Raw genomic sequence first — 45,273 nt, forward strand, 5'->3', positions numbered from 1 at the left:
CGGACATGTCGAAGTCCCAAACCATGATCAAACTCGCAGCGATTGCCACGCTGCTGGCCCTGGGCGCTTGCAGCTCGGGCGTCAAGCTGGATGACACCGCCAAGAATGGCACGGGCGGTGCAGGCACGGGCGCCGACACCCGCACGGTCACCCCGGTGGACGTGGGCCGTGACGAGCTGACCGATCCGAACAGCCCGCTGGCCAAGCGCAGCATCTACTTTGACTTCGACAGCTACTCGGTCAAGTCGGAATACCAAGGTTTGCTGGGCCAGCACTCGCGCTACCTGCAGTCGCACAATCAGCGCAAGGTGCTGATCCAGGGCAATACCGATGAGCGCGGCACCAGCGAGTACAACCTGGCGCTGGGCCAGAAGCGTGCCGAGGCCGTGCGTCGCGCGCTGTCGTCGATGGGCGTGCCTGACAGCCAGATGGAAGCCGTGAGCCTGGGCAAGGAAAAGCCGCAGGCTACCGGCCACGACGAAGAGTCGTGGGCGCAGAACCGCCGCGCCGACATCGTTTACTGATCGGCACGGTTTGAGGTTGGACGCGCCGGCTGCGATGCTGCGGCCGGCGTTCTTACGTTGGCAATCACAGGAATACGATGATGAAACAGCGCGCGTATGACGCCATGCGTCGGGCCATCCTGATGGCGACGCTTGTTGCGGGTGGCGCCCTGACCATGGCCGGCCCGGCGGCGGCAGGGGTGTTTGACGACGATGAGGCGCGTCGCGCCATCATCGACATGCGCGAGAAGTTCAACACCTTCCAGTCGAGCGCGGCACAGCGTATCGACCAGAACAGCAAGAACCTGATCGACGCGCAGAACCAGATCGAGACCCTCAAGTCCGAAGTGGCGCGCCTGCGTGGTCAGAACGAGGTGCTGCAGAATTCCGTCGACACGCTGACCAAGCAGCAGAAGGATTACTACGCCGACCTCGATGCGCGCCTGAAGAAGTTCGAACCGCAGCAGGCCACGGTGGAAGGCCGCGAAGGCACGGTCCAGCCCGGCGAGAAGGATGAGTATGACGCCGCACTCAAGCGCTTCCAGAGCGGTGATTTCAAGGGGGCAGGCAACCAGTTCTCGGCCTTCGTGAAGAAGTATCCGCAGAGCCCGTACCTGCCGTTGGCGCAGTTCTGGCTGGGCAACGCGCTGTATGCACAGCGTGACTACAAGGGTTCGAGCTACGTGCTGGAGAGCATGGCGCGCGCCAACCCGCAGCACCCGAAGGCGGCCGATGCGCTGCTGCAGGTGGCAACCAACCAGGGTGAATCGGGCCAGAAGGCCGCCGCACGCAAGACGCTGGAATCGGTGGTTGCCCAGTATCCGGGCAGCGAGCAGGCCAAGACTGCCGAAAGCCGTCTGAAGACGATGCGCTGATCGGCAAATCATCATTGTTGTGAATCGACGCCCGCCCGTGGCTGCATCGGCGGGCGTTTTTCATGGTCGGTCGCAAATGGCCGGCATGTGCGGTCCTGGGCGCGGGGAAGGTGATGGCGCGTTAAAATGAGGGCCTTCCTCTGATGTGCTCCACAAGGCTTCGCCCATGAAAAAACGCGCCATCGTCCTGCTTTCCGGCGGGCTGGACTCCGCCACCGTGCTCGCCATGGCCAATGCCGATGGCTTTGAGACCTACGCGCTGTCGATGCGCTACGGCCAGCGCCACTCGTCCGAGTTGGAAGCGGCCAAGAAGGTGGCGGCTGCGATCGGTGCCGTGCGTCACGAGATCGTCGATCTGGACTTGCGCAAGTTCGGCGGCTCCGCGCTGACCGACGACACCCTTGATGTGCCGACCGATGGCGCGCACGCAGTTGCCGATGCAGGTATTCCCATCACCTACGTGCCGGCGCGCAACACCATCATGCTGTCGCTGGCACTTGGCTGGGCTGAGGCTGTGGGCGCGCGTGACCTGTTCTTCGGTGCCAATGCGGTCGACTACTCCGGCTATCCGGACTGCCGCCCAGAATACGTTGCTGCCTACGAGGCGCTCGCCAACCTGGCCACCAAGGCTGGTGTGGAGGGTGAGCGCATCCGCGTGAACGCGCCCATCATCGCCATGACCAAGGCGGAGATTATCCAGGCCGGTGCGCGACTGGGCGTCGACTATGGCATGACGGTGTCGTGCTACAAGGCTGACGACGAAGGTCGTGCCTGCGGCGTATGCGATTCGTGCCGTATCCGCAAGGCTGGCTTTGAGGCTGCCGGCGTGCCTGACCCGACGCGCTACGTCTGACGCCATGCCCGAACTCGATCTCAACGCGCTCTCCCACACGGTGCTGTGGGCGACCTTTGCGCTCACCTTTGCGTTTGGTGCGCTATTGCAGCGCACGCACTTCTGCACAATGGGCGCGGTGTCCGACGCCATCAACATCGGCGACTGGAGCCGCGTGCGCATGTGGGTGCTGGCCATTGGCGTGGCCATGATCGGCACGGGGTGCTTAAGCTGGCTGGGCCTGATTGATACGAGCAAGACCATCTACACGGCCAACAAGCTGCTGTGGCTGTCGTCGCTGGTGGGCGGGCTGTTGTTTGGCTTCGGCATGGTGCTGGGCTCGGGTTGCGGCAGCAAGACGCTGGTGCGCATCGGCGGCGGCAATCTCAAGTCGGTGGTGGTGTTCGTGTTTCTCGGGTTGTCGGCGTACATGACGCTTAAGGGCGTGTTTGGCGTGGTGCGCGTGGCGACCGTCGACAATGTCGTGGTCACGTTGCCGACCTCGCAGGACTTGCCGAGCGTGCTGGGCCATGCGCTGTCGGTCGATGTGCGCACGCTGCGTCTGGCACTCGCGCTGGTGATTGGCGGGGTGCTGTCGCTGTGGGCGCTGCTCGGGCGTGATTTCCGCACGGTCGACAACCTGCTCGGCGGTGTCGGCGTCGGGCTCATCATCGTGGCCATGTGGTACGTGTCGGGCCACCTCGGCTATGTGCAGGAAGATCCGAACACGTTGCAGGAGGCGTTCCTCGCCACCAACAGCGGCCGCATGGAGGCGCTGAGCTTCGTCGCCCCCGTGTCGTACACGCTGGAGTGGTTGATGTTCTTTAGCGATACGTCGCGCGTGTTGACGGTGGGCATCGTGAGCGTGCTGGGCGTGATTGCCGGCTCCGCCGTGGTGGCGCTGGCCACGCGCACGTTCCGCTGGGAAGGTTTTGCCAGTGCTGAAGACACCGGCAATCACATCATCGGCGGCATCCTGATGGGGGTGGGCGGTGTGACGGCGCTGGGCTGCACGATCGGGCAGGGACTGTCGGGCGTGTCGACGTTGGCAATCGGCTCATTCATCGCGCTGGCGGGTATTGTGATCGGCGCGGTGCTGGCGTTCCGCTATCAGATGTGGCGGATGGAACGCCTAGTCTGACAGGCGTTGACAGAACCGCTGTTATCTTCCTATAATCGCGGTCTTTGGGGTCTTTAGCTCAGTCGGTAGAGCAGTAGACTTTTAATCTATTGGTCGCGGGTTCGAATCCCGCAGGACCCACCAAATTTCAGAGGGCTCGACAGCAATGTCGGGCCCTTTGTCTTTTGTGCGGCGCTATCCTGTGCGTCGTCCCTGCGCGTGTCATTCACTGGTCTACGCCCATGTCCCTGCGCCTCTATCTCGCCGGCCCCGATGTCTTCCGCCCGCAACCGGTTGTATATGGCGAAGCGCTGAAGCAACTGTGCGCGGACTTCGGCTTCACCGGCCTGTATCCGCTCGACAACGCAATCGCCCCACAAGCCAACGGTCCGGCGACCGCCGCCGAGATCTACCGACAGAACATCGCACTGATCGATTCGGCCGATGCCGTGATGGCCAACGTGGCAGACTTCCGCGGCCACGAGCCCGACTCCGGCACGTGCTTCGAAATCGGCTATGCCATCGCGTGCGGCAAAGACGTGTGGTGCTACAACGTGCCTGCCGTGCCACTCCTCGCGCAGGTGCCCAACATCCAAGGCAGTGACGCCGACGGCTGGGCAGTGGAGGACTTCGGCCTGCCGCGCAACCTGATGATCGCGTGCAGCAGCCGCTCGGTGGTGGGCGATGCGCGCGCGTGCCTGGAGCAGATGCGTGCGCATTACGCGGGCGCGTAGTTGCGCATAGTTGCGCGGCCGATATGCGTATGCGGATTGCTTCCTTCGGGGCGGCCGAGGCTATCCGTATAGTGCCTGCACCGGATGATCCCCCGGACGAGGCACCGCATGAAGCTCGACGACCTGCATCAACTCCCTGATCTCACACACCTGTTGGCCGAACTGGCCTCCACTGCTGCGCAACGCGATCAGCAAGGCGGTCATGCGGCGCACCAGAAGGCGGCGATTGCACGTGCTGGTCTGCTGCCGTTGGTGATTCCCACCCAGTACGGCGGTGCGGGCGCCGGCTGGGCCGATGCTTTTGCTGTCGTGCGGGCCATTGCTGCGGTCGACAGCTCGCTCGGGCATCTGCTGGCCTTCCAGTACTTGCAGACTACTACGGTGTATCTGTACGGCTCCGATGCACAGCGTGAGCGCTTTCTTCGCCCGACGGCGGAGCTTGGCTGGTGGTGGGGCAACGCCGTCAACCCGCTCGATCATCGGTTGCGCGCGCAGCGCTCCGGCAGCGGCTGGGTGCTTGATGGGGAGAAGGGTTTCTGTTCGGGCACGCTGGGTTCGAACATGATGGTGGTGTCAGGCCATGACGAGGCGAGCGGCAAGTCGATCGTGGCCGTGGTGCCGACTGCGCGCTACGGCATCACCGTGCGCGATGACTGGCATCCCATCGGCCAGCGCCAGACCGATAGCGCCACGGTGCAGTTCCGCCACGTGCAGGTGGCGGAAGACGAAGTGCTGGCGGGGCCTGAAAACGTCTTTACGCCTTATCAGACCTTGCGTTCGTGCGTTGCGCAGAACGTGCTGGTCAATCTCTACACCGGCATTGCCGCAGGCGCGCTGGACGAGGCGCGCAAGGTCACGCTGCATGCGTCGCGGCCGTGGCTCACCTCCGGCGTGGAGCGTGCGGCGGACGACCCTTATCAGATCCAGCGCTTTGGCGAGATGCGTGTGCAATGGCTTGCTGCAGACGCCTTGGCCGCTCGCGCCATCCAGCGGCTGGACCGCGCGTGGCGCAAGGGTGTATCGCTCACCGCCGATGAGCGCGCCGAGGTCTCGCTCGCCACCGCCGAGGCCAAGGTGGCCGCGCATCGTGCCGCGTTGTTCATCAGCCAGGAGATGTTCGAGGCGACGGGCGCGCGCTCCACCAAGGCCGCACTCGCCCTGGACCGCTTCTGGCGCAACGCGCGCACGCACACACTGCACGATCCGCTCGACTACAAACTGCGCGCCATCGGCCGCTACGCGTTGGAAGGCATCCTGCCGGACGCCACGGTGTACGGCTAAGCGCGTATCGATCTGCGCTTTCCTTCGTTGGCGGGTGGCCGGCGCGGGCGGTGTAATGTGGAATTCGTTCGCTGCCGTGAACTCTCTACTGACATCATGTCCGACGTTGCTCTTGCCACTCCGGCTGCCCCAGAGGCGCCAGCCGTTCGCACCACCCGCTTCCACATTCGTCGTCTGCCTGAGGCACCGCTCGGCGCGGAGATTCTCGGTCTGGCCGATGCAGCCGACTTGACCGACGCCGACATCGCTGCGATTCGCCAGGCGTGGCTTGCGCACGATGGCTTGCTTGTCTTCCGCGACGTACAACTCACGCCGCAGTCGCAAGTCGAATTCAGCCGTCGCTTCGGCCCGTTGCAAGTGCATGTGCTCAATCAGTTTCATCTGGCGCGGCATCCGGAAATCCTGGTCGTCTCCAACGTGGTCGAGAACGGCAAGCCGATCGGCTTGGGAGATGCCGGGCGCGACTGGCATTCGGATCTCTCGTACAAGCCGCTGCCGAGCCTGGGCTCGCTGCTACTGACGCGTGAACTGCCGGAGGAGGGCGGCGACACGCTGTTTGCCAACATGGTCCGCGCGTTCGATACGCTGCCCGCCGAACTCAAGCGCGTGATTGAAGGCCGCCGAGCAGTGCACTCGTACGTGTACCGCTACGAGCGCTTGCGTGTGCTGTCGAGCTGGCGCCCGCCGCTGTCGCAGGCGCAGATCGATGCGGTGCCACCGGTCGATCATCCGGTCGTGCGCACGCACCCGGAAACCGGCAAGCGCGCGCTCTTCGTCAACGAAGGCTTCACCTCGCACATCCTTGGCCTGCCCGAAGATGAGAGCACCAGCGTGCTGGAACAGCTTTTCGCCCACAGTGTCCGCGCAGACAACGTCTACACGCACCAATGGCGCGCGGGCGACATGCTGTTCTGGGACAACCGCTCGACCATCCATTTCGCGCCGGGCTGCCCCGACACGTATCGCCGCACGCTGCACCGCACGACGATCGAGGGCGACGTCCCCGTCTAAAGTCCTGCCTCGCGCAGACGTGCATCAATGCTTGCGAGCGTGAGCGTCTGCGCGAAGAGCCGTGCGAGGGATTGACTGGCGTGCTGTGAGACCTCGTCTGCGTTGGCCCAGCGGTACGCATCCATCTCGGGGATCAGGCGGCCCGTGTGATAGCTGTTGAACATCGAGGTGCAGGTCAGCGTGTCGAGCCGGACCTCTGCGCGGCGCAGGCGTGTGGCGAACAGGTGCAGCTCCTTGTCGCGCCGGAACGGAACGCGGCCGAGTTCGATCAGCGCGTGGCCATCGAGCACGAGGCCGGTTTCTTCACGCGTCTCGCGCAGTGCGGTATCGCGGTCGTTCTCGCCCGGTTCGGGGGCGCCCTTGGGGATGTCCCAGTGGCGCGTTTCCGTGGCGTGGGCGAGCAGGACCTCGGCGTCTTCGTTGAGCAGCACAAGACCACAGGACAGGGCGATCGGCATGGCTACTTGCCCCCGCCGCGCTGCACGATGCGTGCGCTCAGCAACTGGTGGTCACGGTTGAACAGGCGCCGGTAGGCGAGCAGTACGGCCGCCACCGTGCCGAGCCCGGAGGAGGCCGCCAGCAAAAACATGATGACGATCTGGTAGCGCACGGCCTCCAGCGGCGACTGCCCGGCCAGCACCTGACCCGTCATCATGCCCGGCAGGCTTACCACGCCCACGACCGACATCTGATTGATGATCGGCGTCAAGCCGGCGCGCACAGCGGTTCGTGCAGCATTGCGTGCCGCCTCCCAGCGCGTGCCGCCCAGCGCGAGCACCGTTTCCACCTGGTCACGTGTAGCGATCAGCTCGCCGGTCATACGCTCCAGTGCCAGGCCCACCCCCGTGAGCGTGTTGCCCAGAATCATCCCCATGATCGGAATGGCGTACTGCGGTTCGTACCACGGCTGCGCGCGCAGCACGACGATCAACCCGATCGCGCCGATCAGCCACGTGCTGCCGAACACCGACAGCGTCCCGTCGATTCGCAGCCCTGCGTAGCCGCGCGCGCCGCGGCTACCGGTAGCGTGCCCCGCAATCAGCGTCATGGCGGCAACCACACCAAGCACCACCGCCCAATACGCATGGGCGAACACCCATTCGAGCACGAAGCCGATGGCCAGCAACTGTACGACGGTGCGCACGGCTGCCCACGAGAGGCGTCGCTCCAGCCCAAGACCCAGCCCGATCGACAGCGCGCCGTTGATGAGGATCAGCGCCGCAGCGATGCCGACCTGCCAGGCGGAGAGCGTGAGTTCCTGCCCGTTCATCGTGTCGCCCCGGTATTCAGTCGGCCGGCTTCCATGCGCCAGTGCTGCCGGCCGATGCGCGCGGCCTGCTCCGGATCGTGCGTGATCCACACCCAGGCGCGCTGGTCGGGCGCCTGGGCAAACCAATGCAGCAGCAGTGCCTCAATGGCGCGCGCAGAAGCAGGGTCCAGGGCAGCGGTCGGCTCGTCGAGCAGCAGCACGGCGGGGCCGGTTTGCAGGGTGCGGACGAGTGCGGCAATCTGCGCCTCGCCGCCGGAAAGGTCGGTGGCGGTCTTGTCGAGAAAGCTTGCATCGCGCTCGGCGCGGGCCAGCATGGTAACGGCGGCTTCGCGGTCAAACGAAGCGTGCCCCTGACGTGCATGCAGTTGATAGGGCAGGCGGAGGTTGTCTTCCACTGTGCCCGGCAGCAGCGCGGGGCGCTGACGCACGTAGGCGACCTGGCAGCGATAGGCCGGGACGGCGCGCGCGGCAATCCTCTCACCTCGCCATGTCACATGACCGTCATCGACCGGGTCAAGCAGGGCCAGCGCGCGCAGCAGCACGCTCTTGCCGGCACCCGATGGTCCGGTAAGCGCAATGCGTTCTCCCGTCCGCACGGTCAGCGAAGTGGGGTGCAGGAGCGTGGCACCGGTACGCATGTCGCGGCGGTGGAGGTCGATGGCGGTCAGCATGACGTGAGGCAGAGCGTGTTGCGTACGGTACGGCATCAATGCGGTGCTTTTATGCATTATGCATATGAGCGGGTGGGGTGCTCCTCCACTTAAATTTCTTCAGCGCTGGCACGCCTGACTTGCGGTTGCCGCGCCACTATGCGGTTCGCATGCCATGCGGGATGGCCCTTAACCTGAACGGACGATGTCGAAGGCCCCGGCGCACGGTGGATGTCGGACGAGTCCGACATCGCATTCAGTGACGGAAGGGTCGCCATTTACGCACGCCGGGCATAGCATCAAAGCATCACAAGAAGCGATGGAGGGCGCCATGGAAACCGAGAAGATTCAGGTGGCGCATCCGTGGTGGCAACCCGGGGTCTTTGCATCGGCCCCGGCGATTTTCCTGTGGATCTGTGCCCAACTGCCTGCCGACATGCTCGGTGATATTTTTCATGCGGGCACGTCGCATGACTCGCTCGCGCATGTGGGCGATACGCTGTTCGTGATCGGCTGGACAGCCAGCGGCGCGCTGATGTGGCATGGCCGGCGGCACGTCGCGCATGACACCGGAGTGACAGCGCAAGCTGCAGCAGATGCTGTTCCGGCATCGGAGCCTGTAGGGCATCTGCATGGTTTGGCTGGACTGCGCCAAAGCATGGCCCGCCGCTGGGAGCGCATGCGGCATCCGATCCCGTTGCACTGACACGGATCTGTCGCAAAGAAAAAGGCCGGAGTGATCCGGCCTTTTTGCTGGGCAGCTTCAGGAGGTGCTACCCGGAATGATCTCGTCTACCTCGTTGTCGGACGTGGCAGTGGTCGCGGCAGCGCCGGGTTGGCCACCTTGCGTTTCCTGCCACTTGCGATAGCCCCACCACGCCGCCCCGGCCACCAGTCCGACCTTGCCGAGTCGGCGCGTAATGCGGCCAATCACGGTATGGCGCAGCCCCGCATAGGCCAGCGAGAGTGCCGTACCGACCAGCGGATACTCACGTGCAATGCCCAACGTGCGCATCAGGCCGTTCGGGCGCGCCAGCGGGCGGATCAGGCTCGGCAATAGCGCACCAAGGCCACCCAAGCTGAAGGTACGGCTGGTGGCGCGGCTTACGTCGTTGCGGGCTTGTGCGTAGTCGTAGCGCTCCAGAGCGGCACGGGTAAGCAACAGTTCCTTGCGCACGGCTAGCGGCAAGCGGCCTTCGGCGCCACGGCGGGACGGCCGCACATGGTGCCGCGCGCTATGGGCGGGTTCGTGTTCGGGGCTCGGGTTGGACGATGGCGTCGGTTGGGTCGGATCGGTCATCGGCGCAGGATCTCCCGGTCTTTGTCGAGTTCGGCCAGTGTGGCTTCGAACAGCGGTGGCGCGTTGCGCAGCGACGTGCGCACCTTCCACAGGCAGCCAACAGCGCCCAGTGCATAGAGCACCGCCATGACCGCCAGGGCCTGCCAACGGTAGGTGTCCCAGAACAGGATGGCGATGAGCGCCGTGAGGGTCATGATGGACAGTGCGATCAAGCTCACTGCCAGCATCCCGAGGAAGGCTGCACCGAGCAGCCGGTCTTTTTCTTCGGCCAGTTCGACGCTCGCCAATTCGAGCCGCGTTTGCAGCATCGAGACGACCGTGCCGGCCAGTGTCTTCAGGGAGGCGAACAGCTTCGGGCTGGTGTCGTCGGTCATGAAGGTTCCGGAGGGTACGAGGCGAGGGGCGTGACTGCCAATGCAGCACGTACCATGCCCATGGCGGGACCGCCAGAATGCAACTGGCCGATGGCGCGATCCGCAAAAGAGCGCGCCATCGGCCAGGAAGAGAACTGCGGATTACTTGCGGTTGAGCAGCAGACCGATCAGCAGGCCCACGCCTGCCGCCACGCCAACGGCTTGCCACGGATGATCGTGAACGTAGTCATCGGTGGCACGTGCGGCCGCCTTGCTCTTGTGGACAACGGCGTCTTGCAGGTCCTGCGCCTTTTCCTTGGCTTGGCGCAGCATGCCCATGCCGCGCTCGCGCAACTCGGCGGCTTTTTCGCCGCTGGAGGAGGCCGCTTGTTTGAGCAGGGTTTCGGCGTCGGACAGAACGGTCTTCACGTCGGTCATCAGTTTCTCCTTATTAACGGATTCGGCCAGGTTGGGGGATGTGTTCGTCATGGTCGGGTCCTTGGTATCGGGTGGTTCAATTGCCAGTATGTCGACGCGCTTATTCGCTAGCATATGTGTGGGCGTTGCGAAACTTCAAGCGCTCACGTCGCGCACGCTGCGATGGATCAAGGCTTCATCCATTGTCCGGCAATGTGCGCGTGCCTTCCACCCTCTAGCCAGCAAATGCCACGCCTAATGACGAAAAGTGATGTTGTTGTGAATTTATAGTCGTTTTGGTTGGATGGCAATCTGGCTATAGTGGTTCCCAATCAGAGCATGGAGGACACGATGTCTTTACGTTTGGGCGATATCGCCCCCGATTTCGAGCAAGATTCGAGCGAAGGCCGCATCAAGTTTCATGAATGGCTGGGCAACAGCTGGGGCGTGCTGTTTTCGCACCCGGCGGACTACACGCCGGTCTGCACCACTGAACTAGGCCTGACCGCCAAGCTCAAGGAAGAATTTGCCAAGCGCAACGTCAAGGCGATCGCGCTGTCGGTGGATTCGGTCGAGTCGCACAAGGGCTGGATCAACGACATCAACGAGACGCAACACACTACGGTCAACTTCCCGATCATTGCCGATCCGGACCGTAAGGTTTCGCAGCTGTACGACATGATTCACCCGAATGCGAGCGAAACCTTTACCGTGCGCTCGCTGTTTGTGATCGATCCGAACAAGAAGGTTCGCCTGACGATTACGTATCCGGCTTCGACGGGGCGCAATTTCAACGAGGTGCTGCGCGTGATCGACTCGCTTCAGCTGACCGAGTATCACAGTGTGGCCACGCCGGGTAACTGGCAGGACGGGGACGACGTTGTCATCGTGCCGTCGCTCAAGGATGAAGAGGTCATCAAGCAGAAATTCCCGAAGGGCTACAAGGCACTGCGCCCGTATCTGCGCCTGACGCCGCAGCCCAACAAGTAACGGCTCCTTGGTAGTGTGATTGCCGCCCGGTCCTCGTGCCGGGCGTTTTTTGCGTTTGAACCTGTCCATGATCCTACTGCGCTGCCCGATCTTGGCCCTGTGATGCTCGCCGTACCCACGTGCGGCTGCGCTTCTCGGATCAACCTCGGGTCGCTCGCCACGGATCCCGAACAGGTTCTGAGCGCAAAACAAAACCGGCCAGCCCTTGCGGGTCTGGCCGGTTTGTCTTTTGTGAAGACGGTTCAGTGCGCGATCAGATCGCCCAGCCGCCGACGTAGAACGCGACCAGCGCCACGGCAATGCCCACGGTACCGACGTTCAGCTTGCGCCATTCGCCGGCCACCAGTCGGCCGATCACCAGCGTGGCGAAGCCGAGCATGATGCCGGTGACGATGTTGCAGGTCAGCACGATGAACACGGCGCAGACCAGACCAGCCAGTGCATCGACCATGTCGTCCATGTGCAGCTTGCTCACGCTCGAGAGCATCAGCAAACCGACGTACATCAGCGCAGGCGCCGTGGCATACGACGGCACCAGGCCAGCCAGCGGTGAGAAGAACATCACGGCCAGGAACAGCACGCCGACCACGACGGCCGTCAGGCCCGTCTTGCCGCCGGCAGCTACGCCAACCGTCGATTCAATGTAGGCCGCAGCCGGAGCGCCACCGAAGAACGCCGAGAAGATCGAGCTGATCGAATCGGCCGTCAGGGCGCGACCACCGTTGATGATCTGGCCCTTGTCATTGAGCAGGCCAGCTTGACCCGCCACCGCGCGGATTGTGCCGGTAGCATCGAAAACGGCGGTCATCACCAGTGCCAGCACGGCGGGTAGCACAGCTGCAGAAAGTGCACCGCGGATGTCCATCGAGCCGATCAGCGAGGTATGGCCCGGCGAGCTGAGCGACGGTAGGGCGAAGATGCCAGTGAACTTGACCGCGGGGTCGAAGATCAGGCCCAGCGCCGAGATGGCGATGATCACGATCAGGATGCCGCCTGGTACGCGACGACGCTCCATACCGAAGATGGCGGCCAGGCCGAGCACCGACATCATCACCGGGAAGGCCGTGACATGGCCCAGCGCCACGGGCAGGCCCGGACCGGCGTTCTTGACCACCAGACCGACGTCGTTGGACGCGATCAGCAGCAGGAACAGGCCGATACCGATACCGGTGCCGTGCGCCACGCCCGAGGGCAGGTTGCGCAGGATCCACGAGCGCACACCCGTAGCGGAGATGGCGGTAAAGACCACACCCATCAGGAAGACCGCGCCCAGCGCGACTTCCGGCGAGAGCTTCTGACCAAGCACGAGGCCGAAGGCCATGAAGGCCGTGAGCGAAATCGCGCAGCCGATGGCGATCGGCAGCTTGGCCCACAGGCCCATCAGCAGCGAGCCGAAGGCGGTGGTCAGACACACGGCGACGAACACGGCGCTGGTGTCAAAGCCTGCCTTGCCCAACATGCCGGGCACGACAAACACGGCGTAGACCATTGCCATGAAGGTGGTGATACCAGCCACCACCTCTCGCTTCTGGGTGCTGCCGCGTGCAGAAATCTGGAAATAGCGATCAACGGCACGCGCATCGGCAATGCCAGCGGCGCCAAGTTCCGTCGTCGACGGAATGGACTGTTCAGCCATGGTGGGTTGTCTCCTGGCAGAGCTCCGCGTCGACCGGTTCAGCGGAACCGACAACGTGAGGCGCCCTGTTCTGGTTTTGGTTCGGCTCGGGCGCCTGCGTACGCGCGCTGGCATTCTCCAGACCGTTGTCTCGCGATTGGTTTTGTCGCGTGGCGCTGCAATCTACGTATGGATCGCGCGCACGTTTTATCGGTGTGAGGGCAGTGCCGGTGATTCGATTCGCTGGCACTTGGTGCGAAGCATAGACGGGCGCCCACGGCCGATTCATGCGGCGAGACGTATCCCGATCATTTGCAAATTTGTATAACGCTTGGGAGACCACGGGGGAGAGAACGACAGTGCCCAGAACGGGCGAGACGATGCGGCGGGTGAGGCACGAGTGTGCATCAACCCGCCCAAAATGAAAAGCGCAATTAGAAGAAAGCCTGAATGCCGGTCTGTGCGCGGCCGAGGATCAGCGCGTGGATGTCGTGCGTGCCTTCGTACGTATTCACCACTTCCAGGTTCACCACGTGGCGGATCACACCGAATTCATCGGAGATGCCGTTGCCGCCCAGCATGTCGCGCGCCACGCGAGCGATGTCGAGCGATTTGCCGCACGAGTTGCGTTTCATGATCGAGGTGATTTCCACGGCAGCCGTGCCTTCGTCCTTCATGCGGCCCAGGCGCAGGCAGCCCTGCAGGCCGAGTGTGATTTCGGTCTGCATGTCGGCCAGCTTCTTTTGCACAAGCTGGTTGGCGGCGAGAGGGCGACCGAACTGCTTGCGATCCAGCACGTACTGGCGTGCGATGTGCCAGCAGGCTTCCGCCGCACCCAATGCGCCCCACGCGATGCCATAGCGCGCCGAGTTCAGGCACGTGAACGGGCCCTTCAGGCCGCGCACGCCGGGCATCAGGTTCTCTTCCGGCACAAACACCTCATCCAGCACGATTTCACCGGTGATGGAGGTACGCAGGCCGACCTTGCCGTGGATCGCCGGTGCCGACAGGCCCTTCCAGCCCTTTTCCAGGATGAAGCCGCGGATCTCGTCTTCGCCGTTGTCGTTCGGCAGCTTGCCCCACACGACAAACACATCAGCGATGGGCGAGTTGGTGATCCACATCTTCGCGCCTGACAGCGAGTAGCCGCCGTCGACCTTCTTGGCACGCGTGATCATCGAGGCCGGGTCGGAGCCGTGGTTCGGCTCGGTCAGGCCGAAGCAGCCAATCCACTCGCCGGTGGCCAGCTTGGGCAGGTATTTCTGCTTCTGCGCTTCGCTGCCGAACTCGTAGATCGGCACCATCACCAGCGATGACTGCACGCTCATCATCGAGCGATAGCCGGAGTCCACACGTTCAACTTCGCGCGCGATCAGACCGTAGCTGACGTAGTTCAGGCCCGGGCCGCCGTACTGCTCGGGAATCGTCGGGCCTAGCAGGCCGAGTTCACCCATCTCGCGGAAGATCGACGCATCGGTTTTCTCATGCCGGAACGACTCCAGCACGCGCGGCATCAGTTTGTCCTGGCAGTACGAGGCAGCGGCGTCGCGCACCATGCGCTCGTCGTCGGTCAGTTGTTGGTCGAGCAGCAGGGGATCGGCCCAGTTGAAGGCGTTGCGAGCGGTCACGGTGGTAGTCTCCGAGTTTTTGTTGTTCCGAGATACGGAACACAGTTTCGAAATTTAGAGCTATCATAGCGCAACCACCGACGATTTCCAGGGCTTTTTTGCCATGAGCATGACACGTCTCCCCGATCCCGAATTCGATACCGGCGGCATTGGCGATAGCAATCGCGAAGGTGATCCGAACTTCGTCACGGCACTTGCCCGCGGGCTAGAGTTGCTGCGCGCGTTCCGCCCTGGCGACACGCTGCTGGGCAACCAGGAGTTTGTGCGGCGCACGGGCTTTCCCAAGGCTACGGTCAGCCGATTGGCGGGTACGCTGGTCTCGCTGGGCTACCTGCGTTATGACGAGGCGCTTGGCAAATACGGGCTGGATGCTGGCGTGCTGGCGCTGGGGTTTGCTTACCTGGCTTCGAGCGATGTGATCCAGCTCGCGCGGCCGCACATGAGCGCGTTTGCACAGAAGTACGGCGTGTCGATTTCGCTCGGCAAGCGTGACAAGCTGGACATGGTCTATCTGGAAACGATCCGCCACGACAGCCCATCGATGAGCGGTTCGGCAGGGTTGGGCGTGGGCTCGCGGCTGTCATTGCTGTCGAGCTCGATGGGGCGGGCGTATCTGGCGTCGCTGCCGGCGGCGCGGCGCGAGCGCTTATATGAGGCGTTGCGTACGCAACAGCCCGCGCAGTGGGCGGCGGAGGGTGCAGCGGCAGACGATGCAGTGAAGGCCGGCGTGCGGGAGGGGTATGCGGTGTCGCTGCGTGACTGGCACCCGGCCATCCACGCGTGCGCGGTGGCGTTCGTCGCGCCGAGCCAGCGCGAGCCCTATGTGGTGAGCTGCAGCGCCCCGTACACCGCGGCCGATACCGAGCGCATTCGCGATGAACTGGCCCCTGCGCTACGGGAGTTTGCGGCGCGGCTCGGACAAGTCGTCGAGCCCGCCATGTAGGCGCCGCGCGTTCCACGAGAGGTTGTCCTAGCGGACAGCAGCGGCGCCATGATGTTTTGGCCGTTGATGCCCTAGATGGCGCCTTTCTTTGCTTACTTTCTTTGGCAAGACAAAGAAAGTGAGTCAGCCCCCGCAGGGACGAAACAAGAGATAGGCCACCAAGACCTATCCCGACCAGCAACAAAATCAACGCACACGCATACCCGGCACAGCACCGGCGTGCGGCTCAAGGATGTACAGGCCCGGCTGAGCCTTCTCATCAGCAGCCGAAGCCGCCAACACCATCCCTTCTGACATTCCGAACTTCATCTTGCGCGGCGCGAGGTTCGCAACCATCACGGTCAGTTTGCCCACGAGGTCTTCCGGCGCATACGCCGACTGGATGCCCGAGAACACGTTGCGTGTCTTCTCCTCACCCACATCCAGCGTGAGCTGCAGCAGCTTGTTCGAGCCCTCCACGCGTTGGCAGGCGACGATCTTGGCCACGCGCAGGTCAATCTTGGCGAAGTCATCAATGGTGATGGCCTCGGCCATCGGTTCGATCGTGGCAGCGCCGTTGGCCGCGGCAACCGGTGCATCGGTGGTTGCCTGCAGCGACTGACGATTCGCTTCGACCAGCGCATCCACCTGCTTCTTGTCCACGCGCGTCATCAGGTGTGAGTACGGCTGGATCGGCTTGGCCGACGACAGTGCCGAATCAATCGAGCGCCAGGTCAGCGGCTCAACGTTGAGGAACGCTTCGATGCGCTCGACCGTGGTCGGCAGAATCGGCTTGAGGTACACAGCCAGCAGGCGGAAGGCCTCCAGCGCCACGGAGCATGCAGCGTGCAGCTTCTCGCGGTTCGCTTCGTCCTTGGCGAGGTCCCACGGCTTTTCGGTGTCGACGAACGCGTTGACGGCGTCGGCCAGCTCCATCACCGCACGCAGGGCCTTGCTGTACTCGCGCTTCTCATACAGATCAGCAACTTGCGGGGCGGCTTCGCGCAACTGCACCATCAGCGGATGGCCGAGGGCGGCATCGCTCACGCGGCCCTCGAAGCGCTTGACCAGGAAGCCCGCCGAGCGGCTCGCGATGTTGACGAACTTGCCGACCAGGTCGCTGTTCACGCGGGCGATGAAGTCGTCCAGGTTCAGGTCGAGGTCTTCCATTGTCGCGTTCAGCTTGGCGGCGAAGTAGTAGCGCAGCCACTCCGGGTTCAGGCCCGTGTCGATGTAGCTCTGTGCGGTGATGAAGGTGCCGCGCGACTTGCTCATCTTGGCGCCGTCCACGGTCAGGAAGCCGTGGGCGAACACGTTGGTCGGCGTACGATGGCCCGAGAACTTGAGCATCGCCGGCCAGAACAGCGTGTGGAAATACAGGATGTCCTTGCCGATGAAGTGGTACTGCTCGGTGGTCGAGTGCGCGCTGATCCACGATTCGAAGTCGAGGCCGAGCTTCGCGCTCAGGTTCTTGAAGCTGGCGTAGTAGCCAACCGGTGCGTCCAGCCACACGTAGAAGTACTTGCCCGGTGCGCCCGGAATTTCGAAGCCGAAGTACGGTGCATCACGCGAGATGTCCCAGTCCGACAGCTTGGCTTCGCCATCGTCGCCGAGCCACTCGCGCATCTTGTTGGTGGCTTCGGGTTGGGCCAGGTCGGCCACCCACTCGCGCAGGAAGGTCTCGCAGCGCGGGTCAGACAGCTTGAAGAAGTAGTGCTCCGACGATTTGCGCACCGGCGTCGCGCCCGACACCACGGAGTACGGGTTCTTCAGGTCGGTCGGCTGGTAGGTCGCGCCGCACACTTCGCACGAATCGCCGTACTGGTCTTTCGCGCCGCACTTGGGGCACTCGCCCTTGATGAAGCGGTCCGGCAGGAACATCTCCTTGACCGGGTCGTAGAACTGCTCGACTTCGCGCACGTCGATCAGGCCGTTTTCCTTGAGCTGCAGGTAGATGCGCTCGGATAGTTCCTTGTTCTCGTCGGAGTCGGTGCTGTAGTAGTTGTCGAACGAGATCAGGAAGTTGTCGAAGTCGCGCTTGTGCTCGGTCCAGACACGTTCGATCAGTTGGCGCGGGGTCAGGCCTTCCTTCTCGGCGCGCAGCATGACGGGTGTGCCGTGCGTGTCGTCGGCACCCACGTAGTAGGTTTCGTGCCCGCGCATGCGCTGGAAGCGCACCCAGATGTCGGTCTGGATGTACTCGACCAGATGGCCGATGTGGATCGGGCCGTTGGCGTACGGCAGGGCGGAAGTGACGAGGATGCGACGTTCGGACATGGGGCAGGCCAAAAAGGTGCGGGCGGGCCGCAAAAAAAAAAGGCGGCGCGGAGAAACGCGTATTTTAGCGCGCCCGGCGGGCTCAGGCCGGTGCGTGACGAATGGTGGGAATCTGGGGTTTGGAAGCTGCGGCAGGACGTCGCAGGTTGTGTGATCCAAAAAAAAGCGCCGGTCAGAGCCGGCGCAGCTTTCCACAACGGAAAAGGAGGAGAAATCAGGTACCGCCCGGGAGGTCAGCCACGCATCGCGAGCCAGCAATGCGCAGCAAGCGGTACCTGTTCTCTATGACAGGGTCATCCTTGAATTGGTTTCAAATAAATTTCGACGCGACGATTTTGTGCGCGGCCGGCCTCGGTAGCGTTGTCGGCAACCGGCTGCGTCTGTCCACGGCCCTCAGCCGTCAAGCGATTGCGGGCAACGCCGCGATCGGTCAGATAGCTTGCCACGCTTTGGGCGCGCTTCTGCGACAGCGTCATGTTGTAGTTGGCGTTGCCGGTACTATCTGTGTGGCCGACCACGTTAGCGGCCAGTTCCGGGTGCGAGGTCAGCGTTTGCGCCACGCTATCCAGCGGGCCGCGGAACGATGGCTTGATCACCGCGCTGTCGGTATCGAACGAGACCTGGCTCGGGATGTTCAGCTTAAGCGAGCCGTCAGGTTGCTCCGAAATTTGCGTGCCCGTGCCAGCCGTGTCACCGGCGAGCTTGGACTTGATGGCGCCCCAGTTGTAGCCGGCGGCCGCGCCTGCCGCTGCGCCGAGCGCGCCGCCAATGGCCGCGCCCTTGCCGTTACCGACCAGTGCGCCGATGCCCGCGCCTACAGCCGCACCAACGCCAGTGCCGACGGCGGTATTGTTCTGCTGTTCGGTGGCACAGCCGGCCGCCAGCAAGGCGACGAGCGAGACGGAAATAAGCTTGGCTTTCATGGTTTCTCCTACGAATAACGGGTTCGGTTCTTGTTTGGTTTGCCGATGGCCGGCACGGCCGAGGGATATGTGGGGGGAATCGGACGAATGTCGCGCCGGCAAAATACAATAGCAAAACAGTACATAGAGTGGCCAGGACCCGACAAAGTTCATGTCGGGCAATCGTTGGCCCGTCCCCCATTCGCATTAGATTTGTGGAGTCAATGTTGAGCGTAACCATCGAACAGATCACCGAAGCCCTGCGCGGCGTGGTGGATCCCAATACCGAGCGCGACCTGGTGTCGTCGAAGTCGGTGCGCAATATCCGGGTCGATGGCGGCGAGGTATCGCTGGATGTCGAGCTCGGCTACCCGGCCAAAAGCCAGTTCGATACGATCCGCAAGCTGGTGATCGGCGCGCTGCGTCAGGTACAAGGTGTCGACAATGTGAGCGTGCAGGTGTCGATGAAGATCGTCGCGCACGCGGTGCAGCGCGGTGTGCACCTGATGCCAAATGTGAAGAACATCATTGCCGTGGCGTCGGGCAAGGGCGGGGTCGGCAAGTCCACCACCGCAGTGAACCTGGCGTTGGCGCTGGCTGCTGAAGGCGCCAATGTCGGCATTCTCGACGCCGACATCTACGGCCCGAGCCAGCCGATGATGCTGGGTATCCAGGGCCAGCCGGAGTCCGCCGATGGCAAGACCATGGAGCCGATGGAGGGCCACGGCCTGCAGGCCAATTCGATCGGTTTCCTGATCGAGCAGGACAACCCGATGGTCTGGCGCGGTCCGATGGTCACCTCCGCGCTGGAGCAACTGCTCAAGCAGACCAACTGGCGTGACCTCGATTACCTGATCGTCGATATGCCGCCGGGCACGGGCGATATCCAGCTCACGCTGTCGCAGAAGGTGCCCGTGACGGGCGCGGTGATTGTCACCACGCCGCAGGACATCGCGTTGCTCGACGCCAAGAAGGGTTTGAAGATGTTCGAGAAGGTGGGCATTCCCATCATCGGCGTGGTTGAGAACATGGCGGTGTACTGCTGCCCGAACTGTGGCCACACTGAACACATCTTTGGCGCGGGTGGTGGCGAGAAGATGTGCGCGCAGTATGGCGTGCCGTTCCTGGGCAGCCTGCCGCTAAACCTCTCCATTCGCGAACAGGCTGATTCGGGCCGTCCGACCGTGGTGGCTGACCCCGATGGTGCGATTGCCGGTGTCTACAAGCAGATCGCGCGTCGCGTCGCCATTGCCGTGGCCGAGAAGGCGAAGGACATGACGAGCAAGTTCCCGTCGATCGTCGTGCAGAACACGTAAGCCATGGACACCACTGAGCCGCTGCCCAATGATCGAAAGGTGGAGCGTCCGTCCGTGAGGATGGCGGTGGTGCTGTGCCGCCGCCCGACGGCCAACCGCTGGCAGCCGTTTCAGTGGCGGCTGGAGGCCGTCGTGCCGGATCTGGGTGAGTACGGCAGCGAACCGCGTTGTCTCGATCGCTCAGACAGTGAAGAACGTTGGCTCACGCCCGGCTTCAACGTCACGCTGTTCCGCGATGAGGCCGAGGGGTACTACCTGAACGTAACCTCCGCCGCGCCTTGCTGGTTCGTGCTGTGGCGCCTGGGCGAATCGGGTGCAGCTGATGAGGGCCGGGCGATTCCGCACACGGTGTCGGTCAGCTACAACGAGGCCGGACGCTGGCTCGATGGTGGCGAGACGGTCGAGAACGTGCCGCTGGACGCTGCCGCGTTGGAGTGGCTGCAGGCGTACGTGGCCGAGAACTACCGCCCCGAGCCGAAGAAGCGGCGCCGGCCCGAATCGTTCCTGCCGCCGGAAGACCGCGCGAAGTACTGAGCGAAGCCGCTGTGAACGACGAATCCTTCCTGTCGCGCTGGTCGCGCCGTAAGACGGCGCAACGGCGCGGAGAGCCTGAACCGGAGGAGGCCCCGCCCGCCGAGGTGGTGCCTGCGCCGGCCGTTGCACACGAACCGGTGCTGGCCGAGCCTGCGCCCGACGCGCCGCCCCTGACGCTTGAAGACGCCGCCGCGCTGACGCCGGCCGACGATTTCGCACCCTTTGTCGCACGCGGTGTGGACGAAGCCGTCAAGCGTGCCGCGCTCAAGAAGCTCTTCGCCGATCCGCACTTCAACGTGATGGATGGGCTCGACACCTACATCGACGACTATTCTCAGCCCGATCCGATTCCGCCTGAGATGTTGCGCGAGCTGCGCCACACGGCGGAGCTGCGGTTGTTCGAGCCCCTGGATGTGGATGTGAGTCCGCCGATAGGAATCGAGCCTGTATCGGATGCTGCACCCACCCTGACAGGCGAGACGCCGCCCGAACCCGTCGAGGCGCCCGTCGCTGACGACCCCGCCCAGGCAAGCCCGCATGGCAGCGCTAAGCCACCGTCCGTAGAATAAAAAAGAGGACCGTGCGGCAGAGACCGCGCGGCCATGTCCCCATAGCCCGCGCGTCAGACGCGGGCACATACGCACAATTTCATGCCAACGCTGGTCTGCAGTTGCAATCACACCATGCCGCTCGACGCCGATACGGTGAGCGATGCCCTGCGCGCGTCCGACGCCGCCATCGATGCGCCTGGCAAGACACACCACCTGTTGTGCCGCCGCGAGATCGGCGCTTTCACGCAGGCGCTGGACGGCACCGAAGACGTGATCGTCGCGTGCACACAAGAGAAGGCGCTGTTTGCTGAAGTGGCTGCGCAGCACGAAGGTGTGACCGCGCCGATCCATTTCGTGAACGTGCGCGAAACGGGCGGGTGGTCGGCAGGGGCGAAACGCGATGCGCGTGGCTTCCATGCGAAGACGGCAGCGCTGCTGGCGGTGGCTGGGTTGCCCGCGCCAGACCCGGTGCCTGTGGTCGACTACCGCTCCGAGGGCAACCTGTTGATCGTCGGCCCCGCCGAACGGGTCACGCCCTGGGCCGAGCGTTTGGCTGATCAGTTGAGCGTGACGGTGCTTGCTATCGGGCGCGATCGATCTGCCGGCGCGCTCTCGCCGCCGATGGAGCGCCGCTGGCCTGTCCACGCCGGCGAACAAGTGGAGGTCAGGGGTTGGCTTGGCGCGTTCGAGGTGCAGTGGCGCAACCGCAATCCGATCGATCTGGATCGCTGCACGCACTGCAACGCTTGCATCGACGTGTGTCCGGAAAATGCGATCGACGCGCTCTACCAGATTGATCTCGATCTGTGCCGCGACCACCGCGACTGTGTAAAGGCCTGTGGTGAGGCCATGGCGATCGACTTTGGCCGCGTGGACGCACCGCAAACACTGTCCGGCCAGTTCGACCTGATCTTCGACCTAAACGATGCGCCGGCCTTTGCCCAGCACCAGCCGCCGCAAGGCTACTTCCACGCCGGTGCCGATGCGGGGCGCCAGTTGGCCGCCTCACTCGCATTGCTGCAGAGGGTGGGCGAGTTTGAGAAACCCAGGTTCTTCCAGTACAAGGAATCGATCTGCGCGCACGGACGTAACGGCCAGGTCGGTTGCGATGCGTGCGTGCAGGTGTGCTCCGCAGCGGCCATCTCGTCGCAATGGAAGGACGGACGCGGTAGCGTGCACGTCACGCCCAACCTGTGCGTCGGCTGCGGTGCCTGCACGACGGCGTGCCCCACCGGCGCCATCACCTATGCGTACCCGAGCGCACCGTACCAGGGTCGCAAACTCAAGACGCTGCTGAACACCTACGCAGCGGCGGGTGGGCGCGATGCAGTGGTCCTGCTGCACAACGGTGAGCGGGGCCGCGCGTTGATCGAACACCTCGGCCGCGCCGCACGGACCGGCAAGGCACAGGGCGTGCCTGTGAATGTGCTCCCGGTCGAAGTGTTTCACGCCGCGTCGACGGGGCTGGAGGTGTGGCTCTCGGCGCTTGCCTATGGCGCCGCACGTATCGCCATTCTGCTGACCGAAGACGACGCGCCGCAGTACAGGGCGATGCTCGCAGAGCAGATCGCAGTGGCGCAGGCTGTGCTGCAAGGCCTGGGCGAGCGAGCCGATGCATCGAGCGTTGTGCTGATTGATGTTGCCGATCCGGCTACGCTCGATGCGCGCTTGAATGCAGCTGACGTATCCGGCCCGCTGCGTGGGTTCCGGTGTGACATGCCCGCCGCGACATTCGCCGTGGCTGCCGCCAAGCGCGAGACGCTCGATTTCGCGCTCGACCATCTTGCCCGCCACGCCAAGACCACCGAGGCCGTGATCCCGCTACCGGCCGGCGCACCGTTTGGCGCCATCACCGTGGACCGCGAGCGCTGCACGCTGTGCATGGCCTGCGTGGGAGCCTGCCCATCGCAGGCGTTACGCGATCAGGCCGAGCGCCCCGTGCTGGCGATGATCGAGCGCAACTGCGTCCAGTGCGGCCTGTGCGAGACCACGTGCCCCGAAGACGCCATTGCGCTTGTGCCGCGCCTGAACCTGTCGGCTGTGGCGCGCCAGCCCGTCACGCTGAACGAGACGCAGCCGTTCCACTGTGTCCGCTGCGGCAAGCCGTTCGGCACGGCGCAGATGGTCACCACGATGCTGGCCAAGCTCGGTGCGCATCCGGCGTTTTCTGGTGCCGCTGCCGAGCGCCTGAAGATGTGTGGCGACTGCCGTGTGATCGATATGATGGAGCGCGGCGAACGTCCGGGCACCACCCACTGAAGAACGAATTTACGTTTCCGTTTCCCATGACCGACGCCCAGCCCTTGCAATTCCAACGCGCCGCCACACCCGCCGACAGTGCCGAGGATCTCGCCCGTGCAGATCTCTACGGTTTGCTGGCGACGCTGTTCTTCCATGCGCCGGACGCCGATTTGCTGCAACGGATTGCGGCAGCGCCATTGGAGCCTGCCAGCGAGAGTGACGCCGACCCGGCTGATGCGCAAGCCGCCGCCAGCAGCGCGCTCACGCAGGCCTGGCGCCATCTTGTCGCGCGCGCCGGCCAGACCACCGCGGCGCAGGCTGATGACGAATACACCGAGCTGTTCATCGGTGTCGGCAAACCTGAGGTGTTCCTGTACGGCTCCTACTATCAGGCTGGCTTCCTCAACGAGAAACCGCTGGTGGTGCTACGCGACGACCTGCGCCGCTACGGCCTGGAGCGCGCCGAAGGCATCACCGAAACCGAAGACCACCTCGCCACGCTGTGCGAAGTCATGCGCTACCTGATTGCCGGCGACGACGAGGCCATCGCCCATGTGGAAGAGCAGCGCGCCTTCTTCCAGCGACATCTGGCGTCATGGGTCGAGACCGCTTGCGATGCTGTATTGCAGCATCCGCGTGCCCGCTTTTATGCCGACGCGGCGGGTTTGGCCAAAGCGTTTTTTGAAGTCGAGCGGCTCGCGCTCGAATTGGCGTGACTGCACGCCGGATACTTGCCTAAGAAATCAGCACGCCGCCAAGAGCAAGGCCCCGCCCATGTCATGGCGGGGTGCGTCAATTTGTGCTGATTGCGAAAAATTATCGCCAAATCGTCAGAAAACTTAGCCGGTAAGCGTGTCAGGCATGGTTTTCCCCGACAGTTGCTTCTAAAATATGTCGGATAATTCCTATTAGATTCGATCATCGGTTTCACAAAACCGGGGAGCATCGAGATGCCAGGTCCGAACACTGTCCCTCACGTCCGTCCGCAAGCAGATTCAGCGGAGTCCGCAGACAACGCGCCGACACGCCGCCGTTTTCTGATGGGCGCCGCCGTCGCGGCTGCTGCTGCCGGCACCGCCGCCACGGCAAACCATCTGGCGCAAACGCCAATCGCCTCGGCCACGCCGCAGCCCGAACCCGCTGACGATGGCGCGACGGGCTACCGCCTGAGCGAGCACATCCGCAAGTACTACAAGACAACGTGGATCTGACGCGGGCGCATTCGCACCCGCTTGCCCCACTGTTGTCATCGCACGCACCCCACATCTTCAGGTGACCCCTATGCTTCTGACCCGCAAACCGGCGGTACAGGACACCAAAACCGCCTCGGCACGTCGTCAGGGCACAGCATCGTTGGCCGGCAGTCTGGCACGCAGCTTGGCCGGCGCGCTGCCGACCATGGACCGCCGCACCTTCCTCAAGCGCTCCGGCATTGGTGTTGGCGCGGGGCTGGCGGCCACGCAACTCTCGCTGGTGAAGAAATCGGTGGTGGGCGAGGCTCAGGCCGCCGACGGCAAGGGCGACATCGTTGTGCGTCGTACAGTGTGCTCGCACTGCTCGGTCGGCTGCTCGGTGGATGCTGTGGTGCAGAACGGCGTATGGGTGCGTCAGGAGCCGGTGTTCGACTCGCCGATCAACCTGGGCGCGCACTGCGCCAAGGGCGCGGCCCTGCGCGAGCACGGCCACGGCGAATACCGCCTCAAGACGCCGATGAAGCTCGTCGATGGCCGTTACCAGCGCATCAGCTGGGAGCAGGCGTTGAACGAGATCGTCGCCAAGATGCAGACGATCCGCCAGGAAACCGGGCCGGATTCGTTCTTCTTCGTAGGGTCATCCAAACACAGCAACGAGCAGGCGTACCTGTTGCGCAAGTGGGTGTCGTTCTTCGGCACCAACAATTGCGACCACCAGGCGCGCATCTGCCACAGCACCACCGTGGCCGGCGTGGCCAACACCTGGGGCTACGGCGCGATGACCAACTCGTACAACGACATGCAGAACGCCAAGTGCGCGTTGTACATCGGCTCCAACGCGGCCGAGGCGCACCCGGTGTCGATGCTGCATCTGCTGCATGCCAAGGAAACCGGCTGCAAGGTCATCGTGGTCGACCCGCGCTACACGCGCACGGCGGCCAAGTCTGACGAGTACGTGCGCATCCGCTCGGGCACCGACATCGCGTTCCTGTTCGGCGTGCTGTATCACATCTTCAAGAACGGCTGGGAAGATAAGCAGTACATCCACGACCGCGTCTACGGCATGGACAAGGTGCGCGAAGAGGTGTTCGCCAAGTGGACGCCGGACAAGGTGGAAGAGGTATGCGGTGTGCCCGAAGCGCAGGTGTTCAAAGTCGCGCAGATGATGGCGATGAACCGTCCGAGCACGCTGGTGTGGTGCATGGGCCAGACGCAGCACACCATCGGCAATGCCATCGTGCGTGCGTCGTGCCTGGTGCAACTGGCGCTGGGGAACATCGGCAAGTCGGGCGGCGGCGCCAACATCTTCCGCGGCCATGACAACGTGCAGGGCGCCACCGACGTTGGTCCCAACCCGGATTCACTGCCGGGCTACTACGGCCTGGCCACCGGTGCGTGGAAGCACTTCGCCAAGGTGTGGGATGTCGACTACGACTGGATCAAGGGCCGCTTCGCCTCGCAGGCGATGATGGAGAAGTCCGGCACGACCGTCTCGCGCTGGGCCGATGCGGTGCTGGAGAAGAACGACCTGATCGACCAGGACAACAACGTTCGCGCCGTCTTCTACTGGGGCCATGCGCCCAACTCACAGACGCGCGGGATGGACATCAAGCGCGCGCTCGACAAGATCGATCTGTTGGTGGTGATCGATCCGTATCCGTCGGCCACAGCGGCAATGGCAAACATGCCTGCTGCGGACGGTACGGCACCGAACCCGAACCGGGCGGTGTATCTGCTGCCGGCGGCTACGCAGTTCGAAACGCGGGGTTCATGCACGGCCTCCAACCGCTCGCTGCAATGGCGCGAGCAGGTGATCGAGCCGCTGTTCGAGTCGCAGCCCGACCACGTCATCATGCAGGCCTTTGCGGATCGGCTCGGCTTCGGCAAGGAGCTGTCGAAGGGTTGCAAGATCACGGAATACAAGCGCGCCGGCATGACCTGGCGCGAGCCAGAGATCGAATCGATCCTGCGCGAGATCAACCGCGGCAACTGGACCATCGGCTACACCGGCCAGTCGCCGGAACGCTTGAAGGCCCACATGCGCAACATGCATCTGTTTGATGTGCGCACGCTGCGCTGCAAGGGCGGCAAAGACCCGGAAACCGGCTACGACCTCACCGGAGACTATTTCGGCCTGCCGTGGCCGTGCTACGGCACACCGGAACTCAAGCACCCCGGCTCGCCCAACCTGTACGACACGAGCAAGCACGTGATGGAAGGCGGCGGCAACTTCCGCGCCAACTTTGGCGTGGAACGCGACGGCGTCAACCTGCTGGCGGAGGATGGCTCGTGCTCGCTCGGCTCAGACCTGACCACCGGCTACCCCGAATTCGACCATGTCTTCCTCAAGAAGCTCGGCTGGTGGGATGACCTGACCGACGCCGAGAAGAAGGCTGCCGAAGGCAAGAATTGGAAGACCGACCTCTCCGGCGGTATCCAACGTGTGGTGATGAAGCATGGCTGCCACCCGTTCGGCAACGCCAAGGCGCGCGCCATCGTGTGGAACTTCCCGGATGCAATCCCGCAGCACCGCGAGCCGCTGTATTCCACGCGGCCCGACATGGTCGCCAAGTACCCGACGCACGACGACAAGAAAGCCTTCTGGCGCCTGCCCACGCTGTACAAGACAGTGCAGCAGCGCAATATCGAGAACAAGGTCTACGAGAAATTCCCGATCATCCTCACCTCCGGCCGCCTGGTGGAGTACGAGGGGGGCGGTGAAGAGACGCGCTCGAACCCGTGGCTGGCTGAGTTGCAGCAAGAGAACTTTGTCGAGATCAACCCGAAGGCTGCGGCCGACCGGGGCATCCGTCACAACGACTTTGTCTGGGTCAAGACGCCGACCGGCGCCCAGATCAAGGTGCGCGCGTTGGTGACGGAGCGTGTGGGCGTGGACCACGCCTTCATCCCGTTCCACTTCTCGGGCTGGTGGCAGGGCAAGGACCTGCTTGACTACTACCCCGAAGGCGCCCACCCGATCGTGCGCGGCGAGGCCGTCAACACGGCCACCACGTATGGTTACGACTCGGTGACGATGATGCAGGAAACGAAAACGACGGTCTGCCAGATCGAGCGGTTCGCATAAGGACGGGGAGATCAACATGGCACGCATGAAATTCATCTGTGACAGCGAGCGCTGCATCGAATGCAACGCCTGCGCCACGGCCTGCAAGAACGAACACGAGGTGCCTTGGGGCGTGAATCGGCGCCGCGTGGTCACCATCAATGACGGCATGATCGGAGCGGAAAAATCCATCTCCGTGGCGTGCATGCATTGCTCTGACGCACCCTGCATGGCGGTCTGCCCCGTCGATTGCTTCTACCGCACCGAAGATGGTGTGGTGCTGCACGACAAGGACGTCTGTATCGGCTGCGGTTACTGCTCGTACGCGTGTCCGTTTGGCGCGCCGCAGTTCCCCAGCCAAGGCACCTTCGGCGTGCGTGGGAAGATGGACAAGTGCACGTTCTGCTCGGGCGGCCCCGAAAAGAACGGTAGCGAAGAAGAATTTGAAAAGTACGGCCGCAATCGCCTGGCCGAGGGCAAGCTGCCGCTGTGCGCGGAAATGTGCTCGACCAAGGCGCTGCTCGGCGGCGACGGCGACGTGATTTCCGACATCTTGCGTAACCGTGTGATGAAGCGCGGCAAGGGCGCAGATTTGTTTGGGTGGGGTACGGCCTATGGTGGCGCGGGCGGCGCGCAGGGCAAGGGCGGCCAGACAGCTCCGGCTACCCCGCCTGCGCCCGCCGCACCGGGCAAGCCGGAAACGCCCGTCTCAGGAGCGTATTGATCATGAAGCCGACCTGGATTGCACTGGCACTGGTCAGCTTGGCCGCACTGCTGGCCGGCTGCGGCGAGCGCGCGCAGACCGCCTTCGCCTCGCATCGCAAGGACGACGCCCCTGCCTACACGGGCGCCCCCGGCGATCCGTTCATGGCCAAGAACTGGACGCCCGGCGACCGTACGAGCTGGGAGAACCAGATCCGCGCCCGGGGCCAATACCAGAACGAGTACAACAAGACGCCATGACGCGCGCAAGCGGAGGTCCGTCCATGGGCACTTCTTGGAAACATTGGGTGATGACGCTGCTGCTCGGCGGCGCGGCGATGCTCGCCAGCGCGCAGCAGCCGGCCAGTGCGCCAGCCGCTGCGAATGCACCAGTCAACCCGGCTGTACAGCCGGCGCAGCCGTTCTCCAACATCGTTTCGGAGAACGTGTTTGATGTGCACAAGCGTGATCTGGCCAAGGAAGCGCAGGACCAGGCTGCGCGTCGCACCACGCAGCCCGGCAACAACGCGCCGGTCTGGCGCGAAGTCAATTCCGACCAGGCGCATTACGCCAGCATCCCCGGTCTGGAAGCCGGCGTGCTGATCCAGCGCACGGGGCAAAAATGGCGCCTGTTCCGCAACGGCGTCATCACCGTGTGGGGCGGCTGGCTCGTGGTGCTTGTGCCATTGGTCATCCTCGGTTTCTTCCTGTGGAAGGGGGCGATCCGTCTGAAGGAAAAGCCGACCGGCCGGAAGATCGAGCGCTTTACGCCCACCGAGCGCTACGTGCACTGGACCATGGCGATCTCCTTCGTCACGTTGGGCGTGTCTGGCATTGTCATGCTGTGGGGCAAGCATTTCCTGCTGCCGATCCTGGGCCACCAGTTGTTCGGCTGGCTGACGTACGTGCTGAAAAACCTGCACAACCTGATCGGGCCGCTGTTCACGGTCAGCATCATCGTGGCCTTTGTGATGTGGGTGCGGGACAACCTGCCGCGCGGGATCGATCTGCAGTGGATACTGAAGGCCGGCGGTCTGTTTGGCGGCGGTCATGAGCCACCGTCGCATCGCTTCAACGCTGGCGAGAAGCTCTGGTTCTGGGGCGGTCTTGTCCTGTTTGGGCTGATCCTGTCGGCTTCGGGCTGGATGCTGGATCGCATCGTCCCGGGCGTGGACTATTACCGCAGCACGATGCAGCTGGCCGAGATCATCCATGCCATCGCGGCGGTGGGCATGATCTGCATGTCGCTGGGCCATATCTACATGGGCACGATCGGCATGGAGGGTGCGTACCGCGCCATGCGTGATGGCTATGTCGACGAAGCCTGGGCCAAGGAGCACCACGAACTCTGGTACGACGACATCAAGGCCGGCAAGATTCCCGCGCAGCGCTCGCAACCGCCTGCGCCGTCGGCACCGAGCGAGCAGCCTGCCAAACCGTGATACCGCTGACCGCCATCGACTCAAGGAATTTCACCATGCATGCTTTCACGATGACGCGCGCCATGGGGTTGACGCTGGCTGCTGCTGTGTTGGGCTTGGCTGGCACGCAGGCCGCAGCTAAGTTGCCAGCGCCAACCGAAGAACAGAAGGCCAAGGCCGAAGTGGACAAAGCCAAGGCGGCCTGGAGCGACAAGGTCGCCGCGTTTCAATTGTGCAAAGCACAAGATAAGGCTGCGATGGCTTACCAGGCCAGCGGCAAGGGCGCGCATACACAGCCGGGCACGCCGTGCGCCGACCCGGGGCCCTTTGTTCCACCGACGCCGGCTGCGGCCGCGCCAGCAGCATCGGCGCCTGTTGCCAAAGGTTGAAGCGCCGCCCATGTTGCGAGTTCATCATCCGGCAGTACAATCGTCCGCTCGCAAGTGAACCCTGACTGGAGGTGACGCATGAAGCAATTCGCGATTGGACTCGCCGTGATCGGCCTGATGGCTGGCTGCGCATCGAATACGGGCTCGACGGCCAAGGCGGCTGATTCGGCCATGGCGGCCTCGGCCGTGCTGGCGCCCAAGAGCGGCAGCACCGTGCAGGGCAGCGTGAAGCTGGTGCAGCAAGGCGACAATCGGGTTGCCATGGCTGTGGATATTTCCGGCTTGCCGGCCAACGGCATGTTCGGTTTCCACGTGCACGAGAAGGGCGACTGCTCCTCGGCTGATGGCATGAGCGCGGGCGGGCACTTCAACCCGACCGGCCAGCAACACGGCAACCCGGTCAGCGGCCCGCACCATGCTGGCGACATCCCGATGCTGCAATCCGATGCCAACGGCAAGGCCGTCGGTTCGATCACGCTGTCAGGCGTCACGCTCACGCCCGGTCCGACCAGCCTGGTCGGCCACGCGCTGATCGTTCACGCTGGCAAGGATGACTATGTAACCCAACCCACCGGCAATTCCGGCGGGCGCATCGCCTGCGGCGTGATCGTGGCCAATTGACCTAAGCCCGCACGCGGCGCCCGCTTGAGAAAGGGGGCGCCAACCGCATGCCTATGCGCACGCTTGCCGTGCGCTTTTTTTTTTCGGGCACGCTTGCCGTGCGCATGTTTGTTTGAACGAAGATCTGATGCCGCTGCGCCCCGAACTGACCAACGCTTCCGTTCCATTGCTCGACGAAGTCGAAGTGCTCGACGAGCTGGGCCGCGCACGCGCGGTATACATCCCCGGAGAACGCCCGCTGACGGTCTATCTGGACAAGCGCGAACTCGTCACGCTGATGACGCTGGGCGGCGCGCCCGAAGCACTCGTGCTCGGCTACCTGCGCAACCAGCGCCTCATCGGCAGCATCGAAGAGATTGCTTCGGTGCAGGTCGATTGGGAAACCGAATCAGCCGCCGTCACCACCCGCGCAGGTATTGCCGACCTGGACGAGAAGACCGCCCGCCGCACCGTCACCACCGGCTGCGGGCAGGGCACCGTGTTCGGCTCGCTGATGGACGAGATCGACACCATCCACCTGCCGCCCGAGGCGCGCATCACGCAAACCACGCTGTACCGCGTGGTCGACACCATCCGCCTGCAGCAGTCGATCTATAAGCAGGCGGGCTCGGTGCACGGCTGTGCGCTGTTCGATGCGAGCGGCGAACTGCTGATCTTCATTGAAGACGTCGGCCGCCACAACGCCGTGGACGCCATTGCCGGCCGCATGTGGCTGGAAGGCATGGACGGCAGCGACAAGATCTTCTACACCACTGGGCGCCTGACTTCCGAGATGGTCATCAAGGGCGCGCAGATGGGCATTCCGTTCCTGCTCACGCGCTCGGGCGTCACGCAGATGGGGCACCAGATGGCTCAACGGGTCAACCTGACCCTGTTTGCGCGGTGCACTGGCCGGCACTTCCTGCTCTATGCCGGCCGCGACCGGTTCGTGGCTGAGCCGGAAATGGCCAAGGTGGTCGGCCCGCGTGGTGAACTGCCGCAGGCTGTGGGCTCAGGCAGCTGATTGGGCCGATAAAGCCCAGGCAAGTCTGCGCCCGGTGCGGGGTTTTCCGTCACAGGTTTGGGAGTACAATCCGCGTTCCAAACGGGGATCACCCCGCCGGGCCCGGCAACCGGCGTGACCAAATGGGGACAGTTTTCGCACCGCGAAGCCTGCCCCCATTTGTTCATCCAAGGCATCCCATGAGCATCAAATCCGACAAGTGGATCCGCCGTATGGCCGAGCAGCACGGCATGATCGAGCCGTTCGAGCCTGGTCAGGTGCGCGAGTCTGAAGGCCGTCGCATCGTCTCCTACGGCACGTCGAGCTACGGCTACGACATTCGCTGCGCCGACGAATTCAAGATCTTCACCAACATCAACAGCACCATCGTCGATCCGAAGAACTTCGACGAGAAGTCGTTTGTCGATTTCAAGGGCGATGTGTGCATCATCCCGCCGAACTCGTTCGCGCTGGCCCGCACGATGGAGTACTTCCGCATCCCGCGCACGGTGCTGACCGTGTGTCTGGGCAAGAGCACGTACGCGCGCTGCGGGATCATCGTCAACGTCACGCCGTTCGAGCCCGAGTGGGAAGGCTACGTGACGCTCGAGTTCTCCAACACCACGCCGCTGCCTGCCAAGATCTACGCTGGCGAGGGCTGCGCGCAGGTGCTGTTCTTCGAGTCCGATGAGGAATGCGAAACCTCGTACAAGGATCGTGGTGGCAAGTATCAAGGCCAGCACGGTGTGACGCTGCCCAAGACCTAGTTCTTATCGTTGTCCGTTTCCGAGTTTCCGGAGCGGTGTCTTCCATTTCATCTTAAGGAACGCCGATGAAATTCCGCTTTCCCGTCATCATCATTGACGAGGACTTCCGCTCCGAGAACATCTCCGGATCGGGCATTCGCGCGCTGGCCGAGGCCATCGAGAACGAAGGCATGGAGGTCACGGGCCTCACCAGCTATGGTGACCTGACCTCGTTTGCGCAGCAGTCGAGCCGCGCGTCCACCTTCATCGTCTCGATCGACGACGACGAATTCATCAACCCGCACAACGACAAGCCGGAACCGGAAGCGGTCGAGAACCTGCGCGCATTCGTGGCCGAAGTGCGTCGCCGCAACGCGGACATCCCCATCTTCCTGTACGGTGAGACGCGCACCTCGCGCCACCTGCCGAACGACGTGCTGCGCGAGCTGCACGGCTTCATCCACATGTTCGAGGACACGCCCGAGTTCGTGGCCCGACACATCATCCGTGAAGCGCGCAACTACCTCGATTCATTGCCGCCGCCGTTCTTCAAGGCGCTGATCGACTACGCGCAGGACAGTTCGTATTCGTGGCACTGTCCGGGGCACTCGGGTGGTGTGGCGTTCCTGAAGAGCCCGGTGGGCCAGGTGTTCCACCAGTTCTTTGGCGAGAACATGCTGCGCGCCGACGTCTGCAACGCGGTGGAAGAACTCGGTCAACTGCTGGACCACACCGGTCCTGTAGCCGCATCCGAGCGCAACGCTGCACGCATCTTCGGCTCGGACCACATGTTCTTCGTGACCAACGGCACATCCACGTCGAACAAGATGGTGTGGCACGCCAACGTGGCGCCCGGCGACATCGTGGTGGTGGACCGCAACTGCCACAAGTCGATCCTGCACGCGATCATGATGACGGGCGCGATTCCCGTGTTCCTGATGCCGACGCGCAACCACTTCGGCATCATCGGCCCGATCCCGAAGAGCGAATTCGAGCCGGAGACGATCGCCAAGAAGATCGCCGATCACCCGTTTGCGAGCCAGGCCAAGAACAAGAAGCCGCGCATCCTGACCATCACGCAGGGCACGTACGACGGCGTGCTGTACAACGCCGAGATGATCAAGAACATGCTGTCGACCGAAATCGACACGCTGCACTTTGACGAAGCGTGGCTGCCGCACGCATCGTTCCATCCGTTCTACGAGAACATGCACGCCATCGGCCACGGCCGCGCGCGCAGCAAGGATGCGCTGGTGTTCGCCACGCAGAGCACGCACAAGCTGCTGGCCGGCCTGTCGCAGGCCTCGCAGATCCTTGTGCAGGATTCCGAGACGCGCAAGCTCGATACGTACCGCTTCAACGAGGCGTATCTGATGCACACGTCGACGAGCCCGCAGTACTCGATCATTGCCTCGTGCGACGTGGCAGCGGCAATGATGGAAGCCCCGGGCGGCACCGCGCTGGTGGAAGAAAGCATTGCCGAAGCCCTGGACTTCCGCCGCGCCATGCGCAAGGTGGAGCAGGAATACGTCGGCACGAACGGTGGCAGCGGACGCGGCGACGACTGGTGGTTCAAGGTCTGGGGCCCGAACGATCTGTCGGACGAAGGCATTGAAGAGCGCGAAGCGTGGATGCTCAAGGCCAACGAGCGCTGGCACGGCTTCGGCAACCTGGCCGAAGACTTCAACCTGCTCGACCCGATCAAGGCCACCATCATCACCCCGGGCCTGGACGTGGACGGCAAGTTCAGCGATTCGGGCATTCCGGCCGCTATCGTCACGCGCTATCTGGCCGAGCACGGCATCATCGTCGAGAAGACCGGTCTGTATTCGTTCTTCATCATGTTCACCATCGGCATCACCAAGGGCCGTTGGAACTCGCTGGTGACCGAGCTGCAGCAGTTCAAGGACGACTACGACAACAACCAGCCGTGCTGGCGCGTGTTGCCGGAGTTCGTGCGCCAGTTCCCGCAGTACGAGCGCATCGGCCTGCGTGAGCTGTGCGACAGCATCCACAGCGTCTACCAGGCCAACGACGTGGCCCGCGTGACGACCGAGATGTACCTGTCGAATATGGAACCGGCGATGAAGCCGTCCGACGCCTGGGCCATGATGGCGCACCGCGAAATCGAGCGGGTGGCCATCGACGATCTGGAAGGCCGCATCACCGCCATCCTGTTGACGCCGTATCCGCCGGGCATTCCGCTGCTGATTCCGGGCGAGCGCTTCAACAAGACGATCGTGCAGTACCTGCAGTTTGCGCGTGAGTTCAACAAGCTGTTCCCGGGCTTTGAGACGGATATCCACGGGCTGGTCGAGGAGGAGATCGACGGCAAGCTGGGCTACTTCGTCGACTGCGTGCGCTGAGTTTCGGTCGCACAAAAGCAAAACGCCGCGCTGATCCAGCGCGGCGTTTTTGTTTGGCGCGACCGCAGGTTATTCGGCCAGTGCAGCGCGCGCAAACGCAATCGCTTGCTTCACCTGTTCCGGTGCCGTCCCGCCAATGTGGTTGCGCGATGCGACCGAGCCTTCCAGCGTCAGCACCGCGTGCACATCGTCACCGATCAGGTTGGCCTTGTCGCCCAGGCCGCTGATGTCGCGCAGCTGCGCAACAGACAGGTCAGCCAGATCGCAACGCAAGTCGTCGCAGGCACGCACGGCGTGGGCCACGGCTTCGTGCGCATCACGGAACGGCAGACCGCGCTTGACCAGGTAGTCAGCCAAGTCGGTGGCGGTGGCGTAGCCCTGCAGCGCTGCGGCGCGCATGGCGTCGGCCTTGACGGTGATGCCAGTCGCCATGTCGGCAAAGATGCGCAGCGTATCGACCACGGTGTCGACCGTATCGAACAGCGGTTCCTTGTCTTCCTGGTTGTCCTTGTTGTAGGCCAGCGGCTGGCCCTTCATCAGCGTGAGCAGGCTGATCAGGTGGCCGTTGACGCGGCCGGTCTTGCCGCGTGCAAGTTCGGGCACGTCGGGGTTCTTCTTCTGCGGCATGATCGAGCTGCCGGTGCAGAAGCGGTCCGCAATGTCGATAAAGCCTACGCGCGGGCTCATCCACAGCACCAGTTCTTCAGAGAAGCGCGAGACATGCGTCATGATGAGCGCGGCGGCGGCGCAGAATTCGATGGCGAAGTCGCGGTCGGACACGGCATCCAGCGAGTTGCGGCACACGCCGTCAAAACCCAGTTGCTGCGCGACGAATTCGCGGTCGATTGGGTAGCTCGTGCCGGCCAGTGCGGCGGCACCCAGCGGCAGGCGGTTCACGCGCTTGCGGGCGTCGAGCATACGCTCGGTGTCGCGCGTGAACATTTCCACATAGGCCAGCAGGTGGTGGCCGAACACCACCGGTTGTGCGACCTGCAGGTGCGTGAAGCCCGGGACGATGGTGTTGGTGTGCTGCTCGGCCAGGTCCAGCAGGGCGCCGCGCAGGGCCTTGAGCAGGCCGACGATGTTATCGATCTCGCTGCGCAGCCACAGGCGGATGTCGGTCGCCACCTGGTCGTTACGCGAGCGACCGGTGTGCAGGCGCTTGCCGGCGTCACCTGCCATGGCGGTCAGGCGCGCTTCGATGTTCAGGTGCACGTCTTCCAGGTCCAGCTTCCACTCGAACGTGCCAGCTTCAATCTCCTGACGGATCTGCGCCATGCCTTTCTCAATGGCAGCGCGATCGGCTTCAGCGATGATGCCCTGCTTGGCGAGCATGGCCGCGTGCGCGAGCGAGCCCTGAATGTCGAACAGTGCGAGGCGCTTGTCGAAGAACACCGACGCGGTATAGCGCTTGACGAGATCGGATACCGGCTCGTTAAAGCGGGCGGACCACGCTTCGGCCTTCTTGGCGAGTTGGGAGGTCATGGGCGGACAGCTGGAGGAGGGCGGCCGAACGAGGTGTGTCGGCCGCAAATTCAGGAAACCGCGATTATATCGCTAGGCCCATTGTGCCTACAGGGTGCTGTCGATCAGCGCGCCCTTGAAGACCACCGGCCCGGTCGGCCCATTCGGGTTGGGAGAGCCGCCACGCGGCTCCACGCTGACGGCCAGCGCCGGTACTTGTCCGAGAGGCTGCGCCACCGTTAGTCGCACGGCGCGCTGATGGCCGATCACACCAAGTGACTGCGGGTGCCCACCCGGTGGCAGTGCCCAGAGCTGCAGCGCCTGCTCACTGGTGAGCGGTGTCGTGTCCAACCGCTTGAGCGACAGCGTGCTGCTGCGTGCGTCCCACGTGACGAGCACCGCTGCCTGGGCATGTTCGTCCTGCAGTACCGCCACGGCGTTGGTGATGGGCGCTTCGCGCAATTGTTGTGTCAGCCGCAGGTTCAGCCCGACGGCCACGGCCGCCACGACGGCCACTGCCGCTGTGGCGCCACGCCAGAAGCCCGCGCCCTGCAATAGGTGCTGCCAGCCGCGCCGGGGCGGCGGAGCGGGTTCCCGCCAACCGAGCTGCACTTCGATGCGGTGGAGGATCTCTGGCCGCGGCGTCGTGGCTGGCTGCAATGCGGGCAGGTCAGCCAGATAGCCTTGCCAGCGCTCGGCCGTCGCGCGGACGCCGTCATCACGGCGAATCAACTGCTCGAAGCGGCGGCGCGCGCCCGCGCGCAGTGTGCCGACAGCGTATTCAGCGGCCAGCTTGTCGACAAGATTGGGATGACGGCGCGGGTCCATTACGGTGCTCCCAGGCATTCGCGCAGGCGGTCCAGCCCACGCCGTATCCACGATTTGACGGTGCCCAGCGGCAGCGAGAGCGCTTGCGCCAGCTCACTGTGCGACAGGTCACGCAGATAGGCCAGCGACACCACTTCGCGCTGCTTCGGGTCCAGGCGCTTGAGGCATTCGGCCAGCGCACGCGCCTGCTGACCGGCGAGCGCGAGATCAGCGGGGCCGGGAGCGTGGTCGGCAAGCACCTCAGCATGGGTTTCGTCCAGGGACACGGATTCCTGCACGCGCTCGGCATGCTGCCGACGCAGGCAATCGAGTGCGCGGTTGCGCACGATGGTGGTCATCCACGTCATCGGTGCGGCCAGATGCGGCCGGTAATCGCCGGCGTGGCGCCAGATGTTGACGAAGCTTTCTTGCAAGACGTCCTCAGCCCAATCTTTCCTGACCAAGATACGCAGCGCGAGCCCAAACAGTTTCGGTGCGCAAGAGGTATACAGCGTGCGCAATGCATCGCGATCACCCAGGCCGATACGCTGCAGCAGGGCTGCGAGTGCTTCGGCGTCGGCGTTCGGGGTCCGGCCCGCGGCCATCGGCGAGCCGCCGTTGTCTTGCGCGGTGGAGTCTGCGGCGGTGCGTTGGAAGGTGAGCACGAGCGGTTTTGTGGAGGGGTCTGCCCACAGTGTAGGAAGAAACTGTACCCGATGTGTGCAATTTACGGGGGCGGCACTGCGGTTTGCATCTGTTTGCTGCCGGCCTTCGTATAAGGGGCAGGCGCTGGATACACGCCGGCGGCCCGCCTAGAGCAGGCCGTGCTTCCTCACCCACGAAGACAAGGAGTGCAACGATGGATACGACCAAGGGCGATGATCTGTTCGATGCTGACACCCCGCGTATCGACGCGCGGCGCCGCGTGCTGCTACGTGCGCCGGGTTTGATGGCGCTGGGCTCGCTGGCTGCGGTATCACTGGGGCAGTCGCTGCCCGCTTGGGCACAGACCCAGTCAGGCAGCGTGAAAGACGACATCAATATTTTGAATGTAGCGCTGGGGCTGGAGTACCAGGCCATCGCCGCCTATCAAGTCGGGGCCGAGAGCGGCCTGCTGCAAAAGCCGGTGCTGGATACGGCCGTGAAGTTCCAGGGGCATCACAAAGCCCATGCGCAGGTGCTGGCCGGTACCGTGTCAAAGTTGGGTGGCACGCCGGTCATGGAAAAGAAAGTGGCCGAATACAACTTCCCGGTTAGCCAGTTGAAGACGCAGGCTGATGTGCTGCGCTTTGCCGCAGGGCTGGAGAAAGGCGCGGCCTCGGCATACCTGGGCGTGATGCCCAATTTCTACACGCGGGACCTGACCAAGGCCGCCGCCAGCATCTTGGGCGATGAAACCATGCACTGGGCAGTGCTGCTCTCTGCGCTGGGTGAGGACCCGGTGCCGGTGGCCTTCATCGGCTAAGCCTCGCAAACCTCTGTGGCGTTCGCTCGGCCGCCGAGCGGGCGTGTGCTCCGCTGCGCCACCCGCTCGTTATGGCGCAGCGGCTTTTTCATGAGCGTCAAAGGCTTCCACAACACAATCCATGAGGGCTCGTACACGGGCAGTCTTGTGCAGGTCGGCGTGTGTGACCAGCCAGACGTCCTGCATGCTGCGGCGGTTGGGCAACACGCGCACCAACTGCGGATAGGTCTCTGCACGGCGGCAGACCAGTTCGGTGATCCCGATGCCCGCGGCCACCGCCTCGAAGAGCGCCATCGCTGAGTTGCTCTGCAGGACGACGCGTCCGCGCGTGATCGGTTCGCCGCACAGGTCGTCCCACATCCACGGCACCTCGTTGCGCGGGTACAAGACCAAGTCATGCCCCGCAAAGGCACTCCCTTCCTCCGGCGCACCGCGTGCAGCGATGTAGCGGCGGCTTGCGTAGATGCCGGTTTCCATTTGTCCGATGCGCCGCGCGATGAGGTCTGGTGCATCGGGCTTCAGCGTACGCACGGCGATATCGGCCTCGCGCTTGGTCAGGTTGGCGATGCTCTTGGAGGCCATACAGACGACGTCGATGCCCGGATGCCGTTGATGCAATTGCGTAATGGCCGGCAGCACGAAGGTGGCGGCCATCGTGTCAGTCGTGGCCACGCGGATGGTGCCGGCAAGCTGCTCGTCCGTGCCGGCGACGCGGCGTTCGATGGTGTGGGCGGCCTGCTCCATGGTTTCGGCGGGGCCGATCAGCGCTTCACCCGCGGGGGTGAGCACTAGCGCTGTTGATGTCCGCAGGAACAGCTTGGACGACAGCTCGCCCTCCAGCGCGGCAACGCGGCGGCCGACGGTGGCCTGATCCACACCCAGGCGCTGTGCTGCGCCGCGCAGCGTGCCCGTGCGCGCTACGGCCAGAAAGATGCGGGCGTTGTCCCAGTTCAAGTCTTGCTCTCGATGGATATTGGTGGGTGATGCATTTTTGCTGTGCTGCGATGCAAAAACGCTGCTTTTTTGCATGTCTAGACGAGCCTACACTGGGTCGCATGAAACTGCCAAACGGTTCGTCCATGTCTTCCTGCAACACCATTCCTGTCGTATCGCCCGCTACGGATCTCAGCCGCTGGCGCCGCAACGCCACGCTGGCCATCCTCACCTCGGGGGTGTTCATGGCGGTGCTGGATACCACCGTCGTCAACGTGGCGCTGATCGCCATGCGCGACAGCCTGCACAGCAGCGTCGCAGAGCTTGCCTGGATCGTTGACGCCTATACGCTGGCCTTTGCCGCCTTCATCCTCACCGGTGGTTTGCTGAGCGACCGCATCGGCGCGCACACCGTCTTCATGGCGGGGATGGCCGTATTCATCGTGGCTTCGGCCGGGTGCGGGCTGGCACCCTCGGTGACGGCGCTGATTGCCGCGCGCATCTTGCAGGGCGTGGGCGCGGCGATGTTCCTGCCGAGCTCGTTGTCGCTGATCCGCAGTACGTTTGAAGACCCGCGCGAGCGGGCCTGGGCCATTGGCTTGTGGGGTGCCATCGTGGCAACGGCCGCTGCTGTGGGCCCGGCGCTGGGTGGCGTGCTGGTTGACACATACGGCTGGCGCAGCGCTTTCCTCATCAACGTGCCGCTGGGCGTGGTGGGCATGCTGGGCACGTGGGTGATCGTGCGTCATGTGCAGCCTGCACGCGCCCGGCCGTTCGACTGGGCGGGGCAGGTGACCAGCGCGGTGATGCTCGCAGCGCTGTGTTTTGCGGCGATTGAGTGGCCGGTGCGCGGCGCACAGTCGCCGTGGGTGTGGGGTGCCGTGTTGCTGACGGCGGTGGCCGGTGTGCTGTTCGTGATGGCTGAACGCCGGGCGCGTGCACCGCTGGTGCCACTGGCATGGCTCGCGCATCGCACGCTGGGCGCCGTCAACGGCGTTGGGTTTCTGCTGAACTTTGGTTACTACGGCGCACTGTTCGTGCTGAGTCTGCATTTGCAGAACGTCGAACACCTAAGCGCGCGCCAGACCGGCCTGGTCATGCTGCCAATGGCTGTGAGCCTATCGGCCGGCAACATCTTCGCGGGCAAGCTGATGGCACGCTTCTCCACGCCCACCATGATGCTGAGCGGCCTGATGATTGGCGCCGTGGGTTTGTTGGCAACATCGGCTGCGCTGACTGCGCATGCGCCGCTGTGGCTGGTTGGTGCCGTGATGATGGCGTACGGCGGCGGTACCGCATTGGCCATCGCGCCCATGACGACCACCATCCTCTCGGCGGCGCCGGGTGAGCTGGCCGGGGCGGCGTCGGGCTTGCTCAACGCCGCCCGGCAGACCGGCAGCCTGCTGGGCGTGGCAGCGGCAGGCGCGGTCGTCACGGTGGTACCCGATCTGATGCGCGCCTCGCCAACGGTGTTCTGGCTGATGACGCTGTCCTACGCCGGCGCGATGGCGATGGCCTGGATCAGCCGTCGTCCTGCCGCCATCGCGCTGGCTGCGTAATCAACCGCTCGCTTTTAGCCGCTCGCCTTTAACCACTCGCTTTTAACCACTATTACGCAGGCCCGCTGCAATTCCGTTGATCGACAAATGGATGCCGCGCCGCACGCGCGCATCATCGCTGCCGGCCTTGCCCGAGCGGAAGCGCTTGAGCAGTTCCACCTGCAAGTGGTTCAGCGGGTCGAGGTACGGGAAGCGGTTCTTGATCGAACGTGCCAGCAGCGGGTTGTCGGCAAGACGCTCCGATTGCCCCGTGATGCTCGCCAGCACCTGCTCGGTGAGCGTGAACTCGGCCGAGATGCGCGAGAACACCGCGTTGCGCAGCTTGCGGTCGTCGCACAGCTGCGCGTAGCGCGAGGCCACATTCAGGTCGGCCTTGGACAGCACCATGTCCATGTTCGATAGCAGGTTCGCAAAGAACGGCCACTGCTTGTGCATGCGCTTGAGCGTAGCCAGGCGCGCGGCCTTGGCCTTTGCGTTGCCGGCATCATCCAGCCACTGCTGCACCGCGCTGCCGAAACCGAACCAGCCCGGCAGCAGCAGACGGCACTGCCCCCACGAGAAGCCCCACGGAATCGCGCGCAGGTCTTCGATCTTGCGGTGCTTCTTGTCCATCAGCTTGCGTGATGCGGGGCGCGAACCGAGGTTCAGATCGGCAATCTCGGTGATGGGCGTGGTGGCGAAGAAGTAGTCCTTGAACCCCGGGGTTTCGTAGACGAGGTTGCGGTAGGCGGAAAAGGCGTTGTCCGACAGCGCCTGCATTGCGGCTTCGAATTCTTCGAGACCCTTCGGGCGGTTACGCGTAGGCAGCATCGTCGCTTCCAACGTGGCTGCAACGATGGTCTCCAGGTTGCGCCGGCCGATCTCGGGGTTGGCGAACTTGCTGGAAATGATTTCGCCCTGTTCGGTCAGGCGGATCTGCCCGTTCACCGTGCCCGGCGGCTGCGACAGGATGGCTTGGTAGGTCGGGCCGCCACCACGGCCCACCGTGCCGCCGCGGCCGTGGAACAGGCGCAGATGCACGCCCTTGCGCTCGAACAATTCCACCAGTGCCAGCTCGGCCTTGTACAGCTCCCAGTTGGAGGTGAGGAAGCCACCGTCCTTGTTGGAATCCGAATAGCCGAGCATGACTTCCTGCTCGTTGCCCTGCGCGGCCAGCACGGCATCAAAGCCGGGCAGGGCGAGCAGGTCGCCCATGATTTCCGGGGCGTTGCGCAAGTCTTCGATGGTCTCGAACAGCGGGATCACCATCACGTCCAGCCCGGCGCCGCTGCCGGTTTCGCCGGTGCGGAACATGCCGGCTTCCTTCTGCAGCAGCATCACTTCCAGCAGGTCGGACAGCGTCTCGGTGTGAGAAATGATGTAGTTGCGCACGATACGGTTGCCGTAGCGGGCACGCACCTCGCGCGCGGCGCGGAAGATGTCGATCTCCGACGTGGTCTGCTCGCTGTAGGTGTGGAACGGCAGCGTCAGCAGGCGCGGCTGTTGCAGCTCGCGCAGCAGCAGCGTGCGCTTGTCGGCTTCAGACAGCGCCGCGTAGGCGCTTTCCACGCCGGCCACCTTGAGCAGCTCGGCAACCGTCGCTTCATGCACGTCCGACACCTGCCGCAGGTCGATCGACGACAAGTGAAAGCCGAACACATCGATCGCGCGGGCCAGCGATGCGAGGCGCGCATCGGTCAGCACCTCGCCGTGGTGGGCCGCCAGAGAATCGATGACGGTCTGGATATCGGCGCGCAGTTCTTCTGCACTCGTGTATGCGGGGGCGGGGCCGACGGCGTGGCGGCCGGCATCCTCGCCGGTCAGCTCGCGGCAGGTGGCGGCCAAGCGCGCGTAGACGCCAATCAATGCGCGGCGATACGGCTCGTCTGCGCGGTGCTCCGAGTGGTCGGGCGATTGCTCGGCGAGCGCCAGCAGTTCGGCACTCACATCCACCTGCGACGTCGACATCGACAGCTCGGCGCCCAGCGCGTGGATCTCGTCCAGATACCACGCGAGGATCACGCTCGCTTGCTTGCGGGCCGCATAGCGCAGGGTTTCCGCCGTGACGAACGGGTTGCCGTCACGATCGCCGCCGATCCAGGAGCCCATCTGGAAGAACGGCGGCAGCGGGGCCGGCTCGCCGCGCGCACCGCGGCGCGGGAACACGCTGGCGAGATCCTCTTCCAGCTCGCGGTACAGCGCGGGAATCTCGCGCAGGAACGTTGTCTGGTAGTACGACAGGGCGTTTTCGATCTCGTCGGCCACCATCAGCCGCGTGGTGCGCAGCATGCGCGTCTGCCACAGTTTGGTTACGTGCGCGCGCAGCAGCGTCGTGTTGCGCTCGCGCTCGCGGGTGGTGAGCGGCGTGTCGCGTTCAGCCAGCAGGCGGGCGATCTCGCGCTGCGCATCGAGAATGCTCTTGCGCTGCACCTCAGTCGGGTGGGCGGTGAGCACCGGCACGATAAGGGCCGCATCAAAGAAGCGGCGCAGCGCTTCACCCGAGACGCCCTCGTCGGCCACCGACAGCAGCGCGTGCATCAGGCTGCCCGGCTGCGGCGGGGAGCCTGCCAGTGCGTGCACGCGGCGGCGGCGGTTGTGGTGCTGGTCTTCGGCAATGTTGGCCAGGTGCGAGAAGTAGCTGAACGCGCGCACCACCGAGTTGGTCTGCTCGCGCGAAAGTGCCTTGAGCAGCCGGTCGAGTTCCTGCTCGGCCTGGCGGTCGCCGTCACGGCGAAAGCGCACGGCCGTCTGGCGGATGGTCTCGACGGTCTCGAACGCAGCACCGCCTTCCTGTTCACGCAGCACGTCGCCCAGCAGGCGGCCCAGGAAACGGATGTCTTCCTTCAGCGGCTGATCCTTGGCCGCGGCGCTGCCCGACGAGCGGCGCGAGGTTGGGCCGAGTGATGCGCCGTTGGCCCCGTCCGCGCCATTGGCTTTGGCCGCCGGTTTCGTGGCGGGTTTGGCCGGCTTGATGGCCTTGGTGGTCTTGGCGGGGGCGGCGGGGGCGGCGGATGCCTTGCGGGCGGGGGTCGCGCGCGAGGAAGCGCGGCGCGCGGCGGGCTGCGTCATGGTGTCTCCTAGGTTGGATCGGTAAGGTGCCTGAACGGCCCTCTTTTCTGCATCATCCCGACGTGATAGCCGGCCTGTGGCGAAAAAGCTGCGTGCTACCATTGCCGCATGTCTTCAACCGCCCGCCCGACTTCCGTCGAATCCCAGCTTGCAACGACTCCTGCAGCCCAGGCGCCGACCAAGCTGGTCATCGCCTCGCGCGAAAGCCGGCTTGCCCTGTGGCAAGCCGAATACGTGCGTGCTGCATTGCAAAAATACTATCCCGCGTGCGACGTGTCCATCCTTGGAATGACCACGCGCGGCGACCAGATTCTCGATCGATCCCTCGCCAAGGTGGGGGGCAAAGGTTTGTTCGTGAAGGAGCTGGAAGTCGCGCTGGCCGAGGGGCGTGCCGATCTGGCCGTCCATTCGCTCAAGGATGTGCCGATGGAACTGCCCGAAGGCTTCATGCTGCCGGCCATTCTTGAGCGCGAGGACCCGCGCGACGCGTTTGTTTCCAACGACTACGCCGATCTGGCCGCGCTGCCGGCCGGCGCCGTGGTGGGGACGTCCAGCCTGCGCCGCGAGGCCTCGCTGCGGGCGCGTTTCCCGCATCTCGTCATTCAGCCGCTGCGTGGCAATTTGGACACGCGTCTGGGCAAGCTCGACCGTGGCGACTACGCCGCGATCATCCTGGCTGCCGCCGGACTCAAGCGTCTGGGGCTGGCTGAGCGCATCCGTTCGACCATCGCGCCGGAAGAATCGCTGCCGGCGGCGGGGCAGGGGGCGCTCGGCATCGAGATCCGCGCCGATCGTGCTGATGTGCAGGCCGCGCTTGCGCCGCTGCATGACATGCGCACCGCGCTGGCCGTGACCGCCGAGCGGGCCGTGTCCCGCATTCTGGGCGGTTCGTGCCAAGTGCCGCTGGCGGCGTTTGCACAGTGGTCGGAGGCCGGCACGCTGCGTTTGCGTGCCTTTGTTGCCTCGCAGGACGGCACCCGCAAGCTCGCCGCAGATGGCGAAGCCACACCGTCCACGCTGGCCGAGGCTGACGCGCTCGGCGTGCAGGTCGCCCAGCAGATGCTGAACGGCGGTGCGCGTGAGATTCTCGCCATGCTGGGCGCCGACGCCCCGCCCGCTACCTAACATCCACGGCTCGCCATGGACGATCGCTTGCCACCCTCATCCAGCGCGCTACCTGTCGCCGATTCG

At 64.1% G+C, this 45,273-nt stretch carries 42 protein-coding genes, 1 tRNA gene and 1 pseudogene; 29 read left to right on the plus strand and 15 right to left on the minus strand.

From position 1 onward, the window contains the following. Positions 1-5: 5 nt before the first annotated feature. The 8 genes from pal (at position 6) to JHD73_RS09310 (ending at position 6,356) form a co-directional block, all read left to right on the plus strand. Positions 6-524, plus strand: coding sequence for a peptidoglycan-associated lipoprotein Pal (gene pal / locus JHD73_RS09275; protein ID WP_021195228.1), 519 nt, complete (start codon positions 6-8; stop codon positions 522-524). A 77-nt stretch (positions 525-601) separates the two neighbouring features. Beyond that, entirely contained in the window at positions 602-1,378 is a 777-nt protein-coding gene (ybgF, locus tag JHD73_RS09280; RefSeq protein WP_199030004.1) for a tol-pal system protein YbgF, read from the plus strand. 166 nt (positions 1,379-1,544) lie between these two features. Then, positions 1,545-2,231, plus strand: a complete 687-nt coding sequence (gene queC, locus JHD73_RS09285; protein WP_199030005.1) for a 7-cyano-7-deazaguanine synthase QueC — start codon at positions 1,545-1,547, stop codon at positions 2,229-2,231. 4 nt (positions 2,232-2,235) lie between these two features. Beyond that, positions 2,236-3,351: a YeeE/YedE family protein gene (locus tag JHD73_RS09290; RefSeq protein ID WP_199030006.1), complete on the plus strand. Its 1,116-nt coding sequence runs from the start codon at positions 2,236-2,238 to the stop codon at positions 3,349-3,351. Positions 3,352-3,398: 47 nt separating this feature from the next. After that, a tRNA-Lys gene (locus JHD73_RS09295) sits at positions 3,399-3,474 on the plus strand. A 98-nt stretch (positions 3,475-3,572) separates the two neighbouring features. After that, the gene (locus JHD73_RS09300) at positions 3,573-4,064 is read left to right on the plus strand and encodes a nucleoside 2-deoxyribosyltransferase (protein WP_199030007.1); all 492 of its coding nucleotides are present in this window, start codon (positions 3,573-3,575) and stop codon (positions 4,062-4,064) included. Between the two features lie 108 nt (positions 4,065-4,172). After that, complete coding sequence (locus tag JHD73_RS09305) at positions 4,173-5,345, plus strand: acyl-CoA dehydrogenase family protein (protein ID WP_199030008.1); 1,173 nt, start codon at positions 4,173-4,175, stop codon at positions 5,343-5,345. A gap of 96 nt (positions 5,346-5,441) precedes the next feature. Then, positions 5,442-6,356: a TauD/TfdA family dioxygenase gene (locus tag JHD73_RS09310; protein WP_199030009.1), complete on the plus strand. Its 915-nt coding sequence runs from the start codon at positions 5,442-5,444 to the stop codon at positions 6,354-6,356. On the opposite strand, the gene JHD73_RS09315 is transcribed toward JHD73_RS09310, so the two are convergent. The 3 genes from JHD73_RS09315 to JHD73_RS09325 are packed head-to-tail and all read right to left on the minus strand — an operon-like array spanning position 6,353 to position 8,297. Next, positions 6,353-6,814 (minus strand): NUDIX domain-containing protein, encoded by a 462-nt coding sequence (locus tag JHD73_RS09315; protein ID WP_199030010.1) that lies wholly within the window; start codon positions 6,812-6,814, stop codon positions 6,353-6,355. The genes JHD73_RS09310 and JHD73_RS09315 overlap by 4 nt on opposite strands. A gap of 2 nt (positions 6,815-6,816) precedes the next feature. Continuing rightward, complete coding sequence (fetB, locus tag JHD73_RS09320) at positions 6,817-7,626, minus strand: iron export ABC transporter permease subunit FetB (protein ID WP_199030011.1); 810 nt, start codon at positions 7,624-7,626, stop codon at positions 6,817-6,819. Then, positions 7,623-8,297: an ATP-binding cassette domain-containing protein gene (locus JHD73_RS09325; RefSeq protein WP_199030040.1), complete on the minus strand. Its 675-nt coding sequence runs from the start codon at positions 8,295-8,297 to the stop codon at positions 7,623-7,625. Before JHD73_RS09325 ends, fetB begins: the two co-directional genes overlap by 4 nt. 310 nt (positions 8,298-8,607) lie before the next feature. On the opposite strand from JHD73_RS09325, the gene JHD73_RS09330 reads away from it, so the two are divergent. Next, a complete protein-coding gene (locus JHD73_RS09330) occupies positions 8,608-8,982 on the plus strand; it encodes a hypothetical protein (protein WP_199030012.1) in 375 nt (124 codons plus the stop codon). Between the two features lie 57 nt (positions 8,983-9,039). On the opposite strand, the gene JHD73_RS09335 is transcribed toward JHD73_RS09330, so the two are convergent. The 3 genes from JHD73_RS09335 to JHD73_RS09345 form a co-directional block, all read right to left on the minus strand. Further along, positions 9,040-9,576: a DUF3318 domain-containing protein gene (locus JHD73_RS09335; protein ID WP_199030013.1), complete on the minus strand. Its 537-nt coding sequence runs from the start codon at positions 9,574-9,576 to the stop codon at positions 9,040-9,042. Beyond that, the gene (locus tag JHD73_RS09340) at positions 9,573-9,950 is read right to left on the minus strand and encodes a phage holin family protein (protein ID WP_199030014.1); all 378 of its coding nucleotides are present in this window, start codon (positions 9,948-9,950) and stop codon (positions 9,573-9,575) included. Before JHD73_RS09340 ends, JHD73_RS09335 begins: the two co-directional genes overlap by 4 nt. Before the next feature lie 141 nt (positions 9,951-10,091). Next, positions 10,092-10,418, minus strand: coding sequence for a YqjD family protein (locus tag JHD73_RS09345; RefSeq protein WP_021195215.1), 327 nt, complete (start codon positions 10,416-10,418; stop codon positions 10,092-10,094). Between the two features lie 279 nt (positions 10,419-10,697). Between JHD73_RS09345 and JHD73_RS09350 the strand changes: the two genes are divergently transcribed. Continuing rightward, complete coding sequence (locus JHD73_RS09350; protein WP_199030015.1) at positions 10,698-11,336, plus strand: peroxiredoxin; 639 nt, start codon at positions 10,698-10,700, stop codon at positions 11,334-11,336. A gap of 253 nt (positions 11,337-11,589) precedes the next feature. Here the strand turns inward: JHD73_RS09350 and JHD73_RS09355 are convergent. Both JHD73_RS09355 and JHD73_RS09360 read right to left on the minus strand, forming a co-directional pair. Continuing rightward, positions 11,590-12,909, minus strand: a pseudogene (locus JHD73_RS09355) (NCS2 family permease); the annotation flags it as partial. Positions 12,910-13,385: 476 nt separating this feature from the next. Next, complete coding sequence (locus tag JHD73_RS09360) at positions 13,386-14,579, minus strand: acyl-CoA dehydrogenase (RefSeq protein ID WP_199030016.1); 1,194 nt, start codon at positions 14,577-14,579, stop codon at positions 13,386-13,388. Between the two features lie 103 nt (positions 14,580-14,682). Here JHD73_RS09360 and JHD73_RS09365 point away from each other — a divergent pair, with 103 nt between their 5' ends. Next, positions 14,683-15,522, plus strand: coding sequence for an IclR family transcriptional regulator (locus JHD73_RS09365; RefSeq protein WP_199030017.1), 840 nt, complete (start codon positions 14,683-14,685; stop codon positions 15,520-15,522). Positions 15,523-15,708: 186 nt separating this feature from the next. Here the strand turns inward: JHD73_RS09365 and metG are convergent, their stop codons facing one another. Then, positions 15,709-17,778, minus strand: coding sequence for a methionine--tRNA ligase (gene metG, locus JHD73_RS09370; RefSeq protein WP_199030018.1), 2,070 nt, complete (start codon positions 17,776-17,778; stop codon positions 15,709-15,711). A 293-nt stretch (positions 17,779-18,071) separates the two neighbouring features. Further along, on the minus strand, positions 18,072-18,701 hold the full coding sequence (locus JHD73_RS09375) for an OmpA family protein (RefSeq protein WP_199030019.1): 630 nt from the start codon (positions 18,699-18,701) through the stop codon (positions 18,072-18,074). A 206-nt stretch (positions 18,702-18,907) separates the two neighbouring features. Here JHD73_RS09375 and apbC point away from each other — a divergent pair, with 206 nt between their 5' ends. The 15 genes from apbC (at position 18,908) to JHD73_RS09450 (ending at position 34,806) form a co-directional block, all read left to right on the plus strand. Continuing rightward, positions 18,908-19,996 (plus strand): iron-sulfur cluster carrier protein ApbC, encoded by a 1,089-nt coding sequence (apbC, locus tag JHD73_RS09380; RefSeq protein WP_199030042.1) that lies wholly within the window; start codon positions 18,908-18,910, stop codon positions 19,994-19,996. A gap of 3 nt (positions 19,997-19,999) precedes the next feature. Beyond that, positions 20,000-20,530, plus strand: coding sequence for a DUF3305 domain-containing protein (locus JHD73_RS09385; RefSeq protein WP_199030020.1), 531 nt, complete (start codon positions 20,000-20,002; stop codon positions 20,528-20,530). An 11-nt stretch (positions 20,531-20,541) separates the two neighbouring features. After that, positions 20,542-21,099 carry a DUF3306 domain-containing protein gene (locus JHD73_RS09390; RefSeq protein WP_199030021.1) on the plus strand — a complete coding sequence of 186 codons (558 nt, stop codon included), beginning with the start codon at positions 20,542-20,544 and terminating at the stop codon, positions 21,097-21,099. Between the two features lie 81 nt (positions 21,100-21,180). Then, positions 21,181-23,340, plus strand: a complete 2,160-nt coding sequence (locus JHD73_RS09395; RefSeq protein WP_199030022.1) for a 4Fe-4S binding protein — start codon at positions 21,181-21,183, stop codon at positions 23,338-23,340. A 26-nt stretch (positions 23,341-23,366) separates the two neighbouring features. Further along, entirely contained in the window at positions 23,367-24,038 is a 672-nt protein-coding gene (locus JHD73_RS09400; protein WP_199030023.1) for a molecular chaperone, read from the plus strand. Between the two features lie 234 nt (positions 24,039-24,272). Next, complete coding sequence (locus JHD73_RS09405) at positions 24,273-24,533, plus strand: ubiquinol-cytochrome c reductase iron-sulfur subunit N-terminal domain-containing protein (protein WP_199030024.1); 261 nt, start codon at positions 24,273-24,275, stop codon at positions 24,531-24,533. Positions 24,534-24,603: 70 nt separating this feature from the next. Beyond that, positions 24,604-27,600 carry a formate dehydrogenase subunit alpha gene (locus JHD73_RS09410; protein ID WP_199030025.1) on the plus strand — a complete coding sequence of 999 codons (2,997 nt, stop codon included), beginning with the start codon at positions 24,604-24,606 and terminating at the stop codon, positions 27,598-27,600. A 16-nt stretch (positions 27,601-27,616) separates the two neighbouring features. After that, positions 27,617-28,303: a formate dehydrogenase FDH3 subunit beta gene (gene fdh3B / locus JHD73_RS09415; RefSeq protein ID WP_199030026.1), complete on the plus strand. Its 687-nt coding sequence runs from the start codon at positions 27,617-27,619 to the stop codon at positions 28,301-28,303. A 2-nt stretch (positions 28,304-28,305) separates the two neighbouring features. Beyond that, on the plus strand, positions 28,306-28,542 hold the full coding sequence (locus tag JHD73_RS09420; RefSeq protein WP_199030027.1) for a hypothetical protein: 237 nt from the start codon (positions 28,306-28,308) through the stop codon (positions 28,540-28,542). Positions 28,543-28,565: 23 nt separating this feature from the next. Continuing rightward, a complete protein-coding gene (locus JHD73_RS09425; RefSeq protein WP_199030028.1) occupies positions 28,566-29,723 on the plus strand; it encodes a formate dehydrogenase subunit gamma in 1,158 nt (385 codons plus the stop codon). A gap of 35 nt (positions 29,724-29,758) precedes the next feature. Continuing rightward, complete coding sequence (locus tag JHD73_RS09430; protein WP_199030029.1) at positions 29,759-30,091, plus strand: hypothetical protein; 333 nt, start codon at positions 29,759-29,761, stop codon at positions 30,089-30,091. 78 nt (positions 30,092-30,169) lie between these two features. Then, positions 30,170-30,712, plus strand: coding sequence for a superoxide dismutase family protein (locus JHD73_RS09435; RefSeq protein WP_199030030.1), 543 nt, complete (start codon positions 30,170-30,172; stop codon positions 30,710-30,712). Positions 30,713-30,839: 127 nt separating this feature from the next. Continuing rightward, a complete protein-coding gene (locus JHD73_RS09440; RefSeq protein WP_199030043.1) occupies positions 30,840-31,715 on the plus strand; it encodes a formate dehydrogenase accessory sulfurtransferase FdhD in 876 nt (291 codons plus the stop codon). Positions 31,716-31,894: 179 nt separating this feature from the next. Then, on the plus strand, positions 31,895-32,461 hold the full coding sequence (gene dcd, locus JHD73_RS09445) for a dCTP deaminase (RefSeq protein WP_012762552.1): 567 nt from the start codon (positions 31,895-31,897) through the stop codon (positions 32,459-32,461). A gap of 65 nt (positions 32,462-32,526) precedes the next feature. Further along, positions 32,527-34,806 (plus strand): arginine/lysine/ornithine decarboxylase, encoded by a 2,280-nt coding sequence (locus JHD73_RS09450; protein ID WP_199030031.1) that lies wholly within the window; start codon positions 32,527-32,529, stop codon positions 34,804-34,806. Between the two features lie 69 nt (positions 34,807-34,875). Here JHD73_RS09450 and argH read toward each other — a convergent pair whose 3' ends face one another. From argH to JHD73_RS09465, 3 genes are all read right to left on the minus strand, one after another. After that, positions 34,876-36,291 (minus strand): argininosuccinate lyase, encoded by a 1,416-nt coding sequence (argH, locus tag JHD73_RS09455; protein WP_199030032.1) that lies wholly within the window; start codon positions 36,289-36,291, stop codon positions 34,876-34,878. Between the two features lie 87 nt (positions 36,292-36,378). Then, complete coding sequence (locus tag JHD73_RS09460; RefSeq protein ID WP_199030033.1) at positions 36,379-37,098, minus strand: anti-sigma factor; 720 nt, start codon at positions 37,096-37,098, stop codon at positions 36,379-36,381. After that, complete coding sequence (locus tag JHD73_RS09465) at positions 37,098-37,742, minus strand: RNA polymerase sigma factor (protein ID WP_199030034.1); 645 nt, start codon at positions 37,740-37,742, stop codon at positions 37,098-37,100. Before JHD73_RS09465 ends, JHD73_RS09460 begins: the two co-directional genes overlap by 1 nt. 194 nt (positions 37,743-37,936) lie before the next feature. Between JHD73_RS09465 and JHD73_RS09470 the strand changes: the two genes are divergently transcribed. Further along, positions 37,937-38,542 carry a ferritin-like domain-containing protein gene (locus JHD73_RS09470; protein ID WP_199030035.1) on the plus strand — a complete coding sequence of 202 codons (606 nt, stop codon included), beginning with the start codon at positions 37,937-37,939 and terminating at the stop codon, positions 38,540-38,542. A gap of 69 nt (positions 38,543-38,611) precedes the next feature. On the opposite strand, the gene JHD73_RS09475 is transcribed toward JHD73_RS09470, so the two are convergent. After that, positions 38,612-39,496, minus strand: coding sequence for a LysR family transcriptional regulator (locus tag JHD73_RS09475; protein ID WP_199030036.1), 885 nt, complete (start codon positions 39,494-39,496; stop codon positions 38,612-38,614). Between the two features lie 101 nt (positions 39,497-39,597). Here JHD73_RS09475 and JHD73_RS09480 point away from each other — a divergent pair, with 101 nt between their 5' ends. Then, complete coding sequence (locus JHD73_RS09480; RefSeq protein ID WP_233176864.1) at positions 39,598-41,034, plus strand: MFS transporter; 1,437 nt, start codon at positions 39,598-39,600, stop codon at positions 41,032-41,034. 42 nt (positions 41,035-41,076) lie between these two features. On the opposite strand, the gene ppc is transcribed toward JHD73_RS09480, so the two are convergent. Beyond that, on the minus strand, positions 41,077-44,082 hold the full coding sequence (gene ppc / locus JHD73_RS09485) for a phosphoenolpyruvate carboxylase (protein WP_199030038.1): 3,006 nt from the start codon (positions 44,080-44,082) through the stop codon (positions 41,077-41,079). Between the two features lie 108 nt (positions 44,083-44,190). Between ppc and hemC the strand changes: the two genes are divergently transcribed. Next, complete coding sequence (gene hemC / locus JHD73_RS09490; RefSeq protein ID WP_199030039.1) at positions 44,191-45,207, plus strand: hydroxymethylbilane synthase; 1,017 nt, start codon at positions 44,191-44,193, stop codon at positions 45,205-45,207. The last annotated feature ends 66 nt before the right edge of the window (positions 45,208-45,273 follow it).

Source organism: Ralstonia sp. ASV6 (genome assembly GCF_016429285.1).
Lineage (GTDB): Bacteria > Pseudomonadota > Gammaproteobacteria > Burkholderiales > Burkholderiaceae > Ralstonia > Ralstonia flaminis.

Coding starts and splice junctions, on each gene's coding strand:
- JHD73_RS09375 (WP_199030019.1), bottom strand. CDS start 18,701: ATGAAAGCCAAGCTTATTTCCGTCTCGCTCGTCGCCTTGCTGGCGGCC.
- JHD73_RS09340 (WP_199030014.1), bottom strand. CDS start 9,950: ATGACCGACGACACCAGCCCGAAGCTGTTCGCCTCCCTGAAGACACTG.
- JHD73_RS09435 (WP_199030030.1), top strand. CDS start 30,170: ATGAAGCAATTCGCGATTGGACTCGCCGTGATCGGCCTGATGGCTGGC.
- JHD73_RS09460 (WP_199030033.1), bottom strand. CDS start 37,098: ATGGACCCGCGCCGTCATCCCAATCTTGTCGACAAGCTGGCCGCTGAA.
- fdh3B (WP_199030026.1), top strand. CDS start 27,617: ATGGCACGCATGAAATTCATCTGTGACAGCGAGCGCTGCATCGAATGC.
- JHD73_RS09330 (WP_199030012.1), top strand. CDS start 8,608: ATGGAAACCGAGAAGATTCAGGTGGCGCATCCGTGGTGGCAACCCGGG.
- JHD73_RS09345 (WP_021195215.1), bottom strand. CDS start 10,418: ATGACGAACACATCCCCCAACCTGGCCGAATCCGTTAATAAGGAGAAA.
- JHD73_RS09470 (WP_199030035.1), top strand. CDS start 37,937: ATGGATACGACCAAGGGCGATGATCTGTTCGATGCTGACACCCCGCGT.
- hemC (WP_199030039.1), top strand. CDS start 44,191: ATGTCTTCAACCGCCCGCCCGACTTCCGTCGAATCCCAGCTTGCAACG.
- JHD73_RS09395 (WP_199030022.1), top strand. CDS start 21,181: ATGCCAACGCTGGTCTGCAGTTGCAATCACACCATGCCGCTCGACGCC.
- JHD73_RS09385 (WP_199030020.1), top strand. CDS start 20,000: ATGGACACCACTGAGCCGCTGCCCAATGATCGAAAGGTGGAGCGTCCG.
- JHD73_RS09315 (WP_199030010.1), bottom strand. CDS start 6,814: ATGCCGATCGCCCTGTCCTGTGGTCTTGTGCTGCTCAACGAAGACGCC.
- JHD73_RS09365 (WP_199030017.1), top strand. CDS start 14,683: ATGAGCATGACACGTCTCCCCGATCCCGAATTCGATACCGGCGGCATT.
- queC (WP_199030005.1), top strand. CDS start 1,545: ATGAAAAAACGCGCCATCGTCCTGCTTTCCGGCGGGCTGGACTCCGCC.
- JHD73_RS09350 (WP_199030015.1), top strand. CDS start 10,698: ATGTCTTTACGTTTGGGCGATATCGCCCCCGATTTCGAGCAAGATTCG.
- ybgF (WP_199030004.1), top strand. CDS start 602: ATGATGAAACAGCGCGCGTATGACGCCATGCGTCGGGCCATCCTGATG.
- JHD73_RS09430 (WP_199030029.1), top strand. CDS start 29,759: ATGCATGCTTTCACGATGACGCGCGCCATGGGGTTGACGCTGGCTGCT.
- JHD73_RS09480 (WP_233176864.1), top strand. CDS start 39,598: ATGAAACTGCCAAACGGTTCGTCCATGTCTTCCTGCAACACCATTCCT.
- argH (WP_199030032.1), bottom strand. CDS start 36,291: ATGACCTCCCAACTCGCCAAGAAGGCCGAAGCGTGGTCCGCCCGCTTT.
- JHD73_RS09325 (WP_199030040.1), bottom strand. CDS start 8,297: ATGCTGACCGCCATCGACCTCCACCGCCGCGACATGCGTACCGGTGCC.
- ppc (WP_199030038.1), bottom strand. CDS start 44,082: ATGACGCAGCCCGCCGCGCGCCGCGCTTCCTCGCGCGCGACCCCCGCC.
- JHD73_RS09420 (WP_199030027.1), top strand. CDS start 28,306: ATGAAGCCGACCTGGATTGCACTGGCACTGGTCAGCTTGGCCGCACTG.
- pal (WP_021195228.1), top strand. CDS start 6: ATGTCGAAGTCCCAAACCATGATCAAACTCGCAGCGATTGCCACGCTG.
- JHD73_RS09290 (WP_199030006.1), top strand. CDS start 2,236: ATGCCCGAACTCGATCTCAACGCGCTCTCCCACACGGTGCTGTGGGCG.
- fetB (WP_199030011.1), bottom strand. CDS start 7,626: ATGAACGGGCAGGAACTCACGCTCTCCGCCTGGCAGGTCGGCATCGCT.
- JHD73_RS09440 (WP_199030043.1), top strand. CDS start 30,840: ATGCCGCTGCGCCCCGAACTGACCAACGCTTCCGTTCCATTGCTCGAC.
- JHD73_RS09335 (WP_199030013.1), bottom strand. CDS start 9,576: ATGACCGATCCGACCCAACCGACGCCATCGTCCAACCCGAGCCCCGAA.
- JHD73_RS09400 (WP_199030023.1), top strand. CDS start 23,367: ATGACCGACGCCCAGCCCTTGCAATTCCAACGCGCCGCCACACCCGCC.
- metG (WP_199030018.1), bottom strand. CDS start 17,778: ATGTCCGAACGTCGCATCCTCGTCACTTCCGCCCTGCCGTACGCCAAC.
- JHD73_RS09425 (WP_199030028.1), top strand. CDS start 28,566: ATGGGCACTTCTTGGAAACATTGGGTGATGACGCTGCTGCTCGGCGGC.
- JHD73_RS09410 (WP_199030025.1), top strand. CDS start 24,604: ATGCTTCTGACCCGCAAACCGGCGGTACAGGACACCAAAACCGCCTCG.
- JHD73_RS09405 (WP_199030024.1), top strand. CDS start 24,273: ATGCCAGGTCCGAACACTGTCCCTCACGTCCGTCCGCAAGCAGATTCA.
- dcd (WP_012762552.1), top strand. CDS start 31,895: ATGAGCATCAAATCCGACAAGTGGATCCGCCGTATGGCCGAGCAGCAC.
- JHD73_RS09310 (WP_199030009.1), top strand. CDS start 5,442: ATGTCCGACGTTGCTCTTGCCACTCCGGCTGCCCCAGAGGCGCCAGCC.
- JHD73_RS09450 (WP_199030031.1), top strand. CDS start 32,527: ATGAAATTCCGCTTTCCCGTCATCATCATTGACGAGGACTTCCGCTCC.
- JHD73_RS09300 (WP_199030007.1), top strand. CDS start 3,573: ATGTCCCTGCGCCTCTATCTCGCCGGCCCCGATGTCTTCCGCCCGCAA.
- JHD73_RS09305 (WP_199030008.1), top strand. CDS start 4,173: ATGAAGCTCGACGACCTGCATCAACTCCCTGATCTCACACACCTGTTG.